The following is a 57,671-nucleotide window of genomic DNA, read 5'->3' on the forward strand; positions in this document are numbered from 1 at the left end:
AGGGCGAGCCGGGACTGGGCGTAGGCGGCGAGGCGGGAGTAGCGCTTGGCTCGATGGGGGTCGTCCCAGGAGATGGAGGCCGTGCGGTGCATGGCGGAGGAGACGTTGACGACACGGCTGCCCGGGCGGGCGGAGAGCGGTCCGGACAACTCGTGGGTGAGGAGATAGGCGGCCAGGAAGTTGACCTGGAGGGAGAGTTCGTTGCCGTCGGCGGTCATGGTGCGGTGTTCGGGGGCGACCAGGGCGGCGTTGTTGACGAGGACGTCCAGGGTGGGGTGTCCGTCGGCGACGCGGGCGGCCATGCTCCGTACCTCGTCGAGACGGGAGAAGTCCGCGACGGCGAGGCACAGGCGCGAGGCGTCGACGCCGGCGGCCACCAGCCGGTCGAGGGCGTCGCGCCCGGGCATCACGTCCGGCGCGTGCACGATGACGGTGCAGCCCCGGACCGCGAGCAATCGGGCGGTCTCCCAGCCGATGCCGGAGGTGGCACCGGTGACCAGCACGGTGCGGGGAGCGGGCGAGACAGAAGACATGACGATCCACTCCGGGATGTAGGCGAGCGCGACAGCGCTCCACCGGCGATGGGGGCTGTCGTGCGAACGGGAACGCGTCACCGGGCATTCGGGGAAGCGCCGGCGAGCGGGTGCAGGGAACAGGGAACCGACGCGGCCGACGTCAGCGGACCGCGGTCGGAAGTGCGGGGCGGAGCGCTCGGTGCGCCGCGCTCACCGCACGGGCGGCGAACAACGCGCGGGACCCGGTGGCGCCGTACGGGGCGGCCGGTCGCCATGGCGCGAGGAACTGTTCACGCCGTCCATTCAATGAGTCCGCCATCCCGGGTTCAACCAGCGCACCGCATTCCTGACGCCGCCCTTATGCGGGGCCGTCGGGGCCGCCGAGGGAGCCAAGGCGCCCGAATACCGCGAGACGGGGGGCGCTGACGGCGCGGCCGGCCGACGGGCACGGCACCTCGTCGACGGTCTCGGATCGGCAACGAGGTGGTCACAACAGTCGTCACGCATGGTGATCAACGGCTTCGCCAGTCATAGTGACCACTCACCACAGGTGAGGTAAGCCTCGCCTTATTCGATCGGAGAAGTGTGTCCACCGCCCTGCCCCACGACCCGCCGGCGCCCCTCCCGTCTCCCCGTCAGCGGGCGCCCGGCTGGGCGAGGAGCGTCCGGCGCACCCGGCCCGTGGGGCTGTACGACTCGTGGTGGACGGTCGCGGGGGCCGCGACGGCCGTGTGCGCGGCGTGGGGTGTCGCGGTCTGGGTGTCGGGACATCTGCGGGCGGACGCCTCGCTGCACACCACGGCACTCTTCGCGCACCTGGCGACGCTGGTGCTGGGCTTCGGAGCCGTGCTCGTCGCCGACTACTACGGCCTGCTGTGGATGATCGGCCGCATGACGCTGACGGACGCTCTCGACGGCGCGGCCCGGCTGCACACACCGATCTGGGCCGGCCTGACGGGGCTGGTCGGCAGCGGCATGCTGCTTCACCCGGACACCGCCTCGGCGCTCACTCGGGTCAAGCTGGCGATGGTGCTCCTGCTGTCCCTCAACGGGCTGCAGGCCGGCCTGCTGAACCGGCGCATGGCCGACCGGCGGCCCGGCGCACAGCCGCCGCGCCGTTTCCTGGTCTGGGGGGCCGGCACCGCCCTGGTGTCCCAGGTGTGCTGGTGGGGCGCGGTGATCATCGGCTTCCGCAACAGCCAGCGCTGAAGGCCGTGCCCTCGCCGGACGCCAAGACAGTGGCCATGACCGGCGAACCCTTCGCGATCCCGCCAAGACATCCGGCACCCGACAGGTGCCCGGTCGCGCGATCCGGCGGCCGCGGCGGTGGAGCCCCGCACCCCTGACGCCACGGATCCGCCGCCCGTACGCCCGGGCGCGGCTCCGCGCCAGGGCGCTGTGTCACGCGCCGTACGAGGTGCGTGTGAGGCGCCGGATATCTCGGAAATCCTTTTGGGGCGGGCGATTTCACCATGCCGAAACAGGCCGGTCCCGATTCAAAATCGGGAGCGACAGGACCCCCTCGCGAAGGTTATTGTCGTTGCCGGCGCCACCGTCGATTGCCGCCACCACATCGGCCCGCGCCCCGGGAAAAGCGGAGGATGAAGTCCGGGAGAGCCGGCAGGGCCGGGCGGCATTGGTGCCTCGATAGCGTCATCAGCCGGGTCGGAGACCTGCTCATGAAGTACAGCCGTTATTGCCGTTCCCTCTTGTCCACACCGGCGTCGGAAGTGGACCGGTACCCGAAGAGCCACCACTCGGGCGCCGATATGTGCGTCGTAGATCTAGAGGATTCCGTTCCGCACCGGGACAAGGAAAATGCCCGCCGCCAGGCCGAGTCGTTCTTCACCGCCCCCTCGGCCACGGCCACCCGGTGCGGGATTCGCATCAACTCCGTGACGGAGCCGGACGGGCTGCGTGACCTGCTGGCCCTGCGGCACTACACCGTCAAACCGGACGTCGTCGTGATCCCCAAGGTGGAGTCGGCGCGCGACATAGAGATCGTCGACCGCGTCCTGCACGGATCCTGCCCCACGACCCGGTTCTTCGCCGTGGTGGAGACACCGCGGGGCCTGGACAACGCCCGCCTGATCGCCGCCGCGTCGCCGCGCCTGCGCGCGCTGGTCTTCGGCGCGGCCGACTACTCGTTCGACATCGGGGCCCGGCTCGCCTGGGACCCCCTGCTCCATGCCCGCGCCCGGCTGGTCAACAGCGCCCGCGCCGCGGGCATCGACGTGGTGGACGCACCCTTCTTCGCGTTCGCCGACACCGCCGGACTCAAATACGAGGCGGCGCTCTCACGCGATCTCGGGTTCAGCGGGAAGATCGCCGTGCACCCTCGTCAGGTACCCGCCATCAACGAAGCCTTCTCGCCCGACGCCGAACTGCTGGAGAAGGCCCGCCGGGTCGTCGCGGCGGGCCGGGCGAGCGGCGAAGGCATCGCCGTCGTGGACGGCGTGATGGTGGGCACCCCCTTCTTCGAGGCGGCCCGACGGCTGGTCGAAGAATTCGGAACGAACGAATCAACCGCCCTTCCCTCGGTAAGCGGGAGTCAGCAGTGAGCATCGGAACGCACGAAATCCAGAACTGGCAAGGACCTCGGCAGTACCGCAACAGCGAGAAACTGCTGGCCTCCTCCGACCCCTATTGGCAGGCCGCCGCGGACCACGGTCTGATCGACATCCATGTCGAAGCCGAATCGAACAACCGGCTTTTCGTCCGGGAGACCGGTCATGAATTCATCAACATGTGCTCGTGCTCGTATCTGGGTCTGAACTACCACCCCAAGGTGGTCCAGGGAGCGATCGACGCCCTGGAGGAGGCCCGCAGCCTGGGCCTCTCGCTGGCCAACACGCGCATCCGGCACGACCTGCTGTTCCGTCTGGAGGAGGAGCTCGGCGACCTGTTCGGCGCGTACATCCTGCCCGGCGTCACCTGCAGCGTGCTCACCGCCGGGATCCTGCCGCTGCTGGCCTCCGGCCACCTGGCCCCGGGCGGCCCGCGCGTGATGGTCTTCGACCGCATGTGCCACTTCTCCATGGCGTACGTGAAACCGATCTGCGCGGACGAGACGCTGGTGCTGACCAGCCCGCACAACGACCTCGACTACCTCGAGGACGTCTGCCGCAAGTACCCGAACGTCGCCTACGTCGCGGACGGCGCGTACTCCATGGGCGGCGCGGCCGCCCTCGACGGACTGCGGGAACTCCAGGAGCGCTACGGACTCTTCCTCTACCTGGACGACTCCCACGGACTGTCCATCTTCGGCGAGCGCGGCGAGGGCTACGTCCGCTCCCACCTCGGCGTCAACCCCCTGACCATCCTCGTGGCGACCCTGAGCAAGGGGTTCGGCTGCGGCAGCGGGGCGGTGGCGATGCTGGGCGACCGCAAGGCCCAGAGCCTGCTCATGCGGCACGCGGGACCGGTCGGCTGGTCGTCGAACATGGAGATCCCCATCGTCGGCGCGGCGCTCGCCTCCGCCGAACTCCACCGCTCCAGCGAACTCGGCGAGCTGCAGCGCCGCCACCAGAGCAACATCGACTACTTCGACGAGCTGTTCCCCACCGCGCACGCGGGCAACGGCCTGCCCGTACGCCGGATCGATGTCGGGGACGCCGACCGGGCGGTGAAGCTCTCGGCCGAGCTGTACCGGCGCGGTTACTACAGCTCCGCGGTGTTCTTCCCGATCGTCCCGCGTGGCGAGGCCGGTCTGCGGATCATGCTCCGCGCGGACCTCGGCCGGGAACAGATCGCCGCCTTCGTCGAGGACGTCAAGGACGTCACGGGCGTCACGGGCGTCGGCGGCTGAGCCCTGAGCGGGAGAGTCCCGGGGACGCGGAGAGAGAGAAGGGGGAAGAGGGGGAGCATGGACGAACCATCGATCACCGGCTACCGGCGCGTGGGCGAGCAGCGGTACCGCGAGCAAGTCGGGTTCCACTTCGAGGACTTCACCGTCGGCGACGTCTTCGAGCACCGGCCCGGCCGCACGGTCACCGAGATGGACAACGTCCTGATGAGCATGCTCAGCATGAACGCCGCGCCGCTGCACATCGACGCGGCGTACTGCGCCGGGACCGCTTGGGGCCGCCCGCTGGTCTCCAGCCTGGTGACGCTGAGCATCGTGGGCGGCATGGCGGCGCGCAGCACCAGCGGGCGGGCGATCGCGAACCTGGGGTGGGAGCACATCCGGCTGCCCGCCCCGGTGTTCGCCGGCGACACGCTCTACGCGGAGAGCGAGATCCTCTCCAAACGCCTCTCGCGGAGCCGCCCCGGAGAGGGCATCGTGGGCTGTCGTACGACGGGGACCAAGTCGACCGGAGAGGTGGTGCTGACCTTCGAACGGAGCTTCCTCGTGCCGACACGCGAGAAGGACATCGGCGACCTGACAGGCTACTGACGAGCACCCCCACCGACCACGGACGGCCCACCGGCCGGCTACTGACAGGCTGCGGACACCCATGGGCAACCCCTACGGCAAGATCCTCTCCGTCGCCGGGGCACCCGGCTTCGTCGCGGCAGGCTTCGTGGCCCGGCTGGCGCACCTGATGACGGTGCTGGGCACGGTCTTCCTCGTCTCCTCGGTCACGGGCTCGTACGGTCTGGCCGGCCTGGTCTCGGCCGCGTACGCGCTCACGTACTCGGTGGCGAGTCCCCTGCTCAGCCGCCGCGTGGACCGGCAGCGGCAGAGCAGGGTGCTCGCCGTCACCACGCTCGCCAACGCGGTGAGCCGGGCCGGGTTCCTCGTCGCCGTCCGCCTGGAGGGCCCCGACTGGAGCCTGGTGCTGCTCTCCGCGCTGTCCGGCGGCACCATGCCGGCCATCGGCTCGCTGGTCCGCGCGCGCTGGAGTCACCTGCTGCACGGCTCGCCGCTGCTGCACGCCGCTCTGGCGTTCGAGTCGGTGGTGGACGAGGTGATCCTCGTCGCCGGTCCGATCGCGGTGGCCGTGCTGGTCACCGGTGTCGACCCCATGGCGGGGCTGGTGCTGGCCCTGGTCTGCACGGTCGTCGGGCAGACCGCGCTGGCCCTCCAGCGGGGCACCGAGCCGCCGGTCGCCGACGCGGGGCGGCACGGGCGCGGCACCGCGCTGACGACACCGGGCCTTCCCTGGCTGATGGTCACCTTCATCGCCGTGGGGACGGCCGGGAGCGTCATCGACCTGGGGGTCGTGGCGTTCACGGAGGAGCACGGGGCGAGGGCGGCGAGCGGATGGGTCCTCGGACTCCTCGCGCTGGGCAGTGCCGTGGCCGGTCTCTGGTACGGCGCCCGCCCGTGGTCGTCCCCGCCGGAGCGCCGGCTGGCCGCCACGCTGCCGCTGTTCACGGGCGGCACGCTGCTGTTCGCCGTCGCACCCGGCGTGGCCTTCCTGTTCCCGGCGGCGGTCCTGCTGGGGCTGACCATGGCCCCGGCGCTGATCGCCGGATTCTCGGCGGTCGAACGCCATGTGCCCCGGCACCGGCTCACCGAGGGAATGGCCCTGGTCACCACCTCGATGGGCATCGGCATCTCCCTCGGCTCCGCGACGGCGGGCAAGGCCGTGGACCTGTGGGGCCCGCGGGCGGCCCTGGGGTGGGCCGGCTGCTGGGCCGCGGCGGCGGCACTCGCCGGCCTGGTGACGGCCCGGCGCCTACGCCGGGCGACCGCGGCCGCCGGGGAACGTGAACACGCCCGGACGGGGTGAGCGCCGGGCGGGGGTGCCCCGGGGCGGCGAGGCCGTCGGGTCAGCGGACGACCTTGATGCCGAAGTGGGTGCCGAAGCCCAGGGCGAAGCCGATGGCTGAGTGCATGTGGGAGTACATCTCCATGCCTCGGGCGCACACGAGGGGGCCGAGGTCGAGGACGTCGTTCCAGCCGTAGGCCTCGAGCAGGTCGGTGACGGTCCGCTTGGCGTCGGCGTGCTCGCCCGCGATGAACATGGTGTGCTCACCACCGCCGACGGCCTTCGGGTCGACGACGGTGGCCTGCTCCTGGGTGACGAACGCCTTGACGACCTTCGTGTCCGGCAGCGCGCGCTGGATCCGCTCGCCGAGGCTGTCGATGTCGCACGGGTCGAGCCTGGGCATCACGCCCCACGGGGTGGGCCACGGGTGCTCGAGGTCGGGGTTGTAGACGAAGGGCACCGCGTAGTCGACGAGCGTCTTGCCCGCCAGTTGCCCGGCCGCGGCCGACAGGGCGGCGACCGCGTTGTGGCCGTCGATGCCGTTGATGACCAGCTCGGCCCGCTCGGCCGCGTCCGCGAAGGTGTGCAGCTCGACGCCGGGGTGCTCGGCGAGGAAGGACGCGAACGGCGGGGTGCCCATCATGTCGGGCTCGGTGCGCGCCAGGGTGGCCTTCGGGTCGCGGGTGCCGACGTGGACCTCGTGCCCGAGCTCGACGAGCTTGGCGATGTGGGCGCGGGCGCCGCCACCGGTACCGAGAACAGCGATTTTCATGGAATCCTCCTGTTTTGTGAGTGCGGATGTCTCCACACTAGGAGGACTTCAGGACAGCCTGTGTCCTTTGACGCGGGCAGAGTGGAGATCATGACGAGCGACATGACCGCCCGCGTACTGCGGCTGCTGTCCCTGCTGCAGACCCGGCGCGAATGGTCCGGCGCCGACCTCGCCGACCGCCTGGACGTCACCGTGCGCACGGTCCGCCGCGACATCGACCGCCTGCGTGAACTGGGCTATCCGGTCGACAGCGCCCGCGGACACACCGGTGGCTACCGCCTGGCCCCCGGCGCCGAACTGCCACCCCTCCTCCTCGACGACGACGAAGCCGTCGCGATCACGGTGGCCCTGCGCACCGCCGCCGGCGGCCTGACCGGCATCGAGGAGAGCGCGCTGCGGGCCCTGGCCAAGCTGGAGCAGGTGCTGCCTCGCCGCCTGCGCGGCCGGATCGCCGCCCTGCAGGGTTCTCTGGCCGGTATCACATGGGAGTCCCGCGGGCCGCGCGCCGATCCGGCCCTCCTCGCGGCCCTGGCCGTCGCCTGCCGTGACCACGAGATCGTCGCCTTTGACTACGCCGACCGCCACGGTGCGACGACCTCGCGCCGGGCCGAGCCCTGTCATCTGGTCGACTCCGGGGGCCTGTGGTACCTCCTCGCCCACGACACGGGCAAGGACGACTGGCGGATCTTCCGCCTCGACCGCATCAGCGACCCCGCGCCCACCGGCCGGCGGGTCCCGCCACGCGAGATTCCCGGCGCCGACCCCGCCGCCTTCGTCGCCGCCCGGCTGTCGGCCGCTCCGACCCGCTACCGCGCCGTCGCCACCGTCCGCGCCCCCGCCGACCACGTCCGCGCCCGCACCCGGTACCTGGGCACCCGCGTCCAGCCCGTCGACGGGGCGTCCTGCCGGGTCGACGCCTCCGACGACAGCCTCCCCCGTATCGCCCGGACCCTCGCCGGCCTCGACACCGACTACACCCTCGACGCCGACCCCGACGTCCTCGACCACCTCCGCGAGACCGCCCACCGGACCTTGCGCGCCACGCGCTGACCCGGACGGCGGCTCTACAGACGCGTCACCCGCCGGAGCGGTCCGGACTCCGGGCGTGAGCCGCCCGCCGCCGCGAGAGGGCCGCGGCGGAACGGATGCGCACGCCCTCGTCTCAGAGCATGATGAGCAGGCGCGTATTCGGCTTGAGCTTCCTGTTCACCGAACGGCTCTGGACGTAGACCTCCAGCTTGGGGTTGTTCCCCGCCTTCACCGAGACGGTCCCCTGGATACCCGTACCGAACAGGAGGTTGCGCGCCGCGTCGCCCGTGTAGGCGCGGTCGGTGTCCTTCTCCACCACGATGACCTCCTTGTTCGGCTGGACCTGGGCGCGGGCGCCCAACTGGTAGTAGCAGGCGCCGCGTTCGTACGTCACGCCGGGGTGCGAGTCGACGAAGGGGCGGATCTCGGCCTCCTTGTCGACCTTCAGGAGCCGGTACTTGTTCGCCGGGATCGGTTCGAGGTTCGCCCGCACCTCGTCGATCGATATGTCCTGGCCGACGGCGAACAGATTCCTCGTGCCGCGCATGCCCTGCTCACGGGCCCGGAGGAAGCTGGTGGCGGCGGCGCGCACGGTGCCTATGGCCTCCTCGACGCCCTCCTGGGAATCCGCGTCCCAGATGGCGATGTTTCCGGCCGGGAAGCCGTAGTTCTGCGCGGTCCGCTTCGCCAGGGAGTTGGGAACGAGGATCGCGGAAGTCCAGTGGCCCGGAAGGCCGCCCATCTTCGCCGAGATCCTGTCGAGCCACGGACCGAGGACGGCCATGTCGCCGTCGTGCCGCCTGTCGCCGCCGGAGGCGTTCTCCTCACCGTCCGTCACCACGATCTGGAGGAAGCTGTGCTCACCGTATTCCTCCCAAATGTGCCCGAGGTCGTCCAGGGACTTCAGGGATGCCTCGATGAGAGCCGTGGCGCCGTTGTTGACGCGGTACAGGCCCCGCATGGACGGCAGATGCTTCACGTCCATGTCCCACACCAGGTTCTCCACCTTGTGGTCGAACGAATAGAGGCTGATCCGGGTCTCGTGGCCGAGGCTGTCCGACTCGGCCTTCAGTCCCGAAACGAACTCGTCGACCACACGCACGAGTTGACTCTGGTGCGGACGCATGGAACCCGAACAGTCCACGACCAGCGCGACGTGATTCACCTTGTGCTGGATCTTGTTTGCGGACATGCTTCTGCTCCTTCTCCGAGGCTTGCCGAGGTGTTTTCACTCTATGAGGAGGCACTGACAACGGCCCTGGACGCACGGCGCCCGCTCACCGCATCAGCACGCCCCCCGACGCCGTGTCGCCGGAACAGCGTCCGCGTCACCGGGGCAGGCGTTCACGGCCGTTCGGCGTGCCGTACGGTTGCTCAGGCCCACAGTCGCTCTACAAGGACGTCAGCACCTCATGCGCGCCACCACTCTGCACGGCCCCTACGACATCCGCGTCGAGGAGGTACCCGACGCCCGCGTACAGGCGCCTCACGACGCCGTGGTCCAGGTGTTGCGCGCCTGTGTCTGCGGCAGCGACCTGTGGGCCTACCGGGGGGAGAGCGCCCGTCAGCCGGGGCAGCGCATCGGCCACGAGTTCCTCGGCACGGTCGTGGAGACGGGCTCCGAGGTGGGTACGGTACGCCCCGGTGACCTGGTCGTCGCTCCGTTCACCTGGGCGGACGGGGTCTGCGGGTTCTGCGCCGAGGGCTTGCCCACCTCGTGTGCCAATGGAGGGTTCTGGGGGTCCGTCGGCTCCGACGGAGGGCAGGGAGAAGCGGTCCGGGTCCCCTACGCCGACGGCACACTGGTGAGGCTGCCCGGTGAGGCCGCGTCCGACGACCGGTTGCTGACCGCCCTGCTCGCCCTGTCCGACGTCATGGGCACCGGCCACCACGCGGCCGTGAGCGCCGGCGTCCGGCCCGGCGCCACCGTCGCCGTGGTGGGTGACGGCGCGGTGGGGCTCTGTGCGGTACTGGCCGCCCGCCGCCTGGGGGCGGAGCGTGTCGTCATGCTCGGCAGGCACACCGCGCGGACCCGGGTGGCACGGTCCTTCGGTGCCACCGATGTCGTCGCCGAGCGCGGTGAGGCCGCGGTGGCGGCCGTACGCGAGCTGACCGGCGGCCATGGCGCGCACGCGGTCGTGGAGGCGGTCGGTACCGAGCAGTCGATGAAGACCGCGGTCGGCATCGCCCGGCCGGGCGGGGCCGTCGGATGGGTGGGGGTTCCGCACGGCAGCGGCGCGGGGCTGGACATGGGGCTGCTGTTCAAGCACAACATCGCCCTGCGCGGCGGGATCGCCCCCGTACGCACGTATCTCCCGCAGCTGCTGCCTGACGTACTGTCCGGCGCGCTGGACCCTTCCCCGGTCTTCGACCTGTCCGTCGGCCTCGCGGAGGTCGCCGACGGGTACCGGGCCATGGACGAGCGCACCGCCCTCAAGGCGCTCGTCACCTTCTGACCCGTGCCCCCTGACCCGGCTTCAGGTCTGGTCCTGACTCCTGTTCAGGACCGGACGACCCCTGTTCAGGACCGGACGCGGCCCGCTCCGCGGAGCTACCAGGACACGGGCAGGGCGTGCACGCCGTAGAAGCCCGAGTCGGCGGCCAGCGGCACGTCCTCGACGGGAACGGCCAGCTCCAGGCCGGGGAACCCCGAGACGAGGGCGCCGAGGCCGATCTCGAGCTCGGCCCGGGCGAGGTTCTGGCCGACGCACTGGTGCATGCCGTAGCCGAAGGCGACATGGCCACGGGCCCGGCGGGTGACGTCGAGGACGTCGGGGTCGTCGAACGCCTCCGGGTCACGATTGGCGGCCGGCAGGGAGAGCGTGACGGACTCGCCCGCGCGGATCAGCCGCCCTTCGAGCTCGACGTCCTCCAGCGGCGTCCTGGGGACGCCGAAGTGGAAGATGGTGAGGTAGCGCAGCAACTCCTCGACGGCTCCGGGCAGGAGGCCGGGGTCCGCGCGCAGTGCCGCGAGCTGTCCCGGGTGGGTCAGCAGGGCCAGTGTCCCGAGGCCGAGCATGCCGGCCGTGGTCTCGTGCCCCGCGGTCAGCAGCAGGACGCCGAGGCCGGCGATCTCCTGGTCGCCGAGCCCCCCGTCCGCGACGAGCTTGCCCAGCAGGTCGTCGCTGGGGTGACGGTGCCGGTGGCGCACGAGGTCCAGGAGCAGGGCGTCGAGTTCGGCCATCGCCTCGGCCGCCTGCTCGGCGGTGACCTCCAGGCTGAAGAGCACGGCGCTGGCCCGCTGGAACCCGGCGCGGCTCCCGTAGGGCACGCCGAGGAGTTCACAGATCGTCAGGGAGGGGACGGGCAGGGCGAAGGAGGCCACGAGGTCGGCGGGCGGACCGGTCTCGCGCATCGCCCGGAGGTGGTCGTCGACGATCTCCTGGACGCGTGGCCGCAGCCGGTCGACCGCCCTCATCGTGAAACGGCCGCTGAGGGGGCGCCGGATGCGGGTGTGCTCGGGGCGGTCCATGTCGACGAGCCAGCCGGGCAGGGCGGGCTCGCCGATGAAGGGGTCCGCGCCCGGCCGGGGAGCCGGTACCCGCTTCAGCTCGGAGCGGGCGCTGAAGCGCGGGTCGGCCAGTACGGAGCGCACCAGGGAGTGCCGGGTGATCAGCCATCCCACATGGCCGTCGGGGTACCGCAGCCGGTGCAGAGGGGCCGTTCCGTTCAGCCGGGTCAGGCTCCCGGGAGGGTCGAGCGGCCGCTCCCGCCGGGTGGGGAGGGTGAGGGGGCACCCCGCGGCGGGCGGGGAGGGGTGGAGGTGGCCGGCCGACGGCCCGTGTTCACTCATACGGTTTCCCTCCGGGGCGGCCGGTGTCCGGCGCTTCCCCCCGCGGCATTTTCAGCGGACAACCATGCAGAGGCCACGGACCGTGCGCGAACGAGGCGAGGAGCCGGGGCCGGATGGCGGCAACACGGCTTACTCCGGAGCCGCATCGAATACTTCGCGATCTTAACAGTTTGCCGAATGATGACCAAACGATGGCTGTTGCACCGACCTTTGGCAGCACCTCCGAGAGAGCGCCCGTCCGACACGGGACGGAGGTTGACGGTTCCTCGGAAGTTCTGTAAAGCTGACCCCGGTCGATCGCGACCACACCGCGCTGACCTGCACAGATCAGAGCCAGCGCCTCACCCTTCGCGTATATTGCCGAGCTTTGGCCCCGCATATTCCGCAGGGAATTCTATTTGCCATTATGACAATGGGGGCCATGGTCATGAAATTGAGCAGCTTTGACGAGTGGTCACCTCTCCGTGAAGTGATCGTCGGCTCCGCCCGCAATTATGTATCGCATGAGCGGGAGCTTTCCTTCGACCTCTTCTTCCACGACAATCTCGTGCGTACGGAGTGGTACTACCCCCGCCTCTCGGCCGTCGGCGGGAACGCGAAGGCCGGCCCCGGGCAGAAGCCGATCAAGCAGCGCTACGTCGAGGAACTCACCGAGGACATCGAAGGCTTGGTCGCCACGCTCGAGTCCCTCTCGGTGAAGGTGCACCGGCCGCTGGACCTCGACGCGGCCACGTCCGGCGTGCAGACCCCCGCGTGGTCGGCCTCCGTGGTCCCCCCGCTGAACGTCCGTGACAACACGCTCATCCTGGGCGACGAGATCATCGAGACTTCGCCGATGATCCGGTCCCGGTATTTCGAGACCCAATTCCTCAAGCCGGTCTTCGCGGACTACTTCCGCAAGGGCGCCCGGTGGACGGTCATGCCCCGCCCGCTGATGACCGACGCCTCCTTCGACCCCTCGTACGCCGACAGCGACGCCGGCGGCCCGACCGAGCCGATCACCGACCCGCAGGCCCACCCGTACGACGTCGGGCACGAGATGATGTTCGACGGCGCGCAGTGCCTGCGCCTCGGCCGCGACATCGTCGCCAACATCTCCACGGCCAACCACGCCCTGGCCGTGGACTGGCTCGAGCGCCACGTCGAGGGCCGCTTCCGCGTCCACCGGGTGCACCGCCTGAGTGACAGTCACATCGACAGCATGGTCCTCGCCCTGCGGCCGGGGCTCCTGCTCGTGCGCTCCAAGGAGGTCCTGGACTTCCTGCCGGAGCCGCTGCGCAAGTGGGACATCGTCGTTCCCCCGCCGCCGAGCGAGAACAACTTCCCGCGGTACGAGGACGACGACCTGATCCTCACCAGCCCGTACATCGACCTCAACGTGCTGTCCGTCGGCCCCGACACTGTGCTGGTCAACGAGGCCTGCCCGGACCTGGCCCGCACGCTGGAGCGGCGGGGATTCACCGTGGTCCCCGTACGGCACCGGCACCGGCGGCTGTTCGGCGGCGGCTTCCACTGCTTCACCCTGGACACCGTGCGCGACGGCGGGCCCGAGGACTACTTCTCCTGATCTCCCGTCACGGGGTGTCGCGGAGTCAGCGCCCGTTCCAGCGGGGCGGGCGCTTCTCCGCGAAGGCCCGGGGACCTTCCCGCGCGTCCAGGCTGTGCATACGTGCCTCCTCGCACGGGTAGGCGGTGGTGAAGGCGTCACTCAGCGGCAGATGCGCCGAGGCGGCGGCGGCTTCCTTGACCGCGCGCACGGCCAGCGGGGCGCAGGAGAGGATGTCTTCCACCCAGCCGTCCACGCACGCGTCCAGGTCGGCGGCCGGCACCACCTCGTTGACCAGCCCGAGCTCCAGGGCCCGGGCGGCCGTGATACGGCGGCCGGTCATCAGGTAGCCCATGGCGGTCCGGTAGGGCAGCTGTCGGGTCAGCCGGAATACGCCGCCGGCGCCGGCCACCAGGCCGAGGCGCGCCTCGGGCAGGGCGAAGCGGGAGTCGTCCGATGCGATGATCAAGTCACAGGCCAAGGCGAGTTCGAAGCCGCCGCCGAAGGCGTACCCGCGCACCTTGGCGACGACCGGCTTGGTCAGCCCGAAACGCTCGGTGAGCCGGGGCCAGCCGGGCTTGCCGCGGCTGCCGAAGGTCGACACTCCCGCGGTGCCGGCGGCGTCACGGGCGGCGAGCTCCTTGAGGTCCTGCCCCACCGAGAACGCCCGGTCGCCCGCGCCCGTCAGGATCGCAACCCACAGGGATTCATCGGCCTCGAAATCGTCCCAGACAGCGGCCAGCTCCTCGTGCATGCGGATGTCCATCGCATTGAGGACCTCGGGCCTGTCGAGTGTGATGAAAGCCGCGTGCCCTTTCTTCTCGTACCGGACTCGCGGCCGGGCGCCGGATGTGCCGTCTATTTCCGAAGGTGTCATGTTGTCGAACATAGCAGCGCCGTCACGGCCGTTGCCACGCATCACCGCGGTGGGGACCGGGGTACCCCCGCACTCCTATTCGCAGGAAGAGCTGCTGGAAATCTTCCGGGTCGACGACCCGCGCATTCGGTCGCTCTACCTGAACAGCGCGATCGAGCGCCGTCACCTGACCCTTCCGCCGGTCGGGCCGGACGGCGCCCGGCGCCAGGAATCGCAGGGCGAACTGCTGCGCAAGCACGTCGACAGCGGCCTGGACATGGCCCGCACCGCGATCGCGGAGTGTCTCGGGAAGATCGGCGCGGCACCGGAGGACGTCTCCTATCTCTGCTGCGTCTCCTCGACCGGATTCATCACCCCGGGTTTCAGTGCGAAAGTCATCAAGGAGCTGGGATTCGACACTTCCTGTTCCCGTCTGGACGTCGTGGGAATGGGCTGCAATGCCGGGCTGAACGCGCTGAACGCGGTTTCCGGCTGGGCGGGTGCGAATCCCGGGAAAATCGCTCTCATGGTGTGCATCGAGGCGTGCTCGGCGGCCTATGTGTTCGACGGGACGATGCGTACGTCCGTGGTGAACAGCCTTTTCGGTGACGGTGCCGCCGCCGTCGCGGTCACCGCCGACGCGGCCTCGCCGACCGAAGCGTCCGGGGAGCCCGGGGAGCCCGGCCCGGCCGCGACGGCCGCTCCGGCCGAGGGTCCCGTCGTCCTGAAGTTCGCCAGCCGCATCGTCCCCGAGGCGAGCGAGGCGATGCGCTACGAGTGGGACGACGACCACGGCAAGTTCAGCTTCTTCCTCGACCGGGAGATCCCCTACGTCGTCGGTGCCCACGCCGAGGAGACGGTCGGCGCGCTGCTGGAGGGCACCGGCCTGCGCCGCTCGGACATCGCCCACTGGATCGTCCACTCGGGCGGCAAGAAGGTCATCGACTCCGTGCGGGTGAACCTGCGCCTGACCCGCCACGACCTGCGCCACACCACCGGCGTCCTGGCCGATCACGGCAACCTCTCCAGCGGCTCCTTCCTCTTCTCCTACCGGCGGCTGAGCGAGGAGGGCGTCACCGCCCCGGGCGACCACGGGGTGCTGATGACCATGGGCCCGGGCTCGACCGTGGAGACGGCCCTGCTGCGCTGGTGACCGAGCCACGGGTGCCGACGGCGCCCGTCCCCGGGGACGGTGACGCGTGCGTCACCCGGTGTCCCTGACGCATCCGACGACCCTGAAGGGAACCCCTTATGGACACCCTCACGACACGGACCGAGCCCCTCGGCGGGCCCGGCCTCACGCTGCACATCGACAGCGGCCGCCCGCTGGCCGAGCTCACGAAGGCGGTCGACGACGCCTGTGACTGGGCCGCGAACCAGGAGGTCCCGCCCACCCTCGCCCTCCGGCTGGGCGCCACCCGGGCACCGGTCTCCGCCCGCAGCCCCTGGCCGGGCCGGGTCGGCGTGCAGGACGTCAACCGCTGGGAGCGCGCGGTGCGCCGCCTGGAGCGGCTGGAGGCCGTCTCCATCGCCGTCGCCGAAGGCGGCTGCCAGGGCGCCGCCCTGGACCTGCTGCTCGCCACCGACTACCGCATCGCCACCCCGGACCTACGGCTCCTGCTGCCCGTCAACGAGGGTCATTTCTGGCCCGGCATGGCCGTCCACCGTCTGGTCAACCAGATCGGCGCGGCCCGCACCCGCCAGCTCGTCCTGTGGGGGCACGAGCTGTCCGCCGAGAGCGCCCACCGCATGGGGCTCGTCGACGAGCTGACCACCGAGGTCGACGACACCGTCCGCGCGGCCGCCCTCCTGCTGGGCCGCACGGCCGGCGCCGAGATGGCCGTACGCCGGCAGCTGCTGCTCGAAGCGGCCACCACCGAGCACGAGGAGGCCCTCGGCTCCCATCTGGCCGCCTGCGACCGCGAGCTGCGCCGCCTGGCACCCCGGGACGGCAGCGGGAGCACCGGCGGGAACGAGGCCCCGTGACCACGACCCCGCCCACCCTCACCGGTGCGCTCGCCGAGGACACGGCGCTCCTGTCCGAGCACACCACGGCGACCGCCGCCCGCCTGGCAGGGCTGCCCGCCCCGCCCCTCCGCGACCCCGCGCAGCGGGCGCTCGCCGAGGAGCTGCACACCGCCTCGCGGTCCCTGCGGCAGCGCTTCCTCCACCGGCACGCCGACGCGGTCTACGACGCGCTCACCGACGGCCGCACGGTCCACCTCCGCCTGGACGGACTCGCCCGGGCCGCGGCCGACCGGTTCCCCGGCCTCGTCCCGGCCGAGGAGCGACTGGCCGCGGAGCGGGCCCTCCCGCAGGCGGCCAAGGAGGGCCTGGAGATCGACCAGGGCATCTTCTTCCGCGCCCTGCTGCGCTCCCCGTACGCCGGACCGCACCTCGCCGACGCCATGGCGCTGCCCTGCCCCCGGGCCCTGGAGCTGCGCGAGCGCTTCCGGACCGAGGGCAGCGTGCGCCTCGCGAGCGTGCGCCTCGAACGCCACGGCACCACCGCCCACCTGACCGTCGACAACGCCCACTGCCTCAACGCCGAGGACGAGCGGCTCATCGACGACATGGAGACGGCGGTCGACCTCGTCCTGCTCGACGAGGCCAGCCACGTCGGCGTCGTACGCGGCGGCACGATGACCCACCCGCGCTACGCGGGCAGACGGGTCTTCAGCGCGGGGATCAACCTCAAGGAGCTCCACGCCGGAAGGATCTCCCTGACCGGGTTCCTGCTGCGCCGTGAGCTCGGCTACCTCACCAAGATCGCCCACGGCCTGCTCGTGGACCCCGCCCCCGACGCGTACCCGTACCGCACGCGGCACAAGCCGTGGATCGCCGCGGTCGACTCGTTCGCCATCGGCGGGGGCATGCAGCTGCTGATGGTCTTCGACCACGTGATCGCCGCGGACGACGCCCACTTCAGTCTGCCCGCCGCGAACGAGGGCATCGTGCCGGGCGCGGGCAACTTCCGGCTGGGCCGGATGACCGGGGCGCGCCCGGCCCGCCAGGTGATCCTGGGCGGGCGCCGCATCCACGCCACCGATCCCGACGCCCTGCTGGTGTGCGACGAGGTCGTCCCGGGCGAGGAGATCACCGCGCGCGTGGACGCCGCGGCCGCGCGCCTCGACAACCCGGCCGTGACCGCCAACCGCCGGATGCTGGCTCTCGCCGAGGAACCGCGGGACCGCTTCCTCGCCTATCTCGCCGAATTCGCCTACGTCCAGGCCACCCGCCTCTACGCCACGGACGTCCTGGAAAAGGTCGCCCGGACGCCCGGCCGGCCGCGCGGGGAGTGACTTTCGATGCCTCTGCTCGACGAATCCGCTCTGCACGGCTCCCTCCAGGATCCGGTGCTGGGCTCCATCAGCTTCCTCAACGAGGTCATGGGCCGCTATCCCGACGCGATCTCCTTCGCGCCGGGCGCACCGCGGCTGCTGCACCTGGAGAACACCGATCTCTCCCACTACACCGACGTCTACCTCGACCACCTGCGGACCTCGCGCGGCCTGACGGACGAGCGGGCCCGCCGCCTCCTGCACGAGTACGGACCGAGCCGCGGCCTGATCAACGACATCGTCGCCGAGGCCCTCGGCCGCGACCACGGGATGGCCACCCGGCCGGAGTCCGTGGTGATCACCGTCGGCGCGCAGGAGGCCATGTTCCTCACCCTGCGCGCGCTGTGCCCCTCCCCCGGTGACCTGCTGGCGGTGGCCACCCCCAGCTATGTGGGCATCGTGGGAGCGGCTCGGCTGCTGGACGTGGGCGTGGTCGGTGTGGCCGACACCGATCGGGGCCCCGATCTGGACGAGCTGCGCGCGGCCTGCCGTGCCGCCCGTGCCGAGGGACGTCGCGTCCGCGCCCTGTACGTGGCGCCGGACTACGCCAACCCCTCCGGCACCGTGATGGGCCTGGCCGACCGTCATGCCCTGCTGGCCGTGGCCGAGGAGGAGGACCTCCTCCTGCTGGAGGACGGCGCCTACGCCTTCACCGCGCCCCCGGGCGCGGAGGTGCCGCCGCTGAAGGCCCTCGACCGCGATACCCGCGTCATCTACCTGGGCACCTTCGCCAAGGTCTGCCTGCCCGGTGCCCGGGTCGGCTTCGTCGTCGCGGACCAGCCCGTGACCGGCTCCGGCAGGGATCGGCTGCTCGCCGACGAGCTGGCCGTGCTCAAGAGCATGGTCACGGTCAACACGGCCCCGCTGAGCCAGGCCGTCATCGCCGGCATGCTCCTCGAGCACGGCGGTTCCCTGGCCGGTCTGGGCCGCGAACGCGCCCGGGTCTACCGGGAGAACCTCACCTTCCTGCTGGACGCCCTGGACCGGCACGTCGGCTCCCGCCCGGAGCTGACCGGTGCCGTGACCTGGAACCGCCCCCGAGGGGGCTTCTTCGTCCGGATGCGGCTGCCCGTGCCCGCGGACACCGCGCTGCTGAAGCGCTGCGCGGCCGGGCACGGCGTGCTGTGGACGCCCATGGCGCCGTTCTGGATCGGCGACGCCGGTGACCACGAACTGCGCCTGTCCTGCAGCTACCTGGACACACCCGCGATCGAGGAGGGGGTGCGCCGCCTGGCGGGCTTCCTCCAGGAGATCGTCCCGACACACACAAGGATCCACACATCGTGAACGACGCCCCCGACACCAGCCGGCTCCTGGAGCGCTTCGGCCTGATCGTCAACGGACCGGCACTCTTCAACGCCCTCGTGGCCGGCATCGAGCTGGGTGTCTTCGACACGCTCGCCGAGGGGCCCGCCCCGTTCGAGACGGTGCGGGCCCGTACCCAGCTGCCGACGCACCAGCTGCGCGTCCTGATGCACGCCCTGTGCGCCACCGAGCTGGTGGACAAGGAGGACGGCCGGTACTCCAACACCGCGGTCGCCGCGGAGCTCCTCACCGGTGACGGTCCCGACAGCTGGAAGCACATCCTGCGCGGCTGGCAGGACATCTACTACCCGGCGTTCCCGCACGCCACGACCGCGCTGCGGGCCGGCACCAACACGGCCCTGGCCGGGTACCCGGGGGACGAGCCCACCCTGTACCAGCGGCTGTCCCACGTTCCCGAGCGGGAGGCGGTCCTGCACGCCTCCATGTCGGCGTTCACCCTGCAGAGCATGAGCGGCCTGCTGGACCACATCGGCCTGGCCCCCGGGGAGCGGCTGCTGGACATCGGCGGCGGCGACGGCACGACGGCCCGTGAGCTGCTCGCGCGCTTCCCCGGGAACACGGTCACCATCTTCGACCTGCCGAGCGTCGTCGCGCTCGCCGAGGAGAGCGAAGGCACCGCCGCGGACGGCCGGATCACCTACCAGGGGGGCGACCTCTTCGAGGACGACTTCCCCGGGGGCGTGGACGCCGTACTGTTCAGCCACTGCCTGGAGGTGCTCTCGCCCGAGCGCATCCTCGTCCTGCTGCGCAAGGCGCACGCGGCGCTGCGTCCGGGCGGCCGCCTGTTCATCTACGGGTTCACGCTCAACGACCAGGAGCGCGGCGTCTACTCCGCCCGGCTCTCGCTGTACCTCACCGTGCTGGCCACCGGTCAGGGGCTGGCGTACCCGGTGGAGGAGTACGAGCGGCTGATGCGCGAGGCCGGTTTCCCCTCCGTCGAGGCGATCACCGGTCTGCCCTACGAGCACAGCCTGATGGTCGCCACCAAGGCATGACCCGTGGCGGGGTGCCCGGCCCGGCCGGACGGGCACCCCGCGTACCCGGAACGCCCCTGGCCGGGCGCGGCACGAAGGAGATCTCCGTACCGCGCCCGGCCAGGGGCGTTTCGCCGTGGGCGCCGGGGCGTCAGACGCCGGCTCCGTGCCAGGATCGCCACAGGGCGGCGTAGGCGCCGTCCTTGCGCAGCAGCTCGGTGTGGGAGCCGTCCTCGACGATCCGGCCGCCGTCCATCACCAGCACCCGGTCCGCGTCGTGCGCGGTGTGCAGGCGGTGCGCGACCGAGATGACCGTACGGCCGGCCGTCACGGCGGCCAGGGAGCGCTCCACGTCACGGGCCGAGCGCGGGCTGAGCAGGGAGGTCGCCTCGTCGAGCACGAGGGTGTGGGGGTCGCTCAGCAGCAGACGGGCCAGCGACAGCTGCTGGGCCCGGTCGGGGGCGAGCTCCGCGCCGGGGCCCTGGAGGGACGCGTCCAGACCCGTCTCACAGGCCCAGTCCCAGGCCCCCACGGCTTCCAGCGCGGCGCGCAGTTCCTTCTCGTCCGCCTCCGGCGCGGCCAGCAGGAGGTTGTCCCGGAGGGTGCCGCGGAAGATGTGGTGGTCCTGTGTGACCAGAGCGATCTCCGCGCGCAGCGTGGAGCGCGGGATGTCGGCCAGCGGCACGTCGCCGACCGTGACCGTGCCGGTGGAGGGCCGGTCGGTGCCGGTGAGCAGCCGGACCAGGGTCGTCTTGCCCGCTCCGGACGGCCCGACCACGGCCACCCGCTCACCCTGACGAATGGTCAGGTCGATGTCGCGCAGGACCTCCTGGCCGTCGGTGTAGGCGAAGCCGGCTCCGCTCAGCCGGAGGTCCCGGTGGGCCGCGGCGCGCTCGGGAGCGGCCGCGGCGTGCTCGGGGTCGGCTTCCTGACGGACACCCAGCAGGCGCGCCAGGGAGGCGCCGCCGACCTGGAGCTTGTCCTGCCAGAACAGCAGGATGTCGATCTGCCCGGTCAGCTGCTGGGTGTAGAGGGTGGCGGCGGTGACTCCCGCCAGTGAGACCCACCCCTGGTCGTAGGCCAGACCGCCCAGGACGACGGTGAGCACGGTGGGCAGGGCGATGGCGGTGTCGGTGACGGGCAGGAAGACGGAGCGCAGCCACAGGGTGTGCCGCTGTGCTCCGTACGTCTTCTCCACGGCCCGGTCCATGCGCGCGGTGCGCTGCGGCACCCGGCTCAGGGCCTCGACGGTGCGGGCGCCGGCGACGGTCTCGGCGAGGGTCTCCGCGGTCTGTGCGTAGGACGTCCGCTCGCGCAGGTAGCCCTCGCGGGCACGGCCGAGGTACCAGCGGGTGACGGGCCACAGCACGGGCACCAGGAGCAGGACGGGCACGACCATGAGCCAGCCGGTGAGCAGCAGCGCGCCGACCGTGGTGGCGATGGTGGTCAGGGCCACGAGGGTGCTCGGCAGGGCGTAGCGGGCGACGCGGGCGAGGGCGTCGACGTCGCGGGTGGAGCGGGTGAGGACGTCGCCGACGCCTGCCTCCTCCACGCGCGCCAGGGGGAGGCGCAGGAGGTCGTCGAGGAACTCCTCGCGCAGTTCGGCGACCACCTTCTCCGACAGCCGGGCCGTGCTGCTGACCGCCAGGCCGAGCAGGAGGGACTGGGCCAGGACGAAGGCGAGGATCAGGACGGCGGCCGTGGAGACCGAGTCGACCCCGGCCCGGACATCCTCCACCAGGTCGCCGAGCAGGCGCGGGGCGGTGAGTCCGCACGCGGTGCTCAGCCCGTGGAGGCCGAGGACCGTCGCCAGTTCCCCGGGGTGCTTCAGCACGAGGCGGCGGGCGTGGCGCCGTGCCTCCTGCGAGGAAACGACGGGCAGTACGGTCACGTCGGGTCGCCTTCCCTGGTCACGAGTGAGTGGTAGCGGCCGTCGGCCAGCAGCTTGTGGTGCGGTCCGGTCGCGGCGACGGTGGTGGTGTCGTCCACGTAGGCCACATGGTCGGCCTGGCCGAGGACGACGGGGCTGGTGGTGAACACCACGGTGGTGCGCCCGTCGCGGTGCGCGCGCAGCCGCTGGACGAGCCGGGCCTCGGTGTGGGCGTCCAGGGCGCTGGTCGGTTCCACGAGCAGCAGGACCTCGGGGTCGGCCGCCAGGGCGCGGAGCAGCCGCAGGCGCTGGCGTTCGCCGCCGGAGAAGTTCCGGCCCGCGCTGCGCACCTCGCCGTCGAGGCCGCCGGGCAGGGCGTCGACGACCTCGCGTGCGACGACGGTCCCGGTGAGTTCGAGCAGGTCCTGGCGTGTGGTGCGGCCGAGGGGGTCGAGTTCGGCGTGCAGGGGGCCGGCGAAGAGGCGGTCGTCGTTGCGCAGGACCATGACGCGCGCACGGGTGTCGTCGAGGGGGCGTGCGCGCAGTGGCTCGTCCCCCCAGGTGACGTCGGATTCCGTGTAGCGGCCCAGGCGGTCGGCCAGGGTGGCGGCGTCGGCGGGGGAAGCGCAGGCGACGGCGGTGAACGAGCCGGGCCGGACGGTCAGCCGTGACAGCGGGTCGGTCAGCGGGCCCTCGGGGGCCGGTGTGCCGGTGTGCCGGTCGTCCGCCCCGTCGGCGTCGCCGGGGAGCAGGCGCTCGGCGCGCAGGAAGCGGCAGACGCGTTCGGCGGAGATCTGGCCGCGGGTGAGCGCCTCGAAGGAGTCGGTCAGCCAGCGCAGCGGGGTCGCCAGGAAGACGGCGTAGCCGTAGAACGCGACGAGTTGTCCGACGGTGAGGGTGCCGTCGAGGACGAGACGGGCGCCCAGCCAGACCACGACGGTGCCCAACGCGCCGGGCAGGAAGGTCTTGACGGCCGCCAGCGCTCCTTCGGAGCGGGCGGTCAGCGTCGCGAGCCGCCGGGTCCGCTGGGATTCCTCGCGGTACCGCTCGGCGAACCGTGCGGCGCCGCCGAAGCCGTGCAGGACGCCGAGTCCGGTGGTGGTGTCGACGGCGAAGGCCGCCAGTTCCCCCTGCTGTTTGCGCAGGGCTCCCTGACGGCGCCGCAGGGGGCGTACGGCCAGGGTCATCAGCCATACGATCAGCGGGACGCCCGTCAGGACGGTCAGGCCCAGTTGCCAGGCGCTGGAGAGCATGATCACGGCGATCAGGACGATCGCGACGACGGCGCCGGCGCCGCGGGACGTGGCCGCCAGGGCACGGCCGATGGGCTCGATGTCACCCGTGCCGATGTTGACGACCTCACCGGTGGACGCGTGCTTCCGCAGGTCCGCGCCGAGCACGGCGGCGTGCCGGTTGACGTATTGCATCGCGCGGAAGGACGGGCCGGAATTGACGGCGAAATCACAACGCTCCTGGAGCGTGGTGGTACCCGCCTGCATCACGACGAGGGCGAGCAGAATGCCGCTCCACAGCCACAGGGCACTGCGGTCGTGAGCCACGATGCCGCGGTCGATGGCTAGCCCAAGTACCACGGGGACCAGGGACTTGGCGACCATCGTCGCCACGCCGTAGACCATGCCGAGGAAGAGAGGTATTCGGAATTCCGAACCGAGCCGGAGGATAAAGCGGACCGGCGAGCGGCAGTCAGGGATACTTGAATCGGATATAAGAAAAGCGCGCACGGCGTAAAAATATCAGAAAGTGAATGCCTGTCAGTTGCATCGAATCTGCCGATTCCACATGCCGGGCCATCTGGCTCTTCAGCCCGACGCGGGACGTGATGGCTGGTCAACCGGGTGATGGGCGCGGTCGAGTATCCCATGGAACTGCTGGTTCCGACCATCAACCAACACGTTGTAAGGTAAGGCGCTGGCAATGCGAGGGGGACTTCGGAAGCTCGTTCAAGTGCTTCCGGGGCCGTTTGCCCAGGGGCGGTGGACGCTCCCGTGGACCCGCCTCGTCACGCCATGGTGGAGTCGCCTTCGTTTCAGGTCCGCGAGTGGGACCGGATGCCCGCTGCGATCGCCCGGAATGCGGGGTGGAAACGGCCGGGAACCGCAGAGCGACTTCGACACCGGAATCCGGCCGCTGGGCTTCCAGAACGCGCCGGTGGTCGTCAAGGCCGCCGGAGCCCGACCGATGGGGAAGAAACACCCGTGACCCGTGTACTTGTCGGCAACGATTTCAGCGAGGACGTACGGACCGACCGGGGGTGGACCGGGTGGTGGGTCCAGCGGCTGGCGTGGTTCGCCGCCGACGGAGACATCCTGGTACTGCCCGCGGCGATCGACGAGGACTTCCTCGCCTACGCCACCGCGCTGACCGGCGTCGACCGGAACACGCTCACCGTCGTCGTCCCCCCGAGCGACGAGGGCGGCGAGGGCACGCTCAGCCCCGGCCGGCTGGCCCGGCCCGAGTTCGTCGCGGCCCTGCGCGCGGCCCTCGGAGGCCGTGCGGTCACCGAGGTCTTCTCCCTGTGGCCGGACGCCGCCGTCGCCCGCCTGGCCCGCACCCTGGGCGCGCCCGCCGCCCTCCCCGGCTACGGCTTCGTCGACCAGGGCGGCGGACCGCTGACCAACAGCAAGTCCGTCTTCCGCACCCTCGCCGGCGGCGCCGGCGTGCCCGTCCCGGCGGGCGCGGTCGCCACCAGCAAGGACGTCGCGGAGACCACCATCGTCGAACTCCTCGCGAGCGGTGAGCCGGTGATGGTCAAGCACGACTTCCTCTCCGGCGGCCACGGCAACGAGATCCTCAGCACCACCGGCGGCATCCGCCCCATCGGCGCCCGCCGCACCGTCACGGTCCCCGACCGCGCCGCCGTGCGCGCCTACCTCGACGAACGGTGGGAGTGGCTCACCGGCGGCGGCCGCAGCCGCCCCGTGGTCGAGCGGTACCACCGCGACAGCTCCGCCTACTTCACCGAGTACCTCATATCCGACGAGGGCGTGGAACTGGCCGGCGACGGCGAGCTGCTGTCCGCCCCGTACGCCGTGGGCCAGGTCATGCCGTGCGTGGGCCTGGAGCCCGAGGTCATGCGGGCGCTCGTCGACGGCGGGCGCGAGCTGTGCGAATCCCTGCACGCCATGGGATACCGCGGCAGGTGCGCCACCGACGCCATCGTCACCCCCCGCCGCGAGGTCCTCTTCACCGAGTACAACGGCCGGATCACCGGCTCGACCCACATCTACGCGGTGCTGGGCGAGCAGGTGATCGGGGACGGTTACGGCACGGACCGCCTCATCCTGGAACGCGTGTGGCCCGAGGGCTGGGCGGTCGGCTCCTTCGCCGACGCCCTGGAACGGCTCACCGCCTCGGGGCACGCCTACGACCCCGCCACCCGTACCGGTGTGCTGTTCACCAACGCCTTCGACGGCCGCAACGGCGTCATGTACTGCATCGCCGCCCCCGACCTGGACACCGCCTGGTCCCTCGACCGGCAGCTCGGTTCGCTGTTCGCGCGGAAGTCCGCGCGCTGACGCCCACCAGGCCCGCCACCGCCCCACCGCGAGGAGACCCATGTCCCTGTTCGTACCCGCCACCCTCACCGGCCCCGCCTGGCGTGCCGCCAACCGCGAGCTGCTGGCGAAGACGCTCGCCGAGCTCTCCTTCGAGCAGCTGCTGACCCCCGCCGAGGTCGCTCCCGGCCGGTACCGCGTCGACCTGCCCGACGGCGTCGGGTACCTCTTCGAGGCCCGCCGCGGCGCCTTCGAGTCCTGGCACGTCGACCCGGCGTCGCTGCGCCGGCGCGACGCCGACGGGCAGGAGGCGGACGCCGACGACGCGGTGCGGTTCCTGCGCGAGGCCTACGCCGCGCTCGGCATCGCCGGGGACACGGCCGGCCACCTGGTGTGCGAACTGACGGCCACGCTCGTCGCCGACACCGGCCTCCTCACCGGCGACTCCCCCGGCGTCGGCGAACTCGCCGACCTGCCCTACGCCGAGCTCGAAGGCCACCAGACCGGCCACCCGTGGCTGATCCCCAACAAGGGCCGCATGGGCTTCACCGCCTCCGACGTCGCCCGTTACGCCCCCGAGTCGCGCGAGCCGCTGCGGCTGCCGTGGATGGCCGTCCACCGCGACCTGGCCACCTATCAGGCCGTCAGCGGGCTCTCCCAGGAGCGGATCCTGGCCGAGGAGCTCGACGAGGCCACCCGCGCGGCCTTCACCGCCCGCCTCACGGAACGCGGCCTGGACCCCGGCGACTACCACTGGCTGCCGGTCCACCCCTGGCAGTGGGACCGCACGGTCGTGCCCGTCTTCGGCGGGGAGATCGCCGAAGGACGCGTCGTCCCCCTGGGGGACGGCCCCGACCGCTATCTGCCGCAGCAGTCCATCCGCACCTTCACCAACATCGATACACCCGGGCGACGGCACGTCAAGCTGCCGCTGACCATCTTCAACACGCTGGTCTGGCGCGGCCTGCCCACGGCCCGCACCTGCGCCGCCCCCGCCCTGACCAGCTGGGTGCTCGGACTGCGCGACGCCGACCCCTTCCTGCGCGACGAGGCACGTGTGGTGCTGCTGGGCGAGGTCGCCTCCGTCGCCGTGCCGCACCCCGTCCTGGGCACCATGCCCGACGCGCCTTACCAGCACCGCGAGATGCTCGGCGTGATCTGGCGGCAGCCCCTCGCCTCCTTCCTGGACTCCGGCGAGCGGGCCCGCACCCTGGCAAGCCTCCTCTACACCGACCGCACCGGCCGCGCGATGGTCACCGAACTCGTGACCCGCTCCGGGCTGTCGCCCCAGGACTGGCTGGCACGCCTGTTCGGCGCCCTGCTGCCGCCCCTGCTGCACTTCCTCTACCAGTACGGCGTCGCGTTCTCCCCGCACGGCGAGAACGCCATCGTGGTCTTCGACGAGCAGGACGTCCCCGTGCGCCTGGCCGTCAAGGACTTCGTCGACGACGTCAACGTCTCCGAAGTGCCCCTGCCGCAGGCCGCCGGCATGCCCGAGCCGGTGGCGCGGGCCCTGCGCTCGAAGTCGCCCGACATGCTCTGCCAGTACATCCAGGGCGCCCTCCTGGTCGGCCACTTCCGCTACCTCGCCGACCTCGTCGAGCAGCACCTCGGCGTCCCCCAGGAGACCTTCTGGACCCTGGTCCGCGAGGAGATCCTCAGCTACCAGGAGCGCTTCCCCGAACTCGCGGACCGCTACGCCCTGTTCGACCTCCTCGCCCCCGATCTGGACCGCCTCTGCCTCAACCGCCACCGCCTGCTCCAGGACGGCTACCGGGACATGGCCAAGCGCCCCAGCATCGTCTTCCACGGGCGCGTGGCCAACCCCCTGCACCGCGGCGCGTAAGCACGCACGAGAGGCCCTGCGTTGACCGTCACCACAACCAGCCCGGTGGCCGCCGTCCCCGTCACCGACGAAGAGCACCGGATGCTGGCCCACCTCGCGGCACACCACCCGGAGCGGGCCGCCGCCTACCCGGCCCGGCTACCCCGGGCCGCGCGCGGCACCATGACCCGGCTCCTCGCCGCGCTCCTGCGCGAGGAGGTCTGGCCCTCCGCCGGGGTCCGCACCCTGGCGGCGGACCCCTCCGGCGAGGCGGGCGCCCTCCTCGGCCGGGAGGCGCTGGACGTCCTCACCGAGGAGGGCGCCACCGGCGTCCTGCTCCTGCCCGTCACCGACGGGACCCTGCTGGCCGTCGGAGTCATCGACCGGTCGACCCTGCGCCGCACCCGCACCACCCCGACCGTCTGCCTGATCACCGCGAACGGCCGCGAACTCGTCGGCCACCCCGTCACCCTGCTCACGGCCCTGACCCCGCTCGCCGCGCCCGGACACCGCCGGGCCTGGCAGGAGTTCACGGCCGAGGTGGCCGACTCGGTCGCCAACCTGGCCCTCTCCCACACCAACGTCGACCTCCGCTCGGAGGCCCTCGCGGCCACCGCCCGCCGCCTCGGGGCCCGGGACGCCGGAGAGCTCCTGGCGCTGCTCGGCCGGGACACCGACGCCGACGACATCAACCTCCTGGCCGACGGGCTGTGCGCCGAGGGGCACAACATCCACCCGTGCGGCCGGGTGCGCAAGGGCATGCTCCCGGAGGAGAACCACCTCTACGCGGCCGAGAACGCGGGCCGCACCGGCCTGCGCCTGGTGGCCGTCCGCACCGGTCACACCCTCGCCACCCCCGACCCGGAGGGCCGTGAGGCCGACGAGATCCTCGCCGGCCATTTCCCCGCGCTCTACCGCCACGCCCGCCGCGAACTGACCGACCGCGGCCTGGACCCGGACGGCTTCCGCGTCTACCCCGTCCACCCCTGGCAGGCGGACCACACCATTCCCGCCTGCTACGCCGCCCAGATCGCCGAAGGGACCGTCGTCCTCCTGCCGGACGCCGTCCTGCCGGCCCGCCCGACCGCGTCCGTGCGCAGCGTGGTGACCGAGCCGGGAGCGGACGGACGCCGTCTGGTCGTCAAGACCTCCCTGGACGTCCTGCTCACCTCCACCCGGCGCAACATCTCCCCCGCCTCGACGCGCAACGGCCCCGCCGTGAGCCGGATCCTCACGGAGATCTTCGCCGCGGAGCCCGGCCTCGCCCGCCGGGCCCGGCCCGTACGCGAGCTGGCGGGCCTCTCCTTCGCCTCGGACTCCCCCGGCGGACCCGAGCTGGAGCCCGGCCGGGGCGACGCCCTCCGGCGCAACCTCTCCCTGCTGCTGCGCGAGGACCTCTCCTCCCACGTCGCCCCCGGCGAGAGCGCACTGAGCGGCTGCGCGCTGTTCGCGCGTTCGCCCGTCACGGGGCGCACGCTCCTCGCCGACCTCGTCGTCCAGTACGCCCGCGCCCGGGACATCGGGCACCTGGAGGCCGCCCGCGCCGTCCTGCGCGACTACCTCGGCCTGCTCCTGCCCGTCACCCTCACCCTGATGGTCGCCTACGGCATCGCCCTGGAGAGCCACCTCCAGAACACCGTGGTCGTCTTCCGGGACGGCCGGCCCGTCCGGCTGCTGCTGCGCGACTTCGCCGGCATGCGCCTGCACGCGGGCCGCCTGCGGGAGGCCGGTGTCGCGTTCGACCCCCACCCGGGCTCCGTCACCGTCATCTCCGATCCCGCCAAGCTCCACGACCGGTTCTGCTACGCGGTCCTGCGGGCGAACGTCACCGAGTTCGTCGGCACGCTCGCCGAGGAGTTCGCCCTCCCCGAGGAGGAGAGCTGGCGGGCCACCTGGGAGGAGGCCGAACGCGCCTTCGCGGAGCTGGCCGGCCGCCCGGGTCTCGCCCTCCGCGCCGGAGCCGACCGGGCGGCGATCAGCGCGCCCGCCCTCCGCCAGAAGATGTTCGTCCGCATGCGGCTGGAGGGGGACGCGGCCGGCGAGCTGTACCAGCGGGTCGACAACCCCTTGCACCGAGCCGCGGGCGCGCCCTCCGTAGCGGCAACCGACCACTGACCCCCGTCCCTTGACTGTTCGTCACCACCGGCGCCCCGGACGGTGACCCCGCGCGGGAGAACCCACCACCATGCAGACCCACCGCCACGAAGGTCACGCGCTGCCCGCGCACGTGGCCGAGCAGATCCGCACCGGCATCGCCGCCGCCCGCGAGCGCGCCGAGCCGTTCTGCGCCTACGTCCACGACACGACGGCCATCGCCGAGGGCGCCGGGCGCCTGCGCGCCGCCCTCCCGGACGCCTGCACCCTGCTGTACGCGATCAAGGCCAACTCGCGCCCCGAGGTGCTGCGCGCCCTGGCCCCCCGCGTCGACGGCTTCGAGATCTCCTCCGTGGGAGAGCTGCGCAAGGCCCGCGCCGCCGACGCCGGTGCCCGGGTCGTCTTCAACGGCCCCGGCAAGACCTGGAAGGACATCGAGGAGGGACTGCGCGCGGGCGTCGACCTCTTCAACGTGGAGAGCACGGCCGACCTGGCCCGCCTCGACGCGGTCGCCGGCCGCCTCGGCACCCGGGCCCGCGTCCAGCTGCGCGTCAACACCCGCCGCCCGCTCGTCACCGGCACCCGTCAGATGGTCGGTGTCGCCACGCAGTTCGGCGTCGACGAGGAGCAGCTGCCCGAGGTGATCGCCGCCGCGCTGGCCGCTCCCCACATCGAGGTCGAGGGGCTGCACCTGCACTCGGTGTCCAACAACACCGACGCCGCGTCCCATCTGGCGTTCGTCGACAGCTGTCTGGCCCTCGCCGCCGAACTGCGCGCACGCCACGGCGTCCCCACCAAGGTGCTCGACATCGGCGGCGGCTTCGGCGTCGACTACACCGGTGCCGGACGGCACTTCGCCTGGGACGACTTCGCCGCCGGCCTGCACGAGCGGGCCGAGGCCCTCACCGGGACCGAGCTCGTCATCGAGCCCGGCCGCTCGCTCGTCGCCGATCACGGCTACTACTGCGCCGAGGTGCTCGACCTCAAGCACAACCACGGCCAGGCCTTCGCCGTCCTGCGCGGCGGCATCCACCAGTTCCGGCTGCCCGCCGTCCTCCGGGCGGACCACCCCTTCGCCGTGGTCGGCGTCGACGACTGGCCCTGGCCCCTCGACCGTCCCGAGATCCGGGATTCGGCCGTCGCCCTCTGCGGTGAGCTGGGCACCCCGGCCGACGTCCTCACCCGTGCCCCCCGCGTCGGTCTGCTGCGCGCCGGCGACGTCGTGGTCTTCCCGCTCGCCGGGGCGTACGGCTGGGAGATCTCCCACCGGGACTTCCTCAGCCATCCCCACCCGGACTTCCTCACCACCTGACCGGCCACCGCGCGCTCCGTCCGCCCGCGCCCCCGACCACCGACGAAAGAACACCCATGCGACTGAACGGCATCGCCGGCGCGCCCCGGAGCGCGGCCTCGGGAGCCCCCGACGACCACGGACGCCACGCGCCCGACGACGCGACCCCGGTCGAGGTGCCGGCCGACCGGCCCCGCAGCGTCCCCCAGGCGTTCCGTCCCGCGACCGAGGAACTGCTCCTGGCGCCCGGTACCGCCCCGCACGCGCGCTTCCGGCCGGAGGACGAGCGCTCCCCCGCGTTCGCCCTCGCCGCGCTGTGCGCCGTTCTGCACCGTCACACCGCCCGGACCGGCTTCGTCCTGACGGTCCGTCTCCCCGCCGGCGCGTACGTACCGGCGCCGCTGTACGCCCAGGTCGACCCGGAGGGGTCCTTCACCGCGCTGTGGGACCGCGTCCACCGGGACACCACCGACGAGGCCTCCGCCGCCCGGCTCCCGCGGCGGGAGACGGGATCCGACGAGCACGCCCCGCGGACGGCCGTGGCGTTCCACCACCTCGCCACCGGCCACGGGACGGGCACCGGTACCGCCGGCGCACCCCCGCACGACATGGTCTTCACCCTTGACGCCACCGCCCTCTCCGTAGCCCTCCGCCTCACCTACAACACGGAGCTCTACGAGCGGGCGACCGCGGAACGTCTGCTCCGGCACCTGGCCACCCTCCTCGGCGCCGCCGAGGAGGAACCCGGCCGGCCCGTCGCCGAACTTCCGGTCGAGGACGCGCCCGTAGCCGCCCCCGCCCCCTGGCGGATCCCCGCGCCCGCGGGTCACCTCACGCCCCCGGCCCCCGGTACGGCCGAGAGCCTCGTGGACCGCTTCCGGGCCACCGCCGCCGCCCACCCCGGCCGCCCCGCGCTGCGCGGCCCCTCGGGTCCGCTGGGCTACGCGGAGCTCGACCGGCTCACCGACGCCACGGCACGGCGTCTCCCCCGGCCCCCGGCCGGGGGAAGCGGCCGCGTGGCGCTGCTGTGCGGGCACGACACCGGCGCGGTGCTGGGCGTCTGGTCGGCGCTCAAGGCCGGCGCCGCCTATGTGCCCCTCGACCCCCGTCTGGACGACGCCCGGCTCGCCGCGATCCTCTCCGACGCGGGCGCCCACGCCGTCCTGTGCGACGCCGGCCTCGCCGACCGGGCCGCGGCCCTGGCCCCCGCCCTCCCGGTCCTGAGCCTGCCCGCCGTGGGGGAGGACGCCCGTACCGCGCCCCGCTCGGCCAGGGAGGCCACCGACGGCCCCGCCGCCCCCGGCTCGTCCTCACCCGTGGCGGACGACATGGCGTACGTGCTCTACACCTCCGGTACCACCGGCGCGCCCAAGGGCGTCGTGCAGACGCACGGCAACGTCCTGCGCCATGCCCTGACCTACGCCACGCGGCTGTGCCTGGGCCCGGGCGACCGCGTCCCGCTGCTGGCCCGGTACTCCTTCGACGCGGGCGTCATGGACCTGTTCGGCGCCCTCCTGACGGGCGCCTGCCTGGAGGTCGTCGACCCCACCACGCACTCCCCCGCGTCCCTGCGCACCGCCCTGGCGGACGCGGGCGCGACCGTCGTGCACTGCACCCCCACGGTCTTCCGGCACCTGACGGGCCCCACGCGGGACGGCGACGTGCGGGGCCGGGGCACCGGCGGCACCGCGCTGGAGGCGGTACGCGTGGTCGTCCTGGGGGGCGAGGAGGCGACCGGCGCCGACGCGGCCTCCTTCCGTTCCGTCTTCCCCTCCCCCTGCGTGCTGGTCAACGGCCTCGGCCCGACGGAGTGCACCCTGGCGCTCCAGCACCTGGTGCGGCCGGGTGACGCCCTGCGCGCCTCGCTGCCCGTCGGCCTTCCGGTCGAAGGCGTCGACGCCCTGCTGACCGACGGAAGCGGCCGGCCCACCGAGGTCTTCGGCGAACTCGTCCTGCGCGGCACCGCCGTCGCACGCGGCTACTGGCAGGACCCCGGGCGCACCGCCGCGGCCTTCACGGCCGACACCGACGGAACGCCGCTGTACCGCACGGGAGACCTGGCCCGGCGGCTGCCCGACGGCAGCCTCGTCTTCTGCGGCCGTCGCGACCAGCGCGTCAAGATACGCGGCCAGTGGGCGGACCCCGCCGAGGTGGAGAAGCTCCTTCGCGTCCACCCGACGGTCGGTCAGGCCGCCGTCGTCACCGACCGGCAGCCGTCGCACGGGCCGCGCATGGTGGCCTACGTCACCTCCCCCACCTTCCTGCCGCCGGACGAGGACGAGCTGCTCGGTTACCTCGGCCGTCAGCTGCCCGACCACGCCGTGCCGGCCCGCGTCGTGGTGCTCGACAGCCTCCCGGTGGGCCTGACCGGCAAGCTCGACCGTTCCCGGCTGCCTGCCCCGCCCGAGGCGGGCCCCGGGCCGGAAGCTCCCCGTACCGGGACGGAGGAGGAGGTCGCCCGCATCTGGTGCGAGGTCCTCGGCCTCCAGGCGGTGGGCCTGCGCGAGCACTTCGTGGGCACCGGCGGCGACTCCATGCACCTGATGGAGATGCTGGCCCGCATCGAGGACGAGCTCGGTGCCGATGTCATGGTGGGTGACTTCCTGGCCTCGCCCACCGTCGAGTCGCTGGCGCGCCTGGTCGAGGACGACCTCGGCACGCGCTGAGGGAGGTGAGGGGAGGCGGCCGGCCGCCTCCCCTCACCTCCGCGCCACCCCTACCTCCGTACGCCCCTTTCCCCACTGATCAGGAGTGCCCGCACCTATGTCCTCGGCAGAGCCGACACCGGCAGCCACGGAACCGGAGATGGAGGGCATCCTGCGCCGTCAGGACGCCCGGGAGTCGTCCGCGCGCACCTACGCCCGCCACCTGAGGATCGTCCCCGTGCGGGCCTCGGGCATGACCGTGGAGGGCGCCGACGGCCGGACCTATCTGGACTGCCTCTCCGGCGCGGGCACCCTGGCCCTCGGGCACAACCACCCCGTGGCCGTCGAGGCGATGCGCAAGGTGATCGACAGCGGTCGCCCGATGCACACCCTCGACATCGCCACCCCCGAGAAGGACGCGTTCACCGAGGCCCTCTTCGCCACGCTTCCGCCCGCGCTCGCGCGTACCGCCCGTATCCAGTTCTGCAGCCCGGCCGGCACCGACGCGGTCGAGGCCGCGCTCAAGCTGGCCCGGTCCGCCACCGGGCGCCAGGGGCTGGCCGCCTTCACCGGCGCGTACCACGGGATGACCACCGGTGCCCTGGCGGTCTCGGGCGGTGTCGCGGCCAAGGCCCGCGTCGGGGGCTTCGCCGGGGACGTCACCCGCCTCCCCTACCCCTATCCCTACCGCTGTCCCCTCGGGCTCGGCGGCGACCTCGGGGCGTGTGCCGCCGCCGAGTACGCGCGCAGGCTCCTCGCCGACCCCAACGGCGGAGTCGTACCGCCCGCCGCGATGATCCTGGAACCGGTCCAGGGCGAAGGCGGTGTCGTCCCGGCCCCCGCCGACTGGCTGCGCGCGATGCGCGAGATCACCCGGCAGCACGGCATACCGCTGATCGCGGACGAGGTGCAGACCGGCATGGGACGCACCGGCACGCTGTGGGCGAGCGAGCACGCCGGGGTGGTCCCGGACGTCCTCGTCGCCTCCAAGGCCATCGGCGGCGGCCTTCCGCTCGCCGTCGTCGTCTACCGCGGGGACCTCGACGTGTGGGAGCCCGGCGCGCACGCGGGCACCTTCCGCGGCACCACCCTGGCCATGGCCACGGGCGCGGCGACCCTCGGGTACATCACCGAGAACCGGCTGGCCGAGCGCGCGGCCTCCCTCGGGACCCGCATGCTCGCCCGCCTGGAAGAGCTGCGCGCACGGTACGCGCACATCGGCGACGTACGCGGCCGGGGACTGATGCTCGGAGTGGAACTGGTCGACCCCGAGGGCGAGCCCGACATCCTGGGCAGCCTTCCGGCCGATCCCGCGCTGGCCCGCGCCGTACGCGCGGCCTGCCTCGACCGCGGGCTCATCGTCGAGCTCGGCGGCCGGCACGACACGGTCGTCCGGTTGCTGCCACCGCTCATCATCAGTGACGACGAGGCCGAGACGGTCCTGGAACGCTTCACCGACGCCCTGGAGGCGAGCACCCGTGCAGCACGCTGAGCCCCTTCTCCCGCCCGCCGTACCCGCGCACGCCCTGGCCCTGGGCCAGGAAGGCCCCGCGGTGCTGGGCGAGTTGCTGTCCACGGCCGTCGCGGCCCTGAGCGAGGGGGCCGCCGAGCGCGGCGGGCCCGTTCCGGCCGGCGCCCCCGGCGAGCTCGCGGGCCGGTGGGAGGCCCGGCTCGGTACGCCGCTCCCCGAACAGGGGGCAGGGGCGACCGCCGCGCTGGCCCAGGTGACACGTCTGCTGGCCGCGGGCGCCGCCGACCCCGCGGACCCGGCCTGCGCCGGTCATCTGCACTGCCCGCCGCTGGCCGTCGCCGTCGCCGCGGACATGGCCGCGTCCGCCCTCAACCCGTCACTGGACTCCTGGGACCAGGCGCCCGCGGCCACGACCGTCGAGCGCTCGGTCATCGGCGCCCTCGCCGGCCTGGCCGGTTACGACCCCGCCACGGCCTCCGGCGTCGTCACCACCGGCGGGACCGAGTCCAACCTGATGGGGCTCCTCCTCGCACGCGACCACGCCGTGACGCGCCACTTCGGCCTGTCCGCCGCCCGCACCGGCGTCCCCTCCGGTGCCCGCCCGCGCGTCCTGTGCTCCCGCGCCGCGCACTTCTCCGTCGCCCGCGCCGCCGGCTTCATCGGCCTCGGCGAGGACGCCGTGATCGCGGTCCCCACCGACTCCGGCCACCGCATGGACCCGTCGGCCCTGGACGAGGAACTGACCGCGCTCCGGCACCGCGGCGAGATCCCCGTCGCGATCGTCGCCACCGCGGGCACCACCGACCTCGGCGCCGTGGACCCGCTGCCGCGGATCGCCGCTCTCGCCGCCCGGCACGGCACCCGGCTGCACGTGGACGCCGCCTACGGCGGGGGAGCCCTCTTCTCCGAGCGGCTCCGCCCGCTGCTGGCCGGTCTCGCGGAGGCCGACACGATCACCCTCGACCTGCACAAGTTCGGCTGGCAGCCCGTGGCATCGGGGGTCTTCCTCACCCGCGACGCCGCCGACCTCGATCCGCTGGGCCGGCAGGTGGCCTACCTCAACCCCGAGGACGACGAGGAGGCCGGTTACACCAGCCTGCTCGGCCACTCCCTGCGCACCACGCGCCGCGCCGACGCCGCCAAGATCGCCGTCACCCTCAAGGCACTGGGCCGCACCGGTCTGGGCGCCATGGTCGACCGGTGCCACGACCTGGCGCTGCACGCCGCCCGCGCCGTCGCCGGCCACCCCCGCCTCGACCTCTACGCGCCCCCGACCCTGAGCACCGTCGTCTTCCGGTACCTCCCCGAGGGCGCCCCCGAGGACGTCACGGACGCCGTCAACGCCCGGCTGCGCCGGCGCCTGCTGGCCGAGGGCCGCGCGGTCGTGGGGCGTACGACCGCCCCGCACCCCGTCACCGGGCGTGAGGCCGTGTACGTCAAGCTCACGCTGCTCAACCCCGACACCACGCCCGGCACGGTCGACGCGCTTGTGGAGGCCGTGGCCCGGGCGGGCGCGGCAGAAGCTCCCTGACACCCCTTCCGCGCACCGGCAGCCGGGCGCGGACACCGGGACGCCGACCGACAATGAAGTGAGAACGAGCGAATGACCGACCTGTACCGTGCGGCCGGTGCCCCGCCACACCCCCGTACGGCCCTCCTGGACCCCTCGGGCACGACCGCGGACCCGGCCGTGCCCCCACCCGGCGGTGAGCCGGACGACCGGGGCGAGCGGGCGGCCGAGCTCGTGATGCGCGACCTCGTGGACACCCTGATCCAGGAGAACCTCTACGACGTCGCCCGGCGCCGCTCCGGAACCGTCCCGGACCGTCTCGCCGCCCAGGAACTCCGCTCCCACGAGAGCTGGTTCCGCGTCGACCTCGACGGAGGCTGGATCTGCTTCCGGGCCCGCCGGGTCACGGCCCTGCAGGCGTGGAGGTTCTCCCGGGGGCCGGTGTGGCACGGGGGTCCCGGCGCCCTCGCCCCGTCCGCCGGGGCCGTCCCGGGGCCGCGAGGGAACGGCACGGCACGGGCCGAGGGCGGAACGGCACCGGTGGCGGACGGCACGGCACCGGCCGAGGGCGACCCGGCCCGGGTCCAGGACGGGCCGACGGCACAGGACGGGACCTCACCGGTCCACGACGGGACGGCGCCCGCACGACGCCGCGAGCCGTCGCCGGCCGTACGGGAAGACGTGTCGCCGCGGCCCGTGCAGACGCTCCACCCCGCCGCGCTCCTCGGCCTCCTCCAGGACGACTCGCTCTCCCGCCCGCCCGTCCCCGGTCACACCCCGGCCCGCTACACCGACCAGGTGCTGGAGGACCTGCGCACCGCGGTCGAGCACACCGCCGTGACACTGGCCGTCCGGCGCCGTCTCGTCACACCCCCGGAGCCCGCCGGCACGCCGCGTACGCCCGGCACGGCGACCGGCGGGCACGCGGGCACCGGGACGCCCTCACCCGGCGAACCGTCCGGCGTCACCTCCGGGCACCCCTTGCTGCCGCGTCCCCACTGCCTGGTGGCGGGTGAGCGCCTGGCCTCCTTGCGCAACCGCCCCTTCCACCCCACCGCGCGCGCCGCCACCGGCTGGTCCGCCGCCGACGCCACCTCCTACGGCCCCCTGCGCGACCAGGCCCTGTCGCCGGCCTGGGTCGCCGTACCCCGCCAGGACAGCCGGCACGGTTCGGCCGACGCCTCCGGCGCCCTCCACCACCTGCTGCTCACCGGCTCCGAGACCGACGCCCTCCTTGAGCTGATGGCACGTCACCGGCTGGACGAGGCCACCCACCAGCCGCTCCCCGTCCACCCCTGGCAGTACCACCACCTCTTCGCCGACGGCCACCGGCGGACCGCGGACGGTCCGGTGCCGCTCACCGCCGCCCTCGGCGCGTTCCACCCCACCTCCTCCCTGCGCACCCTGGCCGGCGCCACCCGTCCGCACGTCCACGTCAAACTGCCGCTGAACGTGACGACCCTCGGCGTGCCCCGCCTGCTCGTACCGGGCGACCTGGACAACGGTGAACTCGCCGAGGCCACCCTGCGCACCATCGCCGACCGCGACCCGCTCCTGCGCGACCTCGCCCTCGTCTGCGACGAGCGCACCTGGGCGGGCTGGAGCAGCCCCTCGACGGCGAAACCGCCGACCGCCGTCCTGCCGGGGCAGCTGGCGGCTCAGGTGCGTCTGTACCCGCGGGGGGTGTTCGACGCCCCACACCAGCTCGTCATGCCCATGGCCGCGCTGGCGGCCCACGAGTGGGACCTCCTCGGCCCCGCACTCGCCCGTGCCCGCTCGGCCGGGCCCTGGGGACCGGCCCGGGCCCTGGAGTTCTTCGGGGAACTCGCCGACTCCTTCCTCACCATGGCCGTGGGGTACCTGAGCCACGGCGTGCTGCCCGAGCTCCACGGGCAGAACGTGGTCGTCGTCCTCGAGAACGGCCTGCCCCGCCGGTTCGTCCTGCGCGACCACGACACCCTGCGGTTCACCCCCGGCTGGATGGCCGACGCCGGCCTCCCCCTCCCCGGGTACCGGATCAAGCCCGGCGACCCCGACTCCGTGTGCGTTCCCACCGGACGTGAGCTCGTCGGCTTCCTCCAGACCCTGGGCGTCCAGGTCAACCTCTACGGCGTCGCCGACGCCCTGGCCCGCGCGCACGGCATCGACGAGAGCCTGTTCTGGAAGCGTCTGCCGGAGGCCGTCGAGACCGCGCTGGCACGCACCGACCCCCCGTCCGCCGTGGCCGACACCGTCCGGCGGGAGCTGCTGCGGGCACCCGTCTGGCCCTCGCGGCTGGTCCTCGGCCCCTTGCTGCGCGAGGGCCGTTCACGGCAGGTGACCATGCCCGCCGGTGTGGGACAGGTCCCCAACCCGCTCCTCCCGCCGGCCTGAGAAGGAAGCACACGACCATGCACGTCCCCGCGGACGGTACGACGTACCCGGCTTCGCCCGCCCAGGAACGCCTCTACCCGCCGATGCTGGCCGACCCCGAGGTCAGCCGGGCCTACAACATGTCCGAAGCCCATCGCTTCAGCGGCCCCCTGGACACCCGGGCCCTCGGCGAGGCCGTCGCCGCCGTCACCGCCCGTCACCACGCCCTGCGCACCTCGCTGCGCCGGGACGCCGACGGCACCGTACGGCAGGTGCTCCACTCCCCCGCTCCGGACCCCCTGACGTTCGTCGACCTCACCACCGACCTGGAGCGGCTCCCGGAAGCCGGTCGCGAGGAGGCCCTCCGGCGCCGGGTGGCCGCCGACGCCGACGCCCTGTTCCCGCCCGCCGGCGCCCCGCTGTCGCGCTTCACGCTCTACCGCGCGGGCGAGCGCGACCACCTCCTCCTGGTGGTCGCCCATCACATCGTCTTCGACGGCTGGTCGATGGGCGTGCTGTGGCGCGAGGTGTCCGAGCTCTACCGTGCCGCCACCACCGGCGAGCCGCATTCCTTGCAGGACCCACCGCTGCAGTTCACGGAGTTCGCCGCCGAACAGCGCGCGTGGACCGGGACGCCCAGGGCGCGGAAGCTCCTCGGCCGCTGTCTCTCGGAGCTGGCGGGCTTCACCGACGCCACGACCTTCCCCTACGACAACCCCGCGCCCCCGAAGAAGACGTTCACGGGTGAACGCCGGGCCTTCCCGCTCCCCGAGGCGACGAGCGACGCCCTCACCGCACTCGCCCGCCGTGAGAACGTCACCCTCGCGGCCGTCAGCCTCTCCGCGCTGCACCTGCTGCTGCGCACACTGACGGGCAGTCAGGACATCACCGTCGGCGTCCCCATGGCCAACCGCACCCGGGCCCGGACGTTCGGAGCCGTCGGCTACTTCGCGAACGCCCATGTCCTGCGCGCCCGTCCGCCCGCCGAGCGGACCCTGCGCGACCTGCTCCACCTCTCCGCCGCGAAGCTCGGCGACGCGCTCGGCTGCCAGGCCGTGCCGTTCCCCGCCGTGGTGGCGGCGATGCGGGAGGAGGGCTCTCCGCCGCCCAGGCTGTTCCGCGTCCTGTTCACCTTCCACAACGAGCCCGCCCCGCCGCCGGCCCTGACCGGCGTCCGCGGCACCCCCTACGACCTGGGCGGCAGCGTCAGCACCACCGACGTCACCTTCCACGTGGGCAGCCGCGGCGGCCGGACGACCATCGAGTTCCAGTACAACCCGGACCTCTACCGCGAGGAGTCCGTCGAGCGCTTCGCCGCTCGGTACGAGGAAGCCCTCGACCTCCTGCTGGGCGACCTCGACCGCACGATCGGCGAGGCGCCAAGGCCCTGACGCGCCCTGAGGCCGGAGCCGGGGCCTACCGCCACAGCTCGGGGAAGACCGCCGCCGCCCACCGCGGCGGCAGCGGCACCGGCTCCCGCTCCGGCGCCGGCTCCCGCTCCGGTTCCGGTTCCGGTTCCTGAGGCAACGCCGCCAACCCGCGCACCACGCGCGTCGGCTCGTGCACGACTCGCGTCGGCTCGTGCGCCATCCGCGTCGGTTCACGCACCACCCGTGTGGCCTCGTGCCCCGCGGGCGGACCCGAGGCCACCACGCCGCCCGCCGCCGTCCGGCGCAGCGCCGTCACGAACTGGAGGCAGCTGTCGTAGCGGTCGTCGGGGGACTTGGCCAGGGCCGTGGCGAGGACCTCGTCGGCCGCGGCGGGCAGGCCGGGGATGTTGTCGGAGGCCCGGGGCGGAGGATCGTACTGGTGCGCCCAGAGCAGGGCCATGTCGTCGTCGCGCCGGAACGGCGGCGCCCCCGACAGCATTTCGTAGACGACGCAGGCGAGGCTGTAGACGTCGCAGCGGCCGTCCACGGGCTTGCCGGAGATCTGCTCGGGGGCGACGTAGTCCAGGGTGCCGACGAACTGTCCCACCCGGGTGTAGCCGGTCAGGGACAGCGACTTCTTCGTCAGCCCGAAGTCGGTGAGGTACACGTGCTCGGGGTGGTCGGCGTCGGTGCCCTCGGCGACGAGGATGTTGCCCGGTTTGACGTCGCGGTGCACGAGGTCGTGGGCGTGGGCGGCGTCGAGGGCCGAGGCCACCTGGACGGCGATGCGGCAGGCGACGGCCAGGGACAGCGGCCCGCTGCGGTCGAGCAGCGCGCGGAGGTCCTGGCCGGCCACGTAGCGCATGGCGATGTAGAGCACGCCGTCGGCCTCGCCGGCCTCGAAGACGGGGACGATGTGCGGGTGGTCGATGGCCGCCGCGACCTGGGACTCATGGCCGAATCGTTTGCGGAAGGTGTCGTTGCGGGCCAGCTCCGGGGCCAGCAGTTTGAGGGCGACGGTACGGCCCAGGCGCAGGTCGCGGGCGCGGTAGACGACGGCCATGCCGCCCCGGCCGATCTCGCTCTCCACGCGGTACGCGGCGATCCGGCGGCCGATCAGCGCGGAGGGCCGTTCCACGGGGACGCCGGGCCGGAGCGGCTCGTCGCCCGCCATCAGCCCTCGCTCCCGGACGGAGCGCCGGGTGCGGCGAACGCCGTCGCCGCCGTGCCGTCGTAGTAGAGCCAGCCGTCGCGTTCGGCGTCGTAGAGCCAGACGGACTCGCCGTCGACGACCACGCCGATGCGCAGGCCGTGGGTGGTCCGGCGGAAGGTCTCGCCGTCCACGCGGCCCGCCGCCAGTTCCTCCGCCGCGCGCCGGTAGCGGCCGAGCGTCTGCTCGACCCGGGTGAGGAGGCCGCGGGCCTCGGCCGTCCGGGCGAGCGGGGTGCTCGCGGCGGGCGGGCCCTGCGGGAGCGGTACGAGGAGCCGGCCGTCGACCCAGGCCGCCCAGCCGTTGGAGCAGAGCACCCGGCCCCAGTCGCCCAGCCGGTCCAGGAGCCGGACCGGGAGCAGCGGGTCGAGCGGCTCGGTGGGCACGGCGCCGTCGGGGGACGACCAGGTGGGCAGCCCGTCGGGCGGCACCACGTGGGTGGGCCGGAAGTCCGCGGCGGTGTTCGTGGCGTCCATGCGCGGCGGCCCCTCACTTCCGCATGACGGCGGGCTCCTGGCGGCGCAGCAGCCGCGCGACGACCAGAGCGATGACGACCGAGAGGACCACCATCATCGCCATGTCGAGCAGCCAGACGCCCGCGCTGTGGTCGAAGAGCGGGTCGGCGGTCTGTTTGGTCGGGAGGATGCGCTCCAGCTCGATCGTGCCGGCCATCGCGCCCATCGCCCAGCGCGAGGGCACGAGCCAGGAGAACTGCTCCAGGCCGGGCACGCCGTGCAGCACGAGGAACGCGCCGCAGAAGACGACCTGGACGATCGCGAGGAGCACCAGCAGCGGCATGGTGACCTCCTCCTTGCTCACCAGCGCCGACACCAGCAGGCCGAGCATCATGGCGGTGAAGGACAGCAGCGCCACGGCCAGGGTGATCTCGGCGAGCGGTGGCAGGAGGACGCCTTTGCCGCCCGGGGCGGCGGTGTCGACGCCGAAGAGGCCGACGAGGGTCAGGACGACGGCCTGGCAGACGGTGATCAGGCCGAGGACGACGATCTTCGACATCAGATAGGCCGACCGGGACAGGCCGACGGCCCGTTCGCGGCGGTAGATGGCCCGTTCCTTGACCAGTTCGCGGACGGCGTTGGCCGCGCCGGTCAGGACGCCGCCGACGCACAGGATCATCAGGGCGTTCATCGCGGTGTCGCCGGTGAGCCGGCTGCCGGCGAGCGCCCGTGCCATGGCGCCCATGACGAACGGCAGGGCGATCATGATGGCGAGGAAGGTGCGGTCGGCCGTCAGCGCGGCGGTGTACCGGCGCACGAGGGTGCGCAGTTGGGCGCCCCAGCTCTGGGCCTTCAGCGGCGCGGGGGCGGGCGCGGGCGCGGGGACCTCGCCGAGGTGGGGCTGTTCGGTGGCGGTGCTGACGTACTGCCGGTACTGCGGCGAGGCGCGGTAGTCGCCCGCCCAGTCCCGGTCCTTGTCGTTCTCGAACGCCTCGAAGGCTTCGGGCCAGCGGGGCTGGCCGAAGAACGGGAGTGTCTCCTCCGGCGGGCCGTAGTAGGCGGTGCGGCCGCCGGGGGCGAGGACCAGCAGCCTGTCGCAGAGGTCGAGGCTGAGGACGCTGTGGGTGACGACGATGACGGTGCGGCCGTCGTCGGCGAGCTTGCGCAGCATGGTCATCACGGAGCGGTCCATGCCCGGGTCGAGGCCGGAGGTGGGCTCGTCGAGGAAGAGCAGGGAGGGCTTCGTCAGCAGTTCGAGCGCCACGCTGACGCGCTTGCGCTGGCCGCCGGAGAGGCTGTGGATGGGCTGGCCGACGCGCTGCTGGAGGCCGAGTTCGCCGATCACCTCGTCGACCCGGGCCTGGCGTTCGGCCTTCGCGGTGTCGCCGGGGAAGCGGAGCTCGGCGGCGTAGCCGAGGGCGCGGCGCACGCTGAGCTGGGTGTGCAGGATGTCGTCCTGCGGTACGAGGCCGATGCGCGCGCGGAGCTCGGCGTAGTCGCGGTAGAGGTCGCGGCCGTCGTAGAGCACGGTGCCGCGGTCGGCGGGGCGCAGCCCGGTGAGGGCGTTGAGGAGGGTGGACTTGCCGGCGCCGCTCGGTCCGACGACGGCGAGGAGGCACTTGGCGCCCACGGGGAAGGAGACGTCGTCGAGCAGCGTCCTGCGGCCCTTGTCCACCTGGACGGTGAGGTCCTGGACGTCGAGGGAGACCTCGCCGGTGTCGACGTACTCCTGGAGCTGATCGCCGACGAGGCAGAAGGCGGAGTGTCCGATGCCGATGATGTCGCCGGGGCGCACCGGTGCCCGGTGCACGAGGCTGCCGTTGAGGTAGGTGCCGTTGTGACTGCCGAGGTCGACGATCTCATAACCGCCGTCCGGCAGGGCGCGCAGTTCGGCGTGCCTGCGGGAGACGACGAGGTCGTCGACGGTGAGGTCGTTGTCGGCGCCGCGGCCGATACGGACGGTGCGCGAGGGCAGCGGGCGTACGGAGGTGGGCTGCCGGAAGGTGCCGGTGGCGGCGGGCAGTGACACGGACGAGGGACGGCGCGCCGGGGGCGGGGCCGCTCCTTTGAGTACGGCGGCGGGGCCGTCGGAGGGGTTGCCGAAGCGGATGACGCTGCCCGGGCCGACGTCCTCGGCGCGCACCCGGTGACCGTCGGTCCAGGTGCCGTTGGTGCTGCCGGTGTCCTCCACCCTCCAGTGGTCGCCCACGGGGCGCAGGACCGCGTGGTGCCACGAGACCCGTGCGTCCCGCAGCACGATGTCGCTCAGGGGATCGCGCCCCACCTGATAGCTCCGGCCCGGGCTCATCGTCTTCGAGCCGCCATCGGCCTCGACGACGAGTTCGGGGGCGGAGGGCGCGACCGGCCGCTCTCCCATACCCGGTATTTTACGGCGGGCAGCGCGCCCCCGCCTTCCGGCGACCGTGACCTCGGCGCGCGCCGGGCCGGTGGAGGGAGATGCCTGGTGAGCGCGGATCGCGAGCGGCTGCCGGTGTTCGTCTACGGGACGCTGCGTCCCGGTCAGCGGAACCACACGGCCTTCCTGCGGGGGCGGACGGTCGCGGAGGAGCCGGCCCGGATGCGGGGCGCGGTGCTCTTCGAGGGTCCGGGCTATCCGTACGCGGTGCCGGACGCGACCGGCGAGATCTTCGGCGACCTGGTGTTCCTGGCGGCGGACCAGCACGACGGGGTGCTCGCCGCGCTGGACCGGCTGGAGGGGTGCCTGCCCGGCGGGCCGGGGCGGCACTACGTCCGGGTGGAGCGCCCGGTGCTACCGGAGGGCGGCGGGACCGCCCGTGCCTGGGTGTACCTGGCGGTGGACGAGGTGGCGCGGCGGCTGCGGGCGGTGGGGACGCGGATCCCGGGCGGTCGCTGGCCGGTGTGACGGGTGCGGTGTGACGGGTGCGGTGTGACGGGTGCCGCTGTGCGGGGTCTTTTCCCCACCCCGCCCCTTCCCGAATGTCCTCAATCGCCGGACGGGCTGATTTTCAGCCCGTCCGGCGATTGAGGACCGGGGTCCGGGGCGGAGCCCCGCCACGCGGCGGAGCCGCACATCGGATGCTTCGGGAAGGGGCGGGGCTGGGGAAAAAGCCCGCCGCAGGCGCGCCCTTAGGGAAATCCCCACTCCCCGTCTCACATCGTGAGCAGTTCCCGCGAGACGTCAACCTCCCCTGGAGTTGACACGTCTTCACCTGCGAGTCGACGGCACGTCACCGTTCCCTCACCGTCCGTTTGTTCAATGTAAACAGTTGATCAACTGTACGGACATTGTGAAATTTCCGCTTTTCGTGGGCATGCCAATCAGGGCAGAGTCCTCCGCGGGACCACAGGTTCCCGCGGTTCGCCGGAGACGGCACCGCGCGCATGCAGGCGGCGGGCCCGTCCCGGACCGCCCTCACGACAAGGGCGCTGAACAGTGCGTACATCCCCCACGAACCACAGACGAATACTCACCGCCGCCGTCGCCGTGGTGGCCGCCGCCACCATGGCGGGCACCGCCGTCGCGGCCACGCCCGACGAGGTCAAGGAGTCGGCGCGCGCCTCCTCCATATCCGCCGCCCGGACCGCAGCCAACGCCTCGCTCATCAAGGCGGCGAGCGCCGCCGCCGTCTCGCACGCCACCGAGACCGGTGTCGGCAAGGACGACACCCTCAAGGTGAAGGACACGCTCGTCGACCCGGAGGGCAAGCGGCACGTCCGCTTCACCCGCGTCTACCGCGGCGTCCCCGTCGTCGGCGGCGACCTCGTCGTCCACCTCGACGCCAAGCAGAACTACCTGGGCGTCACCCGCGCCATCCAGCACAAGGTCTCCCTCTCCTCGGTCACCCCCAAGCTGACCGCGCCGCAGGCCGCCGCCAAGGCCGCCGGCGCCGCCAAGGGCTCCGCCGCGAAGACCGAACTGGTCGTCGACGTCCGGGGCGGCAAGTCCGTCCTGGCCTACCGGGTGACCGTCACGGACAGCCGCACCCAGGAGACCGGCGGCCTCCACTCCGTGGTCGTGGACGCCACCTCCGGCACGGTGCTCAGCGACACCCCGCTGACCGACGCCTTCATCTCCCCCAAGCTCAAGACCAAGCTGCGCGGCCTGGGCAAGCAGGCGGGCCCCAGCACCGGCCCGAAGGCCACCCCGCCGCGCAAGGCCCAGCCCGACGCGGGCTTCCCGGCCCGGGCCGACGGCAGCGGCGCCTCGTTCTTCGCCGGCACCGTCCCCCTCGTCACCACGCAGACCGCCAAGGACTCCTTCGTACTGAAGGACCCCAGCCGCGGTGGCGGCGAGACCCGTGACGCCGGCGGCAAGGAGCTCAACTACTTCTCCGAGGGCAAGGCGTTCACCGACGGCGACAACCGCTGGGGCAACGGCACGGGCACCGACTCCGCCACCGCCGCCGTGGACGCGCAGTACGGCATCACCAGCACCTTCGACTACTACAAGAGCACCTTCGGCCGCGACGGCATCAAGAACGACGGCGCCGGCCCGCACGCCCTGGTGCACTTCGGTGACAAGGTCGCCAACGCCTTCTGGTCCCCCGACTGCTCCTGCATGCTCTACGGCGACGGCGATGGAGAAACGTTCAAGCAGCCGCTGGTCGCCCTGGACGTCACCGGCCACGAGCTGAGCCACGGCGTGATCGAGGCGACGGCCGACTTCCAGCCGACCCGTGTCGACGCGCGGCAGAACCAGTTCGGCGAGGCCGGCTCCCTCAACGAGTCGCTCGCCGACATCTTCGGCACCGGAGTCGAGTTCCGCACCAACAACGCCGGCAACCCCCCGAACTACCTGCTCGGCGAGAAGCTCGGCCTGGACCAGAAGTTCCTGCGCCGCATGGACAAGCCCTCCCTGGACGTCCTCGAGGGCACCGTCGACTACTGGGACGCCGACTCCTTCGACCGCGAGGTGCACGCGGGCTCGGGCGTCTCCTCCCACGCCTTCTACCTGCTGGCCGAGGGCAGCGGCAAGAAGACCATCGGCGGCGTGGAGTACGACTCCGCCACGTACGACGGCAAGCCGGTCACCGGCATCGGCCGGGAGAAGGCCGAGCAGATCTTCTACCGCGCCCTGACCCGCTACATGGTCTCGACGACCGACTTCCACGAGGCCCGCACGGCCACCCTCCAGGCGGCGGCGGACATGTACGGCGCGAACAGCACCGAGCGCGCGGCGGTCGACCGGGCCTGGGCCGCGGTGAACGTCACGGCCGGGAACACCCCCAAGGAGTCGGTCAAGCGCTGACCTCGGCAGCGTCTCACCGACGTCCCCCGGGGCACCACATCGGCGGTGCCCCGGGGGCTTTCCGCGTCCGGGAGGCCGCGTACCGGGGGCTTCCGCGTGCCGGGGGGCTACGTACCGGAGTGCGGCGACGGTTCCGTGCGCGCGGCCGGGTCCAGGGTCCAGCTGGCGAGCAGCCGCAGGGACTCGGCGGACGGGGAGCCGGGCTCGGCGTGATAGGTGATCAGCTGCTGACCGGAGTCGGCGGGCAGCACCAGGGACTCGCAGGAGAGGGTCAGCGGACCCACCACAGGGTGGTGCAGCCGCTTGATCCCGAAGCACTTGTCCCGCACGTCGTGGGCGGCCCACAGGCTCCGGAACTCCTCGCTCTTGACCGACAGCTCCCCCACCAGCGCGCACAGCCCCGGATCGTCGGGGTAGCAGCCGGCCTCCAGGCGCAGCAGGGCGACGATGTCGGCCGCCTTGCGCTCCCACTCCACGTACAGGTCGCGGGTGCCGGGGTCGAGGAAGAGCTGCCAGGCCATGTTGCGCTGCGGGGCGGGGACGGCGGAGAAGTCGCCGAGGAGCGCGCACGCCATGCGGTTCCAGCCGATGATGTCGAGCCGCCGCCCCATGACGTAGGCCGGGACGCCCTCCATGGCGTCGATGAGGTGCTGCACGGCCGGGCGGACGCGCTGCGGGCGGCTGGGTGCCCGGCGGGTCCGGGTGACCGGGCGGGCCAGGTGCGTCAGGTGGTCCCGCTCGGCCCGGTCGAGCCGCAGGGCGCCCGCGATGGCGTCGAGCACCCCGGCCGAGACGTTCCGCCCCCTGCCCTGCTCCAGGCGCGTGTAGTAGGTGACGCTGACGCCGGCCAGCTGTGCCAGCTCTTCCCGCCGGAGTCCCGGCACCCGCCGCCGGCCGCCGTGCGGCGTCAGACCGACGTCCTCGGGGCTGAGCCGGGCTCGGCGGGAGCGGAGGAACTCGCTCAGTTCGGTGCGCTGGTCCATGACCCCAGTATGCGGGGCGTTTCCGCAGGCCAGGGTGGTACTGCCAGGGATAGTCACGGCAAGAGCAGGCACGCCCAGACCAGTCTCGGCCGGGTCCTGGCTAGCCTCGCCGGACGCCCGCATCCTTGATCCCATGACCCACACCACTGTCCCCGCCTACGCCGCACCGTCCCCCAAGGCCCCGCTGGAGCGGATCACCGTTCCGCGCCGTGAGCCGGGTGAGCACGACGTCCTCATCGAGATCAAGTACGCCGGCATCTGCCACTCCGACCTGCACACCGTGCGCGGTGAGTGGGGCGACGACGGCGTCTTCCCCCTCGTCCCGGGCCATGAGATCGCGGGTGTGGTGGCCGCGGTCGGCTCCGGTGTGACCCGCTACGCGGTGGGCGACCGCGTCGGCGTCGGCTGCTTCGTCGACTCCTGCCGCACCTGCGAGAACTGCCTGGCCGGCCTCCAGCAGTACTGCACCGGCGAGCTCGGCAGCGTCGGCACCTACGGGGCCACCGGCCGCGACGGCCAGGTCACCCACGGCGGCTACTCCACGCACATCGTCGTCGACGAGAACTACGTCCTGCGCATACCCGGGAGCATCCCGCTGGACGCGGCGGCCCCGCTGCTGTGCGCGGGCATCACGCTGTACTCGCCGCTCGCCCACTGGAAGGCGGGCCCGGGCAAGAAGGTCGCCGTCGTGGGCCTGGGCGGCCTCGGCCACATGGGAGTGAAGATCGCGCACGCCATGGGCGCCGAGGTGACGGTGCTCAGCCAGTCCCTGCGCAAGAAGGACGACGGCCTGCGGCTGGGCGCGACCCACTTCCACGCGACGTCCGACCCGGCCACCTTCGAGGCCCTGGCCGGCACCTTCGACCTGATCGTCAACACCGTCTCCGCCGATGTCGACCTGGGCGCCTACCTCGGGCTGCTGAAGACGGACGGCACGCTGGTCCAGGTCGGCGCCCCGGAGCAGCCGCTGCCGGTCGCCCCGTTCGCGCTGATCACCCAGCGCCGGTCGTTCGCCGGCTCGATGATCGGCGGCATCCCGGAGACCCAGGAGATGCTGGACTTCTGCGGTGAGCACGGGCTCGGCGCCGACATCGAGCTGATCCGCGCCGACCAGATCAACGAGGCGTACGAGCGGGTGCTGGCCAGCGACGTGCGGTACCGCTTCGTCATCGACGCCGCGACGATCTGATCCGTTCCCCCGTTCCGTCACCCGTTCCGCACCGCGAACACCACGAGTGACGGGAACACCGGGACGCCGGGAAACATGGCGGGCTCCGGCCCGCTCCCGGCCGCTCCCGCGCGACTCCACACGCGGGGGGCGTGCCGCGGGCGGGCCTCGCGCGGTCGCCGGTGCCCGGTGCCAGACTGGGAACCGGCCCGGGACACCGCACGCCGCGCCCGCGGGAACGGCCCCGGCGAGGACCGTCGAAGGAGCACTCCACCATGCTCAGCACAGACTTCGTGACCGGCGCGCCCACCTGGCTCGACCTCGGCAGCCCCGACACGGCGGCCTCCGCCGGGTTCTACGGCGCGGTGTTCGGCTGGGACCTCCGGTCCGCCGGACCGGACGCGGGCGGTTACGGCTTCTTCCAGCGGGACGGCAGGACCGTGGCGGCGCTCGGCCCGCTCACGGAGGAGGGCGCGAGCCCGGCCTGGACGGTGTATTTCCGGACGCCCGACGCCGATGCCACGGCCAAGGCCGTGGAGAAGGGCGGCGGCAGGGTCCGGGTGGAGCCGTTCGACGTGATGGACGCCGGGCGGATGTCCTGTCTCACCGACCCGGGCGGTGCCGAGTTCGCCGTCTGGCAGCCCGGCGCGGTCCAGGGGCTGGAGAGGACCACCGAGACCCACAGCCTGTGCTGGGCCGAGCTGCACTCCGCCGACCCCGAGGCCGCCTTCGCCTTCTACCGCTCGCTGTTCGGGTGGCGGAGCCAGGAGATGGAGATCCCCGGGATGACCTACCGCGTCCTGTCCACGGCCGAGGGCGACCCGCAGGAGGCCTCGTTCGGCGGCCTCGCCCCGACCCGGGGGGACGAGGAGGAGTCGCGCTGGATCCCGTACTTCACCGTGGAGGACGCCGACGCGATCGTCACCGCCGCCCAGGAGCACGGGGGGACGGTGCTGATGCCCGCCGCCGACGTACCGGAAGTCGGCCGGATCGCCTGGCTCGCCGACCAGTTCGGCGCCCCGTTCGCCGTCATCAAGCCCGCCCCGTCGACGGCCTGACGGGAGCCCCGCCGGCGACCTGACGACAGCCCGGGTGCGCGGCCCCCGGCCCCCGCGGGAGGCCGCGCGTCTCCCCCGTCCTCAGCTCTCCTGGGGAGCCTCCGGAGCCGCCTCGGCCTCGGCCACCGCCGGCTCGCCCTCCTCCTCGGCCTCCTCCTCGGTGGGCTCCTCGGCCTGCGCGGCCACCACCTGGAGGACGGCGGCGTCCTCGTCGACAGCCAGCGAGCAGCCGCGCGGCAGCTCGATGTCCCCGGCCCGGATGGTGTGCCCGGCCTCCAGCCCCTCGACGGACACGGTGAAGCCCTCCGGGATGTGGGTGGCCTCGGCCTCCACCGGCAGGGCGTTGAGGATGTGCTCCAGGAGGTTGCCGCCGGGGGCCAGCTCGCCCTCGGTGTGGACGGGCACTTCGACGGTGACCTTCTCGCCCTTCTTCACCGCCAGGAAGTCGACATGGACGAGGAAGCCGCGGAGCGCCTCTCTCTGGACCGCCTTGGGGATGACGAGCTCGCCCTTGCCCTCGATGTCCAGCTTGATCAGCACGTTCGGGGTCTTGAGCGCCATCATCAGCGCGTGCCCGTCGAGGGACACGTGCTTGGGGTCCGCGCCGTGGCCGTAGATGACGGCCGGGACCTTGTTGGCGCGGCGGATGCGACGGGCATAGCCCTTGCCGAATTCGGTGCGCGGCTCGGCGGTCAGCTTTACCTCGGCCATGACGGCACTCCTCGTGTCCAGATGTAGCTGTCTGTAAGGGCGCCGGGAGTTTATCCAGCTTGCGGGGGGTATGCGCCGACGCTGCTCCATCCGGCCCAACAACCGCCCCGAAGGTGCGCACGGGGCGCCGCGCGGGTGTTGAGCGGCCGCAGGACGCGGGCGTCGGGTATCGAGGCCGCGCAGTGCTCGCAGACGTCGGCGAGCCGCCACAGCCGCCCCGTGTCGGTGTGCAGGATCACCTGGCGGACGGCCTCGCCCCGGCAGCCGGGGACGGTCCACGCGTGCCAGGCGCAGCCCTCCTTCCCGCAGCGGCAGCCGCTGCCCGGCGGCGGGGGCCCGGCCGCGTGGCCGTGGACGGCGAGGTGGCCGGCCGCCGCCGTGCGGGCCGCGGTGGGCGTGGGCAGGGGTACGGGGTCGGGCCGGCATCCGGGCACGGAGCACCGGAGCGTCATGGTCGTCCGGTCCGGGTCCCGGTCCGTGGTGATGTGCACCGTCCAGAGCCGGCCGACGGCCGGTTCGGCGTGGTTCGCCACAACTCGCTCCCGAGGTCGTGTGTTTCCGTTCGGTTCCGGTGGTGTCACCGTGATGCGCGGCGACAGGTTCCAGGGTGCGGTGGCCGGGCCCGCCGTGACATCCCCGGGCGCGGGGATTGTCCGGAGGGCGGCGTCCTCCCCCGGCCGGACGTGTTCCCGTCCCCCGGCCGGCGGACGGCCGGGGCGGCGGCGGCCGTGGGAGCGGGCGGGCGGCGCCGGGGGCCGGGCGGAGGGCACCCGGGGCCGGGCGGAGGGCTTCCCGCCGTATACGCGTTCGCCCGCCGGGAGGGGCGGGATCGGGCAGACTTTGCGGGCACCGTGCAGACACCGTCGCGAGGACGAGGGGAAGTCCATGAGCGGAATGCGAAGATTCAGCCGTCGAGGGCTCTTACGGGCGGGCCTGGGAGCCGGCGGGGCGGCACTGGCGACGCGGCTGGCACCGGGGCTCCCGGGCCCGTACCACCTGCTGGACAGCCCGGCCTGGGCGGCGGCGCCGGACGCCCGGGCGGCCTTTCCCGAGTGGAGCCGCTTCGCCCGGCTGGCCGACGGCACCTTCGACGAGGACGCCGATCCGCAGCTCGACATGAAGCCGGTCATCACGGCGCTCAAGGCCCAGAACGTCAATGTGATCGAGGTCGACACGATCCTCTCGCACTGGCTGACCGAGGCGGAGTTCACCGAACACCTGGGGAAGATCAAGAGCTTTGTGGAGCTGGCGCACGCCGCCGGGATCCGTGTGGTGATGTACTACCCGTCGCTCGAAGTGATCAGCATCGGCGGCGAGAAGGGCAAGTCGTTCTACAAGGACGGCGACGGGAAGTCCTGGGTGCAGCGCTCCCTGGACGGCAAGCCGAACGTCTTCTACGGCAGCCTGGTGGTCTGGGTGGACCCGGGCGACGAGAGCTGCTGGGTCAGCCCCGACTCCCCCTGGCGGGACTTCTACCTGGGCCGGATCAAGGCGCTGGCGCGGACCGGTCTGGACGCCGTGTGGCCGGATGTGCCGATCTACTTCGACGGTGCGCTGAGCTGGTGCGACGGCTCCACCTGGGCGGCCGACGCCTTCCGGGCCGACACCGGGCTGGCGATGCCCGCGAAGGACGACTTCACCAGCCTGCCCTTCCGCCGCTACGTCGAGTGGCGGCACGCCAACCTCAACCAGTGGCAGCTCGACATCGCCGCCGCCGGCCGGTCGGTCAACCCGGACCTGGTGACGTTCATCGAGACGGTCAGCATGGACTACCAGTACGCCACCTCGATCGGTCTGGACGGCGCGTACCTGCGCAAGGCCGAGGGCGTGAGCCACGTCTGGGAGGTGGACATCCTCGGCAACTACGACGGGATGCGCCACGCGACGGCCACCGACTGGACCTGCCTGATCTCGATGTACAAATACGCGCGGGCGGCCAGCGGCACCAAGCCGGCGTGGGCGTTCTCCTACGGCTGGAAGGCCGACGACGCCTCGCTGGTGATGGCCGAACTGCTGGCCGCGGGCTGCAATCCGTACGAGGTCAAGAGCCCGTTCAAGGACGTGACGACCGACAAGACGATGCGCACCAGGATGTACGCCTTCGTCGCCGCCAATCAGGAGAAGCTGTACAACGCCGCCTCGTCGGCCGAGGTCGGCGTCTACCACTCCTCGGCGTCGCGGGACTTCGTCAGCCATTCGATCGGCAGCGGCATGTACGCCAACGCCAAGCCGCCGACCGGGATCAAGGCCGGCGACTGGTGGAGCTCGGGCAGCGCGGAGGAGAGCTGCACCACCCAGGCGTGGCTGGGTGAGTTCCGCGGCACGGTCAAGGCCCTGGTGTACGCGCACGTCCCGTTCACCACCGTGACCAGCCCCGGACTCACGGCCGACGACCTGGCCCGCTACCGGGTGCTGATGCTGCCGAACCTCCAGGCGGTGTCGGACGAGGAGGCCGAGGTGCTGCGCGGCTTCGTCTCCGGCGGGGGCACGGTCGTGATCACCGGCCCGGCGCCGACGGGCCTGGACCGGTTCGGTTCCGCCCGCGCCGAGTACGCGCTGGCGGACGTGCTCGGCTTCCGTAAGGCGGACCCGCTGCCCGCGACCAAGGAGAATCGATACGGCGGAGGCGTCTGCCACTACGTCCGGAACCTGATCGGCAAGAGCTATCTGGCCTCGACGGACCAGCCGAGCGCCGATCAGCTCCTCGCGCCGGTCCGGGCGGCAGTCACCCCCGCGGTGACACTGACGGGCGACCGGAGGATCCATCTGGAGGTGAGCACCCTCGGCGACGACACCGTCGTCCAGCTGGTCAACTTCACCCACTGCCAGGACACCCCGACCGCCTTCCGCACCACTCCGGCCGCCTGTACGGTCTCGGTCGCCGTCCCCGCGGGCAAGCGGGTGCTGGCCGCCACGGTCAGCACACCGGACGCGGCCTCCCCGGCCCCGCAGCCGGTCACCTGGCGGGCCGCCGGCTCCACGGCCGCGGTCGACCTGACGGTGGCGCAGTACTCCCTGCTGACCGTCACCACCGGCTGACGCGCGCGGCCCTCACCGCGTGACCGCCCCGGGGGCGGGGATCCGCCACAGCGCCGTCGGCCGGTCCTCGTCCCCCGGGTGCGCCTCGAAGGCGATCCACCGGCCGTCCGGTGACCAGCTGGGCGCGCCGTCGTAGCCGCCGGGGTTCCGGGTCACCCTGACCGGGGCCCCGCCGGCCGCGGGGATCACGAAGATCTGGGGCACCTCCAGGCCCCCGGCGGTGGAGGAGAAGACCACCGACCGGCCGTCGGGCGACCAGCTCGGGTCGGTGTGCTCGCCGGATCCGTCGGTGAGCCTGCGCAGACCGGTGCCGTCCGCGTTCATCACGTACAGCGCCCAGCTGTCGCCGCCCCGCTCCCGCCGCTGGAAGACCAGCCGGTCCCCCTTCGGCGACCAGTTGGGCTGGCGGTTGTCCGTCCCGGTGGCGGGCCCGTCCAGCAGTCGCGTGGCCCCGCTGCCGTCGCGCCGCACCTTCCACAGGGAGCCGAGCGCGGCCCGCGACGGCCGGCGCTCCTCGTTCCCCGTCTCCTCCTCCACGCTCTCCTGGAAGACGATCCACTCACCGTCGGGCGAGAAGCTGGGCTCCAGGTACCCCGATTCTCCCCGGTGTTCGGTGACCCGCACGGGCCGCCCGCCGCCCGGGGGCAGCACCCACACCTCGTCGCGCCCGGCCCGGTCCGAGGCGAAGGCGACCCCGGCGGAGGGGTGCCAGCTGGCACCCGGGAGGTTCACGGCGGCCCGGTCCGGCTCGTCGAGCAGTGTGTCGGCCCGCGGCCCCTGCGGGGAGGCGGCGCGGCCGTCGAACGGGACCATGCGGAGGGCGGCGGCGCCCTCGTTGTAACCGCCGTGGAAGAGGGTGAACAGCATCCGGCGCCCGTCGGGCGAGAACGCGGGATTCTGCGCACTGGCCCGCCCCTCCCCCCGGTAGACGAGCCGGGCCCCGTCGGAGCGCGGACCGTCGGCACGGGTGCCGGTGGGGGCGGGCGGCTCGGGACCGGACTCCTGGGACGTACCGCACGCGGCGAGGAGGAGGGCGGCGAGGGTGACGGCGGGGACGAGCGGTCTGCTGCGCACGTGTTGACGATAGGGGGTGGAGGGAAGTCACGGGGCCCGTAACGGCGTTCGGGCCCACGCGACCGCCGTTCGTCCGGTACGGGATCGCCCTCTGTCTCGCCGAGGGGGCGGGCGCGGGGGCGTGTCAGGACAGGCCCAGCCGCCCCAGATAGTCCATGAGCCCGCCGGGCCGGTCGCCCGCCCACCCCACGTACCCGTCCGGGCGCACCAGGAACAGCCCCCGCGCCGCGTACGCGCGGCACACGTCGCCGGACTCCGCCGGCACCCGGTGCGTCACCACCAGGGACGACGCGACGAGCGGCAGTTCCACCTGGCCGAACGCCAGCAGCGTGAAGTGGGGGCCGCGGAAGAGGTCGAACAGCCGGCCGTCGCCGCAGGGGCCGTCGGGGGCGCGGTCGCCCGCCCGCAGGGCGTCCTCGGGCAGGCCCTGGCGGGTCTCGGCGGCGAGCGGTCCGCCGCGGTAGCCCACGGCCAGCTGGCGGGTGACGGTGCCGCGCCGCCGGGCCGGGATGCGGTCCGTGAGCCGGGCGGAGCGGTGCAGCCGTGTGCTGACGGCGAGGGCCTCGGCCGCGACCGGCCGCCGCTCGTGCTCGTACGTGTCGAGGAGGGCGGGGTCCGCGCCGTGCCGCAGGACGAGGCCGAGCTTCCAGCCGAGGTTGTACGCGTCCTGCACACCGGTGTTGAGGCCCTGGCCGCCCACCGGCGAGTGGACGTGCGCGGCGTCGCCCGCGAGGAAGACGCGGCCGGACCGGTAGGAGTCGGCGAGCGCGGCCTCGACACGGAAGTGCGAGGCCCACAGGACCTCGCGGACGTCGTGCGCGGCCAGGTGCGTCCGCTCGGCGATCAGGCGGCGCACGCCCGCCTCGGAGATGTCGGGGCGGGCGTCCTCGTCGTCGAAGTGGGCCTGGAGCTGGAAGGAGTCGGTGCAGGCGAGCGGGCACAGGGCGAGGCCGCCGCCCTTCGGCTCGGGCCAGACGTGCCAGCGGTCGCGGCCGAGGCCGTCGACCCGGACGTCGGCGACGATCGCGGGGCGGGCGTCGACCGTCTCGCCGGTCCGGCCGATGCCGAGGGCGGCGCGCACGGTGCTGCGGCCGCCGTCCGCGCCGACCACGTAGGCGGCGCGCCCGATCCACTCCCTGCCGTCCGGGCCGTGCGCGAGCCGGACCTCCACGCAGCCGTCCCGCCGGGTCAGCCCGGTCAGGGTGACCCCGAAGGCCACGTCCCCGCCGAGCTGCCGCAGCCGGGTGTGCAGGATCTCCTGCGTGCGCCACTGGGGCACGGCCCACACCTCGGGGTAGGGCACGTCCGGCGTGGGGGCGTAGCGCTGGAACATGTCCCAGTCGCCGCGCGGCTCGCCGTTCTCCCAGCGCCGCATGGTGGGGTGGGGGCCGCCGACGGCCCGGACGGTCTCGATGACGCCGAGGTCGTCGAACACCTCCTGGGTGCGCGGCTGGATGCCCTTGCCGCGCGAACCGGGGAAGAGCCTGCCGCCCTGCTCGACGAGCAGGGCGCGCACGCCGCGCCGGGCCAGGTCGCAGGCGAGGGTCAGGCCGGTCGGGCCCGCCCCGGCCACGATCACCTCGAAGCCGCTGCCGTCCGTTTCGTAGCCGACGTCCATGTCCAGGCCCCCGCCCTGTTCGCCGTGCAACCCGAGATTTCCGGTTGGGCGGAGTATGCCGCACCCGTACGTCGCGTATCAGCTCATCACTCGTAACCCACCCGATGGGGGACACGGGATCCCTGGGGACGCCCGCGGACCAGCCGCTCGGGCGGGCCGGCCCCGGCCGGCGCCCGCTGCCGGAATCATCCGTTCCATGAGTTCGCCAAGGCCCAGCGTGCCGGATTGCCGAGGCGCCGCGGGACGCTGACCATAGGGGCGCGGGTGACGCTGCGTCAGCAGGATGCGCACGCCCGCTGGGAGAGCTGATGAGGGATCTGTCCACGGCGAAGTGGAGCCATGTCACCCGGGGCGTCACCGCGCCGGGCCGGTGCCGGCTCGGCGGGCTCGCCGCACCGCCCCGGCCGGGTGACCTGGTGGTGGCGGGCGTGAACCGGGTGGGTGGCGGCGGCCGGCTGGAGGACGCGTACGGCAGACCGGTCCGGCTGCGCGTCGGCGATCTGGTCGTGGGCGCCTGCGGCAACCGCTACGCGACGGATTCGTACGAGGGCTACCACCGCCCGGGCCCCCAGGCGCACCTGCTGACCTCCGGGGGCGTGATCGGCACCGCCGTCTCCTGGCACACCGGCTGCACGGCGCCGACGGAGCTGACGATCCTGGGCGCGCTGACCGGCGCGGACGACCGGCCGCTGTCCCTCGACCGGTTCGCCCGTCCCGCGCCTCCGCCGCCCGCCGTTCCGCCGCGCGCCCTGGCGGTCGTCGGATCCTCGATGAACGCCGGCAAGACCACCACCGCGGCCGGCCTGCTGACCGGCTGGGCCCGCGCGGGGCTGGTGCCCGGTGCCGCGAAGGTCACCGGGACCGGCAGCGGCAAGGACCGCTGGGCGTACCTGGACGCGGGGGCCCGGCACGTGACCGACTTCCTGGACTTCGGGATGCCGTCGACCTTCGGCTATCCCGTGGAACGGCTTCTCACGGCGATGACGGCGATGCGGGACGCGCTGGTCCACGACGGCGCCGACGCGGTCGTCCTGGAGCTCGCGGACGGGCTGCTCCAGGAGGAGACCCGCAGGCTCACGGCCGCGCTGCCGGAGGTCTGCGACGGCGTCGTGCTCGCCGTGGGCGACGCGCTGGCCGCGCGCGCGGGCGTCGACCTGCTGTCGGCGCGCGGGGTACGGGTGCTGGCCGTGAGCGGGCTGGTGACGGCCGGTCCGCTCGCGGCGCGGGAGGCCGCCGCGGCCACCGGGCTGCCGGTGCTGTCGCCCGCCCGGCTGGCCGACGGGGCCGCGGTGGACCTCCTCGCCGGCCCCCTGGCCACGGCCGCGGCGGGCGGCAGGTGATCCGGGTCGGGGCCTACCACGAGGACGGCACGC

General features: G+C 72.9%; 44 protein-coding genes (2 of these 44 running past the window's edge). 29 read left to right on the forward strand and 15 right to left on the reverse strand.

Annotated features, from left to right (window positions below):
• Window positions 1-533, reverse strand: partial view of an SDR family NAD(P)-dependent oxidoreductase gene (locus tag LUZ64_RS24155; protein WP_095581107.1) — the 5' portion only. 277 nt of this gene lie to the left of the window's left edge; 533 of the gene's 810 nt are visible here — the first part of the coding sequence; its start codon is at window positions 531-533; its stop codon lies off the left edge, out of view.
• Window positions 534-1,100: 567 nt separating this feature from the next.
• On the opposite strand from LUZ64_RS24155, the gene LUZ64_RS24160 reads away from it, so the two are divergent.
• From LUZ64_RS24160 to LUZ64_RS24180, 5 genes are all read left to right on the forward strand, one after another.
• Entirely contained in the window at window positions 1,101-1,724 is a 624-nt protein-coding gene (locus LUZ64_RS24160) for a hypothetical protein (RefSeq protein ID WP_232398730.1), read from the forward strand.
• A 470-nt stretch (window positions 1,725-2,194) separates the two neighbouring features.
• Entirely contained in the window at window positions 2,195-3,076 is an 882-nt protein-coding gene (locus LUZ64_RS24165; RefSeq protein WP_095581106.1) for an HpcH/HpaI aldolase/citrate lyase family protein, read from the forward strand.
• Window positions 3,073-4,323 (forward strand): 8-amino-7-oxononanoate synthase family protein, encoded by a 1,251-nt coding sequence (locus LUZ64_RS24170; protein ID WP_211305003.1) that lies wholly within the window; start codon window positions 3,073-3,075, stop codon window positions 4,321-4,323. Before LUZ64_RS24165 ends, LUZ64_RS24170 begins: the two co-directional genes overlap by 4 nt.
• Before the next feature lie 57 nt (window positions 4,324-4,380).
• Entirely contained in the window at window positions 4,381-4,911 is a 531-nt protein-coding gene (locus LUZ64_RS24175; RefSeq protein ID WP_095581105.1) for a MaoC family dehydratase, read from the forward strand.
• A gap of 61 nt (window positions 4,912-4,972) precedes the next feature.
• A complete protein-coding gene (locus LUZ64_RS24180; RefSeq protein ID WP_095581104.1) occupies window positions 4,973-6,193 on the forward strand; it encodes an MFS transporter in 1,221 nt (406 codons plus the stop codon).
• A gap of 40 nt (window positions 6,194-6,233) precedes the next feature.
• On the opposite strand, the gene LUZ64_RS24185 is transcribed toward LUZ64_RS24180, so the two are convergent.
• A complete protein-coding gene (locus tag LUZ64_RS24185) occupies window positions 6,234-6,944 on the reverse strand; it encodes an NADPH-dependent F420 reductase (RefSeq protein WP_095581103.1) in 711 nt (236 codons plus the stop codon).
• Window positions 6,945-7,034: 90 nt separating this feature from the next.
• Here LUZ64_RS24185 and LUZ64_RS24190 point away from each other — a divergent pair, with 90 nt between their 5' ends.
• Window positions 7,035-7,994, forward strand: a complete 960-nt coding sequence (locus tag LUZ64_RS24190; protein ID WP_095581117.1) for a helix-turn-helix transcriptional regulator — start codon at window positions 7,035-7,037, stop codon at window positions 7,992-7,994.
• 112 nt (window positions 7,995-8,106) lie between these two features.
• Here LUZ64_RS24190 and LUZ64_RS24195 read toward each other — a convergent pair whose 3' ends face one another.
• Complete coding sequence (locus tag LUZ64_RS24195; protein WP_095581102.1) at window positions 8,107-9,165, reverse strand: vWA domain-containing protein; 1,059 nt, start codon at window positions 9,163-9,165, stop codon at window positions 8,107-8,109.
• Between the two features lie 220 nt (window positions 9,166-9,385).
• Here LUZ64_RS24195 and LUZ64_RS24200 point away from each other — a divergent pair, with 220 nt between their 5' ends.
• Complete coding sequence (locus LUZ64_RS24200) at window positions 9,386-10,429, forward strand: zinc-dependent alcohol dehydrogenase family protein (RefSeq protein ID WP_095581101.1); 1,044 nt, start codon at window positions 9,386-9,388, stop codon at window positions 10,427-10,429.
• A 95-nt stretch (window positions 10,430-10,524) separates the two neighbouring features.
• Here the strand turns inward: LUZ64_RS24200 and LUZ64_RS24205 are convergent, their stop codons facing one another.
• Window positions 10,525-11,766: a cytochrome P450 gene (locus LUZ64_RS24205; protein WP_232398732.1), complete on the reverse strand. Its 1,242-nt coding sequence runs from the start codon at window positions 11,764-11,766 to the stop codon at window positions 10,525-10,527.
• A 421-nt stretch (window positions 11,767-12,187) separates the two neighbouring features.
• Here LUZ64_RS24205 and LUZ64_RS24210 point away from each other — a divergent pair, with 421 nt between their 5' ends.
• Window positions 12,188-13,333: a glycine amidinotransferase gene (locus LUZ64_RS24210; protein ID WP_308251781.1), complete on the forward strand. Its 1,146-nt coding sequence runs from the start codon at window positions 12,188-12,190 to the stop codon at window positions 13,331-13,333.
• A gap of 25 nt (window positions 13,334-13,358) precedes the next feature.
• Here the strand turns inward: LUZ64_RS24210 and dpgD are convergent, their stop codons facing one another.
• Entirely contained in the window at window positions 13,359-14,189 is an 831-nt protein-coding gene (gene dpgD, locus LUZ64_RS24215) for an enoyl-CoA-hydratase DpgD (protein ID WP_095584303.1), read from the reverse strand.
• On the opposite strand from dpgD, the gene dpgA reads away from it, so the two are divergent.
• From dpgA to LUZ64_RS24240, 5 genes are all read left to right on the forward strand, one after another.
• Window positions 14,188-15,321, forward strand: coding sequence for a 3,5-dihydroxyphenylacetyl-CoA synthase DpgA (gene dpgA, locus LUZ64_RS24220; protein WP_095584302.1), 1,134 nt, complete (start codon window positions 14,188-14,190; stop codon window positions 15,319-15,321). The two genes, dpgD and dpgA, sit on opposite strands and share 2 nt — an antisense overlap.
• A 98-nt stretch (window positions 15,322-15,419) precedes the next feature.
• Window positions 15,420-16,154, forward strand: coding sequence for an enoyl-CoA-hydratase DpgB (gene dpgB, locus LUZ64_RS24225; RefSeq protein WP_095584301.1), 735 nt, complete (start codon window positions 15,420-15,422; stop codon window positions 16,152-16,154).
• A complete protein-coding gene (gene dpgC / locus LUZ64_RS24230) occupies window positions 16,151-17,470 on the forward strand; it encodes a (3,5-dihydroxyphenyl)acetyl-CoA 1,2-dioxygenase DpgC (RefSeq protein WP_095584300.1) in 1,320 nt (439 codons plus the stop codon). The genes dpgB and dpgC overlap by 4 nt, the downstream gene beginning before the upstream one ends.
• A gap of 6 nt (window positions 17,471-17,476) precedes the next feature.
• Window positions 17,477-18,796 carry an aminotransferase-like domain-containing protein gene (locus LUZ64_RS24235; protein WP_095584299.1) on the forward strand — a complete coding sequence of 440 codons (1,320 nt, stop codon included), beginning with the start codon at window positions 17,477-17,479 and terminating at the stop codon, window positions 18,794-18,796.
• Window positions 18,793-19,830 (forward strand): methyltransferase, encoded by a 1,038-nt coding sequence (locus LUZ64_RS24240; protein WP_095584298.1) that lies wholly within the window; start codon window positions 18,793-18,795, stop codon window positions 19,828-19,830. Before LUZ64_RS24235 ends, LUZ64_RS24240 begins: the two co-directional genes overlap by 4 nt.
• Before the next feature lie 130 nt (window positions 19,831-19,960).
• Here the strand turns inward: LUZ64_RS24240 and LUZ64_RS24245 are convergent, their stop codons facing one another.
• Window positions 19,961-21,700 (reverse strand): ABC transporter ATP-binding protein, encoded by a 1,740-nt coding sequence (locus LUZ64_RS24245; protein WP_095584297.1) that lies wholly within the window; start codon window positions 21,698-21,700, stop codon window positions 19,961-19,963.
• Window positions 21,697-23,316, reverse strand: coding sequence for an ABC transporter transmembrane domain-containing protein (locus tag LUZ64_RS24250; RefSeq protein ID WP_095584296.1), 1,620 nt, complete (start codon window positions 23,314-23,316; stop codon window positions 21,697-21,699). The genes LUZ64_RS24245 and LUZ64_RS24250 overlap by 4 nt, the downstream gene beginning before the upstream one ends.
• A gap of 579 nt (window positions 23,317-23,895) precedes the next feature.
• On the opposite strand from LUZ64_RS24250, the gene LUZ64_RS24255 reads away from it, so the two are divergent.
• The 9 genes from LUZ64_RS24255 (at window position 23,896) to LUZ64_RS24295 (ending at window position 39,773) form a co-directional block, all read left to right on the forward strand.
• On the forward strand, window positions 23,896-25,215 hold the full coding sequence (locus tag LUZ64_RS24255) for a preATP grasp domain-containing protein (protein WP_095584295.1): 1,320 nt from the start codon (window positions 23,896-23,898) through the stop codon (window positions 25,213-25,215).
• A gap of 40 nt (window positions 25,216-25,255) precedes the next feature.
• Window positions 25,256-27,040 (forward strand): IucA/IucC family protein, encoded by a 1,785-nt coding sequence (locus LUZ64_RS24260; RefSeq protein ID WP_095584294.1) that lies wholly within the window; start codon window positions 25,256-25,258, stop codon window positions 27,038-27,040.
• 21 nt (window positions 27,041-27,061) lie between these two features.
• Entirely contained in the window at window positions 27,062-29,134 is a 2,073-nt protein-coding gene (locus LUZ64_RS24265) for an IucA/IucC family protein (RefSeq protein ID WP_143593428.1), read from the forward strand.
• 70 nt (window positions 29,135-29,204) lie between these two features.
• The gene (locus LUZ64_RS24270; protein ID WP_095584292.1) at window positions 29,205-30,425 is read left to right on the forward strand and encodes an alanine racemase; all 1,221 of its coding nucleotides are present in this window, start codon (window positions 29,205-29,207) and stop codon (window positions 30,423-30,425) included.
• 56 nt (window positions 30,426-30,481) lie between these two features.
• The gene (locus tag LUZ64_RS24275) at window positions 30,482-33,070 is read left to right on the forward strand and encodes an AMP-binding protein (RefSeq protein WP_232398735.1); all 2,589 of its coding nucleotides are present in this window, start codon (window positions 30,482-30,484) and stop codon (window positions 33,068-33,070) included.
• Window positions 33,071-33,167: 97 nt separating this feature from the next.
• Window positions 33,168-34,541 carry a diaminobutyrate--2-oxoglutarate transaminase family protein gene (locus LUZ64_RS24280; protein ID WP_095583943.1) on the forward strand — a complete coding sequence of 458 codons (1,374 nt, stop codon included), beginning with the start codon at window positions 33,168-33,170 and terminating at the stop codon, window positions 34,539-34,541.
• Entirely contained in the window at window positions 34,528-36,051 is a 1,524-nt protein-coding gene (locus tag LUZ64_RS24285; protein ID WP_232398737.1) for a pyridoxal phosphate-dependent decarboxylase family protein, read from the forward strand. The genes LUZ64_RS24280 and LUZ64_RS24285 overlap by 14 nt, the downstream gene beginning before the upstream one ends.
• 72 nt (window positions 36,052-36,123) lie before the next feature.
• Window positions 36,124-38,403, forward strand: a complete 2,280-nt coding sequence (locus tag LUZ64_RS24290; protein ID WP_095583942.1) for an IucA/IucC family protein — start codon at window positions 36,124-36,126, stop codon at window positions 38,401-38,403.
• 17 nt (window positions 38,404-38,420) lie between these two features.
• Window positions 38,421-39,773: a condensation domain-containing protein gene (locus LUZ64_RS24295; RefSeq protein ID WP_095583941.1), complete on the forward strand. Its 1,353-nt coding sequence runs from the start codon at window positions 38,421-38,423 to the stop codon at window positions 39,771-39,773.
• Between the two features lie 25 nt (window positions 39,774-39,798).
• Here LUZ64_RS24295 and LUZ64_RS24300 read toward each other — a convergent pair whose 3' ends face one another.
• The 3 genes from LUZ64_RS24300 to LUZ64_RS24310 are packed head-to-tail and all read right to left on the reverse strand — an operon-like array spanning window position 39,799 to window position 43,794.
• Window positions 39,799-40,926 (reverse strand): serine/threonine-protein kinase, encoded by a 1,128-nt coding sequence (locus LUZ64_RS24300; RefSeq protein ID WP_095583940.1) that lies wholly within the window; start codon window positions 40,924-40,926, stop codon window positions 39,799-39,801.
• Entirely contained in the window at window positions 40,926-41,438 is a 513-nt protein-coding gene (locus LUZ64_RS24305) for a hypothetical protein (RefSeq protein ID WP_095583939.1), read from the reverse strand. The genes LUZ64_RS24300 and LUZ64_RS24305 overlap by 1 nt, the downstream gene beginning before the upstream one ends.
• A gap of 13 nt (window positions 41,439-41,451) precedes the next feature.
• Complete coding sequence (locus tag LUZ64_RS24310) at window positions 41,452-43,794, reverse strand: ABC transporter ATP-binding protein/permease (protein WP_095583938.1); 2,343 nt, start codon at window positions 43,792-43,794, stop codon at window positions 41,452-41,454.
• 84 nt (window positions 43,795-43,878) lie between these two features.
• Between LUZ64_RS24310 and LUZ64_RS24315 the strand changes: the two genes are divergently transcribed.
• Window positions 43,879-44,301 (forward strand): gamma-glutamylcyclotransferase family protein, encoded by a 423-nt coding sequence (locus LUZ64_RS24315; protein ID WP_095583946.1) that lies wholly within the window; start codon window positions 43,879-43,881, stop codon window positions 44,299-44,301.
• Between the two features lie 600 nt (window positions 44,302-44,901).
• A complete protein-coding gene (locus LUZ64_RS24320) occupies window positions 44,902-46,647 on the forward strand; it encodes a M4 family metallopeptidase (RefSeq protein WP_095583945.1) in 1,746 nt (581 codons plus the stop codon).
• 107 nt (window positions 46,648-46,754) lie between these two features.
• Here the strand turns inward: LUZ64_RS24320 and LUZ64_RS24325 are convergent, their stop codons facing one another.
• Window positions 46,755-47,630, reverse strand: a complete 876-nt coding sequence (locus LUZ64_RS24325; RefSeq protein WP_095583937.1) for a helix-turn-helix transcriptional regulator — start codon at window positions 47,628-47,630, stop codon at window positions 46,755-46,757.
• A 133-nt stretch (window positions 47,631-47,763) separates the two neighbouring features.
• On the opposite strand from LUZ64_RS24325, the gene LUZ64_RS24330 reads away from it, so the two are divergent.
• Entirely contained in the window at window positions 47,764-48,819 is a 1,056-nt protein-coding gene (locus LUZ64_RS24330; RefSeq protein ID WP_095583936.1) for an NAD(P)-dependent alcohol dehydrogenase, read from the forward strand.
• Window positions 48,820-49,073: 254 nt separating this feature from the next.
• Window positions 49,074-49,856 (forward strand): VOC family protein, encoded by a 783-nt coding sequence (locus LUZ64_RS24335; RefSeq protein ID WP_095583935.1) that lies wholly within the window; start codon window positions 49,074-49,076, stop codon window positions 49,854-49,856.
• Between the two features lie 81 nt (window positions 49,857-49,937).
• On the opposite strand, the gene LUZ64_RS24340 is transcribed toward LUZ64_RS24335, so the two are convergent.
• Together LUZ64_RS24340 and LUZ64_RS24345 are read right to left on the reverse strand one after the other, a co-directional pair.
• Window positions 49,938-50,567 (reverse strand): 50S ribosomal protein L25/general stress protein Ctc, encoded by a 630-nt coding sequence (locus tag LUZ64_RS24340; protein ID WP_095583934.1) that lies wholly within the window; start codon window positions 50,565-50,567, stop codon window positions 49,938-49,940.
• 50 nt (window positions 50,568-50,617) lie between these two features.
• Window positions 50,618-51,100, reverse strand: a complete 483-nt coding sequence (locus tag LUZ64_RS24345) for a hypothetical protein (RefSeq protein WP_095583933.1) — start codon at window positions 51,098-51,100, stop codon at window positions 50,618-50,620.
• Between the two features lie 352 nt (window positions 51,101-51,452).
• Here LUZ64_RS24345 and LUZ64_RS24350 point away from each other — a divergent pair, with 352 nt between their 5' ends.
• The gene (locus LUZ64_RS24350) at window positions 51,453-53,606 is read left to right on the forward strand and encodes a type 1 glutamine amidotransferase family protein (RefSeq protein WP_232398739.1); all 2,154 of its coding nucleotides are present in this window, start codon (window positions 51,453-51,455) and stop codon (window positions 53,604-53,606) included.
• Between the two features lie 12 nt (window positions 53,607-53,618).
• Here the strand turns inward: LUZ64_RS24350 and LUZ64_RS24355 are convergent, their stop codons facing one another.
• Window positions 53,619-54,680: a TolB family protein gene (locus tag LUZ64_RS24355; protein ID WP_095581832.1), complete on the reverse strand. Its 1,062-nt coding sequence runs from the start codon at window positions 54,678-54,680 to the stop codon at window positions 53,619-53,621.
• Window positions 54,681-54,804: 124 nt separating this feature from the next.
• Complete coding sequence (locus LUZ64_RS24360; RefSeq protein ID WP_095581838.1) at window positions 54,805-56,298, reverse strand: FAD-dependent monooxygenase; 1,494 nt, start codon at window positions 56,296-56,298, stop codon at window positions 54,805-54,807.
• Between the two features lie 308 nt (window positions 56,299-56,606).
• Between LUZ64_RS24360 and LUZ64_RS24365 the strand changes: the two genes are divergently transcribed.
• Together LUZ64_RS24365 and LUZ64_RS24370 are read left to right on the forward strand one after the other, a co-directional pair.
• Window positions 56,607-57,638 (forward strand): DUF1611 domain-containing protein, encoded by a 1,032-nt coding sequence (locus LUZ64_RS24365; protein WP_095581833.1) that lies wholly within the window; start codon window positions 56,607-56,609, stop codon window positions 57,636-57,638.
• Window positions 57,635-57,671 carry the 5' portion of a hypothetical protein gene (locus tag LUZ64_RS24370; protein ID WP_095581834.1) on the forward strand. The gene runs 1,100 nt beyond the window's last position, so the window shows 37 of its 1,137 coding nt (coding positions 1-37); its start codon is at window positions 57,635-57,637; its stop codon lies beyond the right edge, outside the window. The genes LUZ64_RS24365 and LUZ64_RS24370 overlap by 4 nt, the downstream gene beginning before the upstream one ends.

Origin of the sequence: Streptomyces albireticuli (assembly GCF_021228125.1) — a bacterium.
Lineage (GTDB): Bacteria > Actinomycetota > Actinomycetes > Streptomycetales > Streptomycetaceae > Streptomyces > Streptomyces albireticuli.

Coding starts and splice junctions, on each gene's coding strand:
- LUZ64_RS24165 (WP_095581106.1), top strand. CDS start 2,195: ATGAAGTACAGCCGTTATTGCCGTTCCCTCTTGTCCACACCGGCGTCG.
- LUZ64_RS24175 (WP_095581105.1), top strand. CDS start 4,381: ATGGACGAACCATCGATCACCGGCTACCGGCGCGTGGGCGAGCAGCGG.
- LUZ64_RS24180 (WP_095581104.1), top strand. CDS start 4,973: ATGGGCAACCCCTACGGCAAGATCCTCTCCGTCGCCGGGGCACCCGGC.
- LUZ64_RS24185 (WP_095581103.1), bottom strand. CDS start 6,944: ATGAAAATCGCTGTTCTCGGTACCGGTGGCGGCGCCCGCGCCCACATC.
- LUZ64_RS24190 (WP_095581117.1), top strand. CDS start 7,035: ATGACGAGCGACATGACCGCCCGCGTACTGCGGCTGCTGTCCCTGCTG.
- LUZ64_RS24195 (WP_095581102.1), bottom strand. CDS start 9,165: ATGTCCGCAAACAAGATCCAGCACAAGGTGAATCACGTCGCGCTGGTC.
- LUZ64_RS24200 (WP_095581101.1), top strand. CDS start 9,386: ATGCGCGCCACCACTCTGCACGGCCCCTACGACATCCGCGTCGAGGAG.
- LUZ64_RS24205 (WP_232398732.1), bottom strand. CDS start 11,766: ATGAGTGAACACGGGCCGTCGGCCGGCCACCTCCACCCCTCCCCGCCC.
- LUZ64_RS24210 (WP_308251781.1), top strand. CDS start 12,188: ATGGTCATGAAATTGAGCAGCTTTGACGAGTGGTCACCTCTCCGTGAA.
- dpgA (WP_095584302.1), top strand. CDS start 14,188: ATGTTGTCGAACATAGCAGCGCCGTCACGGCCGTTGCCACGCATCACC.
- dpgD (WP_095584303.1), bottom strand. CDS start 14,189: ATGACACCTTCGGAAATAGACGGCACATCCGGCGCCCGGCCGCGAGTC.
- dpgB (WP_095584301.1), top strand. CDS start 15,420: ATGGACACCCTCACGACACGGACCGAGCCCCTCGGCGGGCCCGGCCTC.
- LUZ64_RS24235 (WP_095584299.1), top strand. CDS start 17,477: ATGCCTCTGCTCGACGAATCCGCTCTGCACGGCTCCCTCCAGGATCCG.
- LUZ64_RS24250 (WP_095584296.1), bottom strand. CDS start 23,316: ATGGTCTACGGCGTGGCGACGATGGTCGCCAAGTCCCTGGTCCCCGTG.
- LUZ64_RS24260 (WP_095584294.1), top strand. CDS start 25,256: ATGTCCCTGTTCGTACCCGCCACCCTCACCGGCCCCGCCTGGCGTGCC.
- LUZ64_RS24270 (WP_095584292.1), top strand. CDS start 29,205: ATGCAGACCCACCGCCACGAAGGTCACGCGCTGCCCGCGCACGTGGCC.
- LUZ64_RS24275 (WP_232398735.1), top strand. CDS start 30,482: ATGCGACTGAACGGCATCGCCGGCGCGCCCCGGAGCGCGGCCTCGGGA.
- LUZ64_RS24280 (WP_095583943.1), top strand. CDS start 33,168: ATGTCCTCGGCAGAGCCGACACCGGCAGCCACGGAACCGGAGATGGAG.
- LUZ64_RS24290 (WP_095583942.1), top strand. CDS start 36,124: ATGACCGACCTGTACCGTGCGGCCGGTGCCCCGCCACACCCCCGTACG.
- LUZ64_RS24295 (WP_095583941.1), top strand. CDS start 38,421: ATGCACGTCCCCGCGGACGGTACGACGTACCCGGCTTCGCCCGCCCAG.
- LUZ64_RS24300 (WP_095583940.1), bottom strand. CDS start 40,926: ATGGCGGGCGACGAGCCGCTCCGGCCCGGCGTCCCCGTGGAACGGCCC.
- LUZ64_RS24305 (WP_095583939.1), bottom strand. CDS start 41,438: ATGGACGCCACGAACACCGCCGCGGACTTCCGGCCCACCCACGTGGTG.
- LUZ64_RS24310 (WP_095583938.1), bottom strand. CDS start 43,794: ATGGGAGAGCGGCCGGTCGCGCCCTCCGCCCCCGAACTCGTCGTCGAG.
- LUZ64_RS24320 (WP_095583945.1), top strand. CDS start 44,902: ATGGCGGGCACCGCCGTCGCGGCCACGCCCGACGAGGTCAAGGAGTCG.
- LUZ64_RS24325 (WP_095583937.1), bottom strand. CDS start 47,630: ATGGACCAGCGCACCGAACTGAGCGAGTTCCTCCGCTCCCGCCGAGCC.
- LUZ64_RS24330 (WP_095583936.1), top strand. CDS start 47,764: ATGACCCACACCACTGTCCCCGCCTACGCCGCACCGTCCCCCAAGGCC.
- LUZ64_RS24335 (WP_095583935.1), top strand. CDS start 49,074: ATGCTCAGCACAGACTTCGTGACCGGCGCGCCCACCTGGCTCGACCTC.
- LUZ64_RS24340 (WP_095583934.1), bottom strand. CDS start 50,567: ATGGCCGAGGTAAAGCTGACCGCCGAGCCGCGCACCGAATTCGGCAAG.
- LUZ64_RS24350 (WP_232398739.1), top strand. CDS start 51,453: ATGAGCGGAATGCGAAGATTCAGCCGTCGAGGGCTCTTACGGGCGGGC.
- LUZ64_RS24360 (WP_095581838.1), bottom strand. CDS start 56,298: ATGGACGTCGGCTACGAAACGGACGGCAGCGGCTTCGAGGTGATCGTG.
- LUZ64_RS24365 (WP_095581833.1), top strand. CDS start 56,607: ATGAGGGATCTGTCCACGGCGAAGTGGAGCCATGTCACCCGGGGCGTC.